Raw genomic sequence first — 53,435 nt, forward strand, 5'->3', positions numbered from 1 at the left:
GACGAGTCAAAAGCAGTGAGGCTTGAACAAAGTGAAAGCCAGCATCTTTAGGTGCTGGCTGGTGATGTGGGCTTATAGCCCTTGTTCAAACCACCCGTTTGACGGGTGGTCATGATTATGAAATATAAAGGGATTGGAGAACAACTTGAAATATGGTCATAAATCAATTTCTGTGCATTTCTATTCCTGGTAATGTTTGCAAGCTTTGTTGCAGATTTTTTCGTAACAAGTCTGTTGGCAAGAAATTCTGTTGATTATCCAAGAATATTACCTTCTCTACTTGGTAAAGAAAATACTCTACAGGAAAATTGGTTGTAAAAACCGAATATTCTGAAATTTTATAAAAATATACTTGACATATTTTGAAAATAGTATAAAATGAATACTAATCAGAAGAAGTAATCTTCAAGTTTGTTTTCAGAAAACTGACGGTTGTTGCGAGTCAGTAGCAAACGAAGATGAAATGGGCTGATATTTGATATGAGAAGGTAAACAATATCCTTCCGGTTGGCACCCCTTACCGTGCGACTCCTTGTTGGAGGAGTTTGAGATGACAAGGTTTTTTGTATACCCTTGTTAATGGAGGTGGCACCGCGCTAGCTTTGATTAGACGCCCTCGCACAGATTTTTTTCTGTGTGAGGGCTTTTTGTATTCACAAAAGGAGTTCCCATGCACAACGTACTACCAGCAGATATATTAACCCCCATTCTAGCCTTTATGCGACTAAAAGGTAAGCATAAGATTATCCTAGAATCCATTCCGAGAGAAAAGGGAAACGCTCGTTTTTCCATTATTGCCTATAATCCTGTTTACGAAATCAAATATGACCATGGTGTGTTGACCAACAATGGAGAAGTGGTGGAAGGTGATCCATTGGAATACCTACAATCTGTGGTGGAAGGTTCGAATTTGACTGGAGAGACACCCTTTCAAGGAGGGGCGATTGGATTTGTTGGATATGACTTGATTAGTCTCTATGAACCCATTGGTCATATCCCAAAGGACACCATTGGAACACCGGATATGCATTTCTTTATTTATGAATCATATTTAGTATTTGATCATAAGAAGGAGATTCTCTCCATTCATGAAGATAATACCTATAGTGGCCGTAGTTCGAGTGAGATGGAGAAAGCTCTGGCAGATGTATTAGCCGAATTAAAAAATCCAGCACCCGATGAATTTGCACCCCATGATCTTCAATCATTATCCTTCAAGAGTCATCTGGAAAAAGAAGAATTCGAAAATATGGTTAGGTCAGCAAAACAATTGATTCGGCAAGGCGATATGTTTCAATGTGTCCTTAGTCAACGTTTTTCATCAGATATTTCTGGCAACCCTTTTGATTATTACCGTAATTTACGGGTTACCAATCCATCGAACTATTTATATTTTTATGATTTTGAAGATTACCAAATAATCGGCGCTAGTCCAGAAAGTCTTGTATCTGTAAAAGATGGAATCGTGACAACGAATCCAATTGCTGGAACTCGGCCTCGTGGAAATGATGATGAGGAGGACCAACGATTGGCGGCTGATTTATCAACAGATACGAAAGAAGTTGCTGAACATAGAATGTTGGTTGATCTGGGACGAAATGATATTGGTCGAATTGCACAAATTGGAACTGTCGAAGTTACTAAGTATATGGAAGTTGAATATTTCCGTTATGTGATGCACTTAACAAGTATTGTCAAAGGACAATTATTGGAGAATTTGACTGCATTAGATGCATTAAAAGCTACCCTACCTGCTGGAACTGTCTCAGGAGCGCCGAAAATTAGAGCCATGCAGCGCATCTATGAATTAGAAAAGGAAAAGCGCGGCATATATGCAGGAGCAATTGGCTATCTATCTGCTACAGGAGATATGGATTTTGCGATTGCTATTCGCACCATGGTAGTGAAAAATGGCAAAGCCTATGTGCAAGCAGGTGCAGGAATTGTATATGATAGTGTTCCAGAAAATGAATACCAAGAAACGCTGAACAAGGCAAAGGCGATGACGAAAATAGGAGAGTGCCATGATTCTTTTAATTGATAACTATGATTCATTTACCTATAACTTAGCCCAATATCTAGGACAGTTTTCACCTGTGCAGGTATTGAGAAATGATGCGGAGAATCTATTCGATGAAGCAAATAAAGCAAAAGGTTTGGTATTTTCTCCAGGACCAGGTTGGCCAGCAGATGCTGGAAAAATGGAAGAAATGATACAGACTTTTGCAGATAAAAAACCAATATTGGGCATTTGTTTGGGACATCAAGCAATCGCTGAAGTTTTTGGAGGGCAGTTGAGATTAGCCAAAACGGTTATGCATGGGAAGCAGAGTCAGATGCGAGTGGAAGGTAACTCTCCAATTTTCAATGGTTTTCAAGGAGATGTAGAAATCATGCGTTATCACTCGATTGTCATTGATGAAATGCCAAAAGATTTTATAGTGACTGCTCGTACAACAGATGACGACGAAATTATGGCTATCCAACATAAGCAATTACCGATTTTTGGTTTGCAATTTCATCCAGAAAGTATAGGGAGTCCAGAAGGCTTACAAATGATTGAACAGTTTGTTAGAGAGGTAGTAAGATGAAAGAAATTTTTGAAAAATTAGCTATAAAACAAGACTTATCTGAGAGAGAAATCGAAGGAGTTTTTAATCGTATTCTGAATGGAGAATTGACAGAAAGTCAGATTGCAGCTCTGTTACTAGGCTTGAAAATGAAAGGTGAAACAGTTGATGAAATTGCAGGTGTCGTAAAGTCTTTGAAAAAACATGCTGTACAATTGCCTCAAACATATTCGGACGCAATGTGCAACTGCGGTACGGGTGGGGATCAATCGTATAGTTTTAACATTTCGACGACGGCTTGCTTTATCTTGGCAGCTGGGGGTATTCGTTTAGCGAAGGGGGGAAATCGATCGATTTCATCGAAGTCAGGTTCTGCAGATGTACTTGAAGAATTAGGGATAAATATTGCAGCGAATCCAGAAGTATTATCAAAAGCATTGTCTGAGGTTGGATTGGCTTTTGTCTTTGCTCAAACCATGCATCCAGCCATGCGCTTTATTGGTCCAGCCAGACGGGCATTGGGAGTTCCAACAATTATGAATATTGTTGGTCCTTTAGCCAATCCCTTATCATTAGATAGTCAATTGATGGGTGTCTATCGGGAAGACTTACAGTTTGATCTGGCTCAAGTTATGAAAAAATTGGGAAGACGACGGGCACTACTTATCACAGGACCAAATCATATGGATGAAGCGGCCTTATTTGGAGAGAATCACTACACTTTGCTTACAGATGGGAATATCCATCAGGGCAGATTTACCTTTGCTGATGTGGGTCTGAATCCATTAGAACTCGCGGATATTCAGGGTGGAGATGCTGTGGAGAATGCAGAAATTTTGTTGTCAGTTTTACATAATCAAGCAAGTCCTTACTTAGAAACGACGGTTTTAAATGCAGGTCTAGGCTTTTATGCAAATGGTAAGGTTTCAAGTATCCGTGAAGGAGTTGAATTGGCTCGAAGTCTACTTGCGGACGGTTCTGCTCTGAGAAAATTGGAAGAACTAAGGGAGGTTCAGATATGAGTCAGGATTTTTTACAGACAATTTTACAGCAAAAGGAGGCAGAGGTTGCTCAGCTGGTAAATGAGCCAGTAGAATCTGTTCGTTCAACCTATTCGTTATTTGATTTTCTTACCAAGCAGCAGGGGCAATTACAACTGATTACTGAGGTAAAAAAAGCTAGCCCTAGTATGGGAGATATCAATCTGACGGTGGATATTACTGAGCAAGCACGCCAATACGAAGCAGCAGGGGCTGCTATGATTTCAGTATTGACTGACCAAATTTTCTTTAAGGGGGATGTACAGTTTCTTCGTCAAATCTCAGATTTGGTTTCAATTCCGACATTAGCGAAAGATTTTATCATTGATGAAAAACAAATTATTCGCAGTCTTAATGCAGGTGCTACAGTGATACTATTGATTGTGGCGGCTTTGTCCGAAGACAGGCTCAAGGAACTGTTTGAATTTGCAACCCGTCTGGGTCTGGAAGTATTGGTTGAGACTCATAATCTTTCAGAATTAGACATTGCTCATCGCATTGGCGCAAAGATAATTGGTGTCAACAATCGGAACCTAACAACATTTGAAGTTTCCCTTCAAACTAGTCTTGACTTAGCACCCCATTTTCTACCGGACAGAGTGTATGTATCAGAATCAGGCATTTTTACAAATGAACAAGCTGAACTTCTTGCTCCCTACTTTCATGCACTCTTAGTCGGAACAGCACTGATGCAGTCGGAAGATGTTGCGCAAAAAGTAAAGGAGCTATCGATTGACAAAGGTTAAAATTTGTGGGTTATCTACTAAGGATGCGGTGTATGCAGCAGTTGAAACAGGAGCGGATTATATTGGATTTGTATTTGCACTAAGTAAGCGACGAGTGAGCTTGGAAAAAGCACATGAGTTGGCCCAGTTGGTTCCTCCTACAGTAAAAATAGTAGGGGTATTTGTCCAACCAAGTTTGAAAGAATTAGAAGCGGCTATTTCGGTGGTTCCATTGGACTTGATTCAGATCCATGGTGACTGGGACGAACGTCTATCGCATCACATTTCAGTTCCAATCATTCAAGCCATTCAACTGGACAATACCCTAGGGGAGTTGAATACAAATGCAGACTACCTTCTCTTTGATGCTCCAAAGGCAGGATCGGGTCAACTTTTTGATTGGAAACTATTAGCCCATCATAACTTTGAAAAACCATTTTTCATTGCAGGGGGCTTGACAGTGGATAATGTAGCAGAAGCGCAATCCTTATTTTCTCCTTATGCCGTAGATGTCTCCTCGGGTGTTGAGACAAATGGACAAAAGGATGTTGAAAAAATAAAAGCATTTATAGAAAGAGTGAAACTATGACTTACCAGCAACCAAATAAAGACGGATTCTATGGAGAATACGGCGGTCGATTCGTGCCGGAGACATTGATGACTGCTGTATTAGAACTAGAGCAGACCTACCGAACTGCAAAGGAAGATCCAGCGTTTCAGGCGGAATTTGAAGAATTGCTTGTCCAGTATGTTGGGCGAGAAAATCCCCTCTACTTTGCCAAACGCCTTACAGATTACTGCGGAGGTGCTAAAATCTATCTAAAACGCGAAGATCTGAATCATACGGGTGCCCATAAAATTAACAATTCGTTGGGGCAGGTATTGCTTGCGAAACGGATGGGAAAGAAAAAAATTATTGCTGAAACTGGCGCGGGGCAACATGGTGTTGCAACAGCTACCGCAGCAGCCCTCTTTGATATGGAATGTACCATTTATATGGGAGAAGAGGATGTTAAACGTCAGGCTCTCAACGTTTTTCGTATGGAATTATTAGGTGCAAAGGTTCATGCCGTAACGGATGGGTCGCGCGTGCTAAAAGATGCGGTAAATGCAGCTCTTCGAGCTTGGGTTGCTCAAGTTGAGGATACCCATTATGTTATGGGATCTGTCCTTGGACCAGCACCATTTCCAGAAATTGTCCGTGACTTTCAGAGCGTAATTGGAAAAGAGGCAAAACGTCAATTTGCAGAGATTTCTGGTGGTCAGTTACCAGATGCTCTCTTGGCATGTATTGGTGGAGGATCTAATGCAATGGGCCTTTTCTATCCTTTTGTGGATGATACCTCTGTTGCAATGTATGGTGTTGAGGCTGCAGGACTTGGATTGGAGACAGACTTCCATGCAGCAACTTTTGCTAAGGGACGACCAGGAGTTCTTCATGGGGCTTTGATGGATGTTCTACAGGATGAAAATGGTCAAATTTTAGAAGCATTCTCTATTTCGGCAGGTCTTGATTATCCTGGGATTGGTCCAGAACATAGTTACTTTAATACAATTGATCGCGCTACCTACGTTTCAGTAACAGATGAAGAGGCTTTAGAAGGCTTTAAATTCTTATCCCGTTTAGAAGGTATTATTCCTGCCCTAGAGTCCAGTCACGCTATTGCATATTTGCCAACCCTGGCAAAAGAATTAGGGCCAGATAAATCCATCATTGTTTGTCTTTCAGGTCGAGGGGATAAAGATGTTGCACAAGTTCGAGAAAGGCTACAAGCAGAAAAAAAGGAGAACTAATATGACCAAAACCTTACAAGTTCGTTTACAGGAAATAAAGAATGCTCAAAAAGGAATTTTTATTCCTTACATTATGGCTGGTGATCATAATCAGGGGTTGGATGGGTTATTCGAAACCATTCAATTCCTTGAACAATCGGGTGTTTCAGCAATCGAAATAGGTGTACCCTTTTCAGACCCTGTAGCTGATGGGCCTGTTATCGAAGCAGCTGGGCAACGAAGCCTAGCTAAGGGAGTGACATTAGCTTCCATAGTCAAAAAATTGAAAGAGAAGGCTAGTCAAGTTCCTCTGATTATCATGACGTATTTTAATCCAGTATTCCAATATGGTTTAGAACGATTTATTGATGATTTAGAACAAACGAGTGTCAAAGGCTTGATCATTCCAGATTTGCCTTATGAACAGGAATCAATAGTGACTGACTTTTTAAATGACAGGGATATTTGCCTTATTCGATTGGTAAGTTTGACAACAGGTTTGGAAAGACAAAGACAGCTGGTCCAAGATGCTCAGGGCTTTGTTTATGCTGTGGCTATTAATGGGGTTACAGGTAAGTCTAACCAATACACTGATCATTTAGATCATCATTTGCACCGATTAACGGAACTGTCACCTGTACCAGTTCTAACAGGTTTTGGTGTCTCTAGTCAAGAAGATATTCTCCGCTTCAATCGTGTTTCTGACGGTGTTATTGTTGGATCAAAAATAGTGGCGGGCTTGTGTAACGGACAGCAAAATGATGTTCAAAAGTTAGTAACATTTGGATGTGGAGTTGATAAAACTCATAGCAATTCCATATTTTAATTAGTGATATATTTTTTGAATCTGTATTCAATGCACATTGCTTATAAAGGTGCTGTGTAGTGCATGCGAGTTTTAATACTTTTTGAACATCAAAAATTTCCGTAGTCAAGAGCCTGGATGAGTGGTCCTGGTATTGAGCCCCGCCTCAGCCTGTTACACTGAAATGAGAATGTTCAGAGCTCTATCGTCGGCTTAATGACGCGGCTGGGCAAAAAGCCCAGGACCACTACTCAGAGTTCGTGTCAACATCTCAGCGCAGTGGTTGATTGGCAGATTTGTTCGTGTTTTACACTCCAAATCTGAGCTAATCAACTGTGCGGGGGTGGGAAGACGAACTCTTCTATGAATGGTCGAGTTCTTTCCCACTCCCAATATTTCCAGCCTCTAACTATCTCCCAGATAGTTGAAGTTAGGCGAAAGTTGATTTTCATTGAGTCTAAGTTAGTTAATCTCCCATATCAGCAACCTTTTTCATACAATAGTATCAATTTTTCGCATTTTTTTGTCTGCTTTTGAGCTTAGAACGAATTATAATAATAGTAATAAGAAACAAGGCTTGGTCAAATATTGGCTGACCTTCAATGAGATCAACATGATTCTCCATGCACCATTTATGGGGGCAAGTCTCTATTTTGAAGAGGGCGAAAATGTGGAACAGGTCAAATACCAAGCTGCCCACCACTAGCTTGTAGCATCTGCCATTGCTACTAAATTAGCCCATGAAATTGACCCAGAAAACAAGGTTGGCTGTATGTTGGCCGCAGGTCAATATTACCCACATACTTGTCATCCTCGTGATGTCTGGGAAGGTCTGCAAGAAGACCGTGAAAATTATTTCTTCATCGATGTTCAGGCACGTGGCTATTATCCAAACTATGCCAAGAAGAAGTGGGAGCGTGCAGGCATTGAGCTTGAAATGACTGACCAAGCCCTGACACTCTTGAAAGAGCATACGGTGGACTTTATTTCCTTCTCTTACTACTCTAGCCGTGTCGCTTCTGGAGATCCTGCAGTCAAGGAAAAGACAGCAGGTAATATCTTTGCTTCCATTAAAAATCCTTACTTAGACGCATCGGAATGGGGCTGGCAGATTGATCCGCTTGGTTTCCGCATTACCCTCAACTCTATCTGGGATCGCTACCAAAAGCCACTCTTTGTGGTGGAAAACGGTCTGGGAGCAGTGGACACACCAGATGAAAATGGCTATGTAGAAGATGATTACCGTATCGATTACCTCCGTCAACACGTTCTGGCAATGAGAGATGCTATTGTAGAAGACGGAGTTGAGCTCTTGGGGTACACTACTTGGGGCTGTATTGACCTAGTTTCTGCTGGAACTGGCGAAATGAAAAAACGCTACGGTTTCATTTATGTTGACCGTGACAATGAGGGAAATGGCACTCTCAAACGCTCTAAGAAAAAATCATTTGATTGGTATAAAAAAGTCATCGCTACAAATGGAGCTGACGTGGAATAAAATGTATTGAAAAGAAGCTGGACAATTTCCAGCTTCTCATTTTTTTATAGGTAAATACTGACGTGCTATCCGATTTTCTGGCTTACGATCGTGCAGATAAATGACAATCAAGAAAAACCATTCTGCCGGCTTCATTAGCAGATAAACGAGATCTGCCTGCCAGGCTGTGCGAATATGTTTGGAAATGGGATAGCCATATCGGTCGTAGTTAGAACGGATACATCGATGTAGGCGTGGACATCTTTCTTCTAAAATTTGTTCAAAGGCATTGGCAATTTGTAGCTGACGGTTGACCACCACACGATGACCATGGCGTTCTCCCATGCGAATGGGTTTGACCAATTTGCGGTGTCCAGCGGCTCCCACTGTACAAAGGTAGTGTTCGTCATAGAAGGTGTTTGGTGGGGAGACTTTTTCCGATAAGGCCCAATCGCTGGTTTCTGACCACATTTGAAGCAGCTGGTCAGGTTTTTGACCAAAGAGAATGAGATAAGAGCCAAGAACTGCAAGATAGGGCAGGCTGAAGAAGAGCAACCAGATTGGCAGAGAAAGGCTTCTTTGCAGGAGAACAGAAAGTCTAGGAAAGCGTGGATTGCACTGCTTGGCTAAATCTTCTTGCCATAATTGAATGGTTTGTAAAATGGTCCGACTGTAAATAAGACAGATATTGAAGGGGACCAAACACAGATAGGAGTAGGTGAGTAAATCTATTTCAATCAAACTAGAAAGTTGAATGGTCCACAAAACCGCAAAGACAAAACTTGGATACAGGCAGCTGATGAGGAGGACCGTTAGGAGAGGGGAGAGGAGCTTAGTTTGGTTGATGTTCAGCACTAAATAAGCTAAAAGACCCATAAGAAGCAGGAAGAACTGCCCTGACCAGGCTTCTGTTTGAATGGGGCTGTGGATCTGGTTATTAACCAAGGTTTCTGGCCAATTGACGTATACAACTTGGGCTCCCTCAAGAGCTAGCCAACTTAACCCCGTTCCTAGAAAGAAAATCAAACCATCGTTAATCCAAAAAACATACTCTTTTAACTGTTTTTCTAAGAGTGCCATAAAGTGGCGGATGTTTTTCCAGGTCAGATAAAGAGGAAGGATCAAGCAGATTATGGGGATATTGATTACCCACATAAAAGGAACAAAGATGCTTGAGATAATATAAATTTGCCAGAATAGTTTTAAGCGTTTATTCATGATAACCTCCTTCCCTAGCCTACCATCATTTTTTAGAAAATTCAAGAATGGACAAGAAGAGTTTCAATACTTGCCTTTTGTTATCGTTTCCACTATAATAAAAATTAGTTAACAATAAAGGAGTATTGCATGAAATATATCGTAAATAACAGCAATGACCCAGCCTACAACATTGCCCTAGAAGCCTATGCATTCAAAGAATTAACTGATATTGATGAAATTTTCATTCTTTGGATTAATGAACCAGCTATCATCATTGGAAAGCATCAAAATGCTATCCAAGAAATTAACAAGGAATATACAGATGCTCACGGTATCCATGTCGTTCGCCGTTTGTCCGGTGGTGGAGCGGTTTACCATGATTTAAACAATCTCAACTACACCATTATTTCAAATAAATCTGAAGAAGGTGCATTTGACTTTAAAACTTTCTCTAAGCCCGTTATTGATACTCTTGCAACACTCGGCGTAGAGGCTAACTTCACTGGTCGTAATGACCTTGAAATTGACGGCAAGAAAATTTGTGGTAATGCCCAAGCATATGCAAAAGGTCGTATGATGCACCACGGTTGCTTGCTCTTTGATGTTGACATGTCTGTCCTAGCAAGTGCTCTTAAAGTCAGCAAAGACAAAATCGAGTCCAAAGGTGTTAAATCCGTTCGTGCCCGCGTGACCAACATTAACAGTGAGTTACCAGAAAAAATGACTGTTCTGGAATTTAAAGATGCCATTCTCAACCAAATGAAGCAAGAATATCCAGAAATGGATGAATATGTGTTGACTGAGGATGATTTGGCTCGAATCCAAGAAATCCGTGATACGCAGTTTGCAACATGGGATTGGACCTACGGTCAAACACCAGAATACACAGTTGAGCGCAGCGTCCGTTACCCAGCTGGTAAAATTACAACCTACATTAAGACTGAAAAATCAATTATTGAATCGATCAAAATTTATGGAGACTTCTTCGGTATTGGTGATGTATCTGATGTTGAAGACTTACTAATTGGTACACGTTATGAATATGCGGATGTACTTGCCAAACTTCAAGAGATTGATACAACTCATTATTTCTCGCGTATGACAACAGAAGAAGTCGCAAAAGCGATTGTTGCATAGATTATTGAGTATGAAATTGTTTTCAGTAAAGTATTTTTACTTGCACATTTTCTATATTATGGTATAATTATTTTCTGTGAGTATCCCTCACTTACTCGTGGCTAGACCATGAGTCATTAGACCAAAAGGAGGAACATATCAATGGCTAAATACGAAATTCTTTATATTATTCGTCCAAACATTGAAGAAGAAGCTAAAAACGCTTTGGTAGCACGCTTTGACTCTATCTTGACTGACAACGGTGCAACTATCGTTGAATCAAAAGCATGGGAAAAACGTCGCCTTGCATACGAAATCAAAGATTTCCGCGAAGGTTTGTACCATGTCGTTAACGTTGAAGCTAGCAACGATGAAGCTCTTAAAGAGTTTGACCGTTTGTCAAAAATCAACGGCGACATTCTTCGTCACATGATTGTCAAACTTGACGCGTAAGAAGGTACTTTATGATTAATAATGTAGTATTGGTTGGTCGCATGACCCGTGATGCAGAACTTCGTTATACTCCGTCTAACCAGGCTGTTGCGACTTTTACCTTGGCGGTTAACCGCAATTTTAAAAATCAAAATGGTGAACGTGAAGCGGACTTTATTAACGTAGTCATTTGGCGCCAACAAGCTGAAAATTTGGCGAATTGGGCTAAAAAAGGTGCGCTGATTGGTGTTACAGGTCGTATTCAGACTCGTAGCTATGATAACCAACAGGGGCAACGTGTCTACGTTACAGAGGTAGTTGCAGAAAGTTTCCAACTATTGGAAAGCCGTACTGCCCGTGAAGGCCAAGGTGGCGGTTATTCAGCTGGCAATTCCTTTGCTGGTGGCAACGATTATAACTCGCCTTATCAAGCGCCTGCGCAATCTACACCGAACTTCGCTCGAGAAGAAAGTCCATTTGGAGCAAGCAATCCAATGGATATATCAGACGATGACCTACCATTCTAGGTCAGAAACTAATAATATAAAGGAGAACACACATGGCTCAACAACGTCGTGGCGGTTTCAAACGCCGTAAAAAAGTTGACTATATCGCAGCTAACAAAATTGAATATGTTGATTACAAAGATACTGAGCTTCTTAGCCGTTTCATTTCTGAACGTGGAAAAATCCTTCCACGCCGTGTAACTGGAACTTCAGCTAAAAACCAACGTAAAGTAACAACAGCTATCAAACGTGCTCGCGTTATGGCTCTTTTACCATTCGTAAACGAAGATTAAAAAAATCGCCCTGTGTGGCGATTTTTTCTTGCGCTCTAGAAATGCGAAAAGCGCAATAACAGTATGGACTGTTTTTTCATGAGCTCGGAAATTAGAAGGCGAATTGAGACCCTGACGGGTCTTTTTAGCTTGTGCCCTAGAAACTGGAAAGGCGCAACGGCGAGAGTGGACCATTTTTTCATGAGCTTGAAATTAAGAAAGCGAATTAAGTCCTTGAATGGACTGTTTTTTCATGAGCTCGGAAATTAGAAGGCGAATTAAGACCCTTGACGGGTCTTTTTAGCTTGCGTCCTAGAAACTGGAAAGGCGCAACGGCGAGAATGGACTGTTTTTTCATGAGCATGAAAATGAGAAAGCGAATTGAGACTGGGCTCAAGCACAGCACCGATTCTCAAAGTTTGTGTCAACATATCAGCACAGTGGTTGATTATCATTGAGTATCAGATTATTTGATAGCTGGACTGTATAAAAAACAAAAGCGACTGGTAAATCCAATCGCTTTGTTTTTTATTGAACAGGTGTCATAGCACTGCGGATATTGTATTTCTTTTTCAAAAGGTAACGAATACCGAATGCTGCTACTCCGATAAGGATAGTAACAATAGGGTGTAAAACAGGATTGAGTGATGATGGAATCATTGCAGCTAGAATGAAGACGACTGACCAAGCCAAGGTAGCGAGTCCAAGGAAAACGATGGCCTTCAATAATTTAGGGCGTTGACCAGTTTTGATTTGCTCTCTATAAACGAAGTGGTACATAAAGTACATACCAGCACCGACTCCAAAACCAATGACTAATAAAGTAACTAGACCGTATTGAGCACCTTGACCGAAGAGGTTCATCAATCCATTGACACCAGCGATAATAGCTAACATAAGCAAACTAGAATCGACCCACATGAGCCATGGATTTTCATTGAATTCTACTTGGTCGTTCTTCTCTTTAGCAGAAGTAGATTTACTCGCTGCCCATTCACTAGGTGCCCCATACAAGTTACGTGCAGTAATACCGTTTTTTTGATTCTCGATGATAGTCGGTAGAATCTCTTCTAATAACTCTTTAATCTCGCTATCCGATTTTCCATCTTTAATCAGTTGGTTAGTAGCAATATGGATAAATTCTTGATTTTTCTTCGTCAATCCGTTGATTTCTGTAAATGACATATTCATCTCCTTAAGTTAAAACCATCTCTTACGAATGAAGTAGAAGGTAAGTGATAAGCTAATAGCAAAGGCAAATAGGATAATCCACCAAAATGCATATGGAATATCATTAAATGGGATAATATTATCCTTGAAGTTCATACCGTAGGCAGAAAATACCATGGTTGGAATAGACATAACAATGGTCATGAGAGCCAATGTCTTCATGATTGTATTCTGGTTATTGGAAATAACGGAGGCAAAGGCATGTGTCATCGAATTCAAGATGGATCCATAGATATCTGCCATCTCAATAGCCTGTTGCGTTTCGACTAGTGTATCTTCCAACAAATCTTCATCTTCTTCATATTTCCGGAGTAAGCGTGTAGAACTTGCCAGTTTTTTAACCAATCGTTCATTGGTTTTTAGGGAAGCTTTGAAGTAGACGATTGTTTTTTCCAATTCCATCAGTACAATTAGTTCTTCATTTCGCGTAGCTTCATGCAGTTGTTTTTCAATTTCTTCGCTCTTTCTGTCAATTGTACGTAGGGCAGAAAGATATAGCTGGGCATTGCGATAAAGAATTTGGAAAACAAAACGAGATTTCATAAAGGTAAAGAAATTTCGTATGCGACGATGAATAAATTGTTCAAATAATGGTAACTCTTCTAAACAAGTAGTGATGATGGCTTCATCGGTCAAAATGATTCCGAGAGGAATAGTGATGTAATACGTTTTATTATTCCGTTCTTCCAAAATAGGGACGTCTACGATAATGAGTGTATAATCATCTTCGACAGTAATACGAGAAGATTCCTCAGCATCAAGTGGAGCCCGTAAATCGGCGATGTCAATCTTGTAGTGCTCAGCTACTTCCATAGATTCGCTCTGGGAGGGGTTAACCAAATTAATCCAAGCCCCTGGTTCAAAGGTTTGGATTTCTTCTAAATCAGTCATGGTTGATAGAAAAATCTGTTTCATATCTTTGCCCTCCTTTTGATTTGATTCGTTAACGCAACCTCTATTATACCAAAAAAGTACCATAACGGAAAGGTTTTCTGAATAAATGTGATATAATATGAAGACGTTTAATAAGTAAGTTGTACGGATTTTTAAGGGGTTGAATGATAGAAAAATCTAGTCCAAACCTTTTTCTCTTTCAACTAATGAAAGTCCTTGAAGAAAGGAAATGAACACGGGCTAAATGCAGTGTCAAAAATTGCTGGTTTCTTCATGTTTAAGCATGCGGAACTGGCTTCTGCGTCGTAGACATCTGTGCTTTCTTCGGTTTTCGACCTGTGAAAGCACTAGTTGTCTTGACGGGGGTGCGTCTTCGAAATCACAGATTTCGGACTTACCGCCTATTTTGACTGTGCATTTGACGCCCTTTGTATCTTAAATTATGCAAGAAAATATTGTGATTCATGGGGCGCGTGCCCATAATTTAAAAAACATTGATGTGACCATTCCGCGTGAGAAATTGGTGGTGGTGACTGGTTTGTCAGGGTCTGGTAAGTCGAGTTTGGCTTTTGATACTTTGTATGCCGAAGGTCAACGTCGTTATGTTGAATCCTTGTCTGCCTATGCTCGTCAGTTCTTGGGCAATATGGATAAGCCAGATGTCGATTCTATTGAAGGTCTTAGCCCTGCTATTTCCATAGACCAAAAAACAACCTCGCGTAACCCACGCTCGACAGTGGGGACGGCTACGGAAATCAATGATTATCTCCGTTTGCTCTATGCGCGTGTTGGGGTGCCTTACTGTATCAATGGTCATGGTGCAATTGCGGCATCTTCAGTGGAACAAATTGTTGATGAGGTTTTGGAATTGCCTGAACGCCAGCGGTTACAAATCTTGGCGCCGATTGTACGTAAGAAAAAAGGGCAACATAAGACAATTTTTGAAAAAATTCAGAAGGATGGCTATGTTCGGGTCCGTGTTAATGGAGATGTCTATGATGTGTCGGAAGTTCCTGAGTTGTCAAAGAGTAAGGCACATAATATTGAGGTTGTAGTCGATCGGATTGTCATCAAAGAGGGCATTCGTTCTCGCTTGTTTGATTCGGTTGAGGCAGCGCTTCGAATTGCGGACGGCTATGTTATCATCGATACCATGGACGACAAGGAAATGCTATTCTCCGAATACTATGCCTGTCCAGTTTGTGGTTTTACGGTGCCAGAGTTAGAACCACGTCTTTTCTCCTTCAATGCGCCTTTTGGGTCTTGTAGTGATTGTGATGGACTTGGCATGAAGCTCGAAGTGGATACAGATTTGATAGTCCCAGATACCAGCAAGACCTTGCGTGAAGGTGCCTTAGCCCCTTGGAATCCAATTTCATCAAATTATTATCCTCAAATGTTGGAGCAGGCCATGAATCACTTTGGGATAGATATGGATACGCCATTCGAGCAGCTAACTGAGGTTGAAAAAAATCTGATTTTCAACGGCTCTGATGGGAAGGAATTCCATTTCCACTATGAAAATGAATTTGGTGGGGTGCGGGATATTGATATTCCATTTGAAGGCTTGATTACGAATATAAACCGCCGCTACCGTGAAACCAATAGTGATTATACACGGACTGTTATGAAGACTTACATGAATGAGCTGACCTGTGGAACCTGCCACGGCTATCGCCTCAATGACCAAGCCCTGTCTGTCAAAGTTGGTGGCGAGCAGGGACTTCATATCGGGCAGTTGTCTGACTTGTCCGTAGCTGATCATTTGCAAGTCATTGAAAATCTGACCTTGTCTGAAAATGAAGCGACGATTGCTACGCCTATTGTCAAGGAAATCAAGGATCGCCTGACCTTCCTCAACAATGTTGGTCTTAACTACCTGACGCTGTCGCGAGCAGCTGGAACCCTATCAGGTGGTGAGAGTCAGCGGATTCGTTTGGCGACTCAGATTGGCTCAAACCTGTCTGGTGTCCTTTACATCTTGGATGAGCCGTCAATTGGTCTGCACCAGCGGGACAATGACCGTCTGATTGCTAGTCTTAAGAAAATGCGTGATTTGGGCAATACATTGATTGTGGTGGAGCATGATGAGGACACTATGCGTGAGGCAGATTGGTTAATCGATATTGGACCTGGTGCTGGTGTGTTTGGTGGAGAAGTTGTTGCTTCCGGGACTCCGGATCAAGTTGCTAAAAATAAAAAGTCTATTACAGGCCAGTACCTTTCTGGGAAGCGCCAAATTCCAGTTCCATTAGAGCGTCGTGTTGGAAATGGTCGTTTCTTAGAGGTGATAGGTGCCAAGGAAAACAACTTGCAAGATGTAACGGTCCGTTTCCCACTTGGAAAATTTGTGGCGGTGACAGGAGTGTCTGGCTCTGGTAAGTCAACTCTGGTCAATTCCATTTTGAAAAAAGCTATTGCACAGAGACTCAATCGCAATTCGGACAAGCCAGGTAAGTTCAAGTCCATTTCAGGAATTGAACACTTGGACCGCCTGATTGATATTGACCAAAGCCCGATTGGGCGAACACCGCGTTCCAACCCTGCTACCTACACAGGTGTTTTTGACGATATTCGTGACCTCTTTGCTCAGACCAATGAAGCCAAAATCCGTGGCTACAAGAAGGGACGTTTCTCCTTTAACGTCAAAGGTGGTCGTTGTGAAGCTTGTTCTGGTGACGGAATCATCAAGATCGAAATGCACTTCCTTCCAGACGTATTTGTCCCATGTGAAGTCTGCCATGGTCAACGCTATAATTCTGAAACCTTGGAAGTACACTACAAGGAGAAAAATATTGCTCAGGTTCTTGATATGACGGTCAATGATGCGGTGGAATTCTTTAAACATATTCCAAAAATTGAACGGAAGCTCCGCACCATTCAAGATGTGGGCTTGGGTTATGTTACTCTTGGACAGCCTGCGACAACCCTATCAGGTGGTGAAGCCCAGCGGATGAAGTTGGCTTCGGAACTCCACAAGCGGTCAACTGGTAAATCCTTGTATATCTTGGATGAGCCGACGACAGGCTTGCATACGGAGGACATTGCCCAGTTGCTCAAGGTTTTGGCCCGCTTTGTTGATGACGGTAATACTGTTCTGGTCATTGAGCACAATTTGGATGTGATTAAGACAGCTGACCACATTATCGACATGGGACCAGAGGGTGGTGTTGGTGGTGGTACAGTTGTCGCAACAGGTACACCAGAAGAAGTCGCAGCCAACCCAGCCAGCTTTACTGGCCAATATTTGAAAACTAAGTTGAAATAAGCATTTAAAAAAGAGCCATCGGCTCTTTTTTTGGAGCTTGCACCAATTTTTTCTACGCTTGATAAGCTAGTACAAATCAGATATAATATAAAAAATAAGACTCTTAACAAGGAGACCTCCATGCAATCGGAATACGTTTTATTGTGCAGTCCATACAGATACAGTTCAGTTTTTGCCAATTCAGTCAATAGACAATTTATTGAAAAAGAACTAATGAGTGTCGTCATGCCAGGTGTCAATATAATGACCAGAGGCCTGTTGCGAACCATGTTAGAAACAAACTATGGCATTACAGATTATTCAAGTTTAAAAGAAGAAATTGATAAGCTTGAAGATGGTCGTTATCATGCTTTAGAAGATGTTTCTTCATTTATTGATGGAATAGGCACTCCTGATGTAAAAGACTTTTACCTTTCTTTAAATTCATTAACAGGTTCTCAACTAATCAAAGGCTTTGACGACTGCCGTATAATTGATGTCTTGACGAAATCATATGCTACTCGCTTGATTACTAAAGAAGAATTTGAGGAACTGTTTACCAAGCAAACAGATCGTATCAAAAATAGTTATCAGACTTGGGAACAATACCTAGCATCTTGTGTAATGGGAAAATTACTTCAGTATGTTCCTAGCTCAGAAACGATTACAAGCGTTGAGGAATATGTGGTAGATGTTTATTCTTTTTGTATTGCACCGACGAATGTCTTTTCTTATGGTACTTTTTGGGCAAATCATGAGTTAGCCAACTTGACAGCCTTGTTAGAAAACTTCTTACCTGAAGAAATTGTTAAAGAGTTAAAATCAAGGCAAAATCGTGTGGATTATAAGGGTGAGATTCCAGGACTTACGGTGCCTTCAAATGATTTGCTTGCTTCCCTAGAAGGAACCTCTATAGACCCAACATTTATCGATTATGAACGCTATCAGTACCTGAGCGAACTTGCAGATTACGTTTTTTGGACTCCCCTTATTGAGAATAATCTTGAATGGATGATTGCAGAAAAAAACTTACAAGAACAAGATACAATTCTTTTACCAAAGGAGTATGCAAGTCTTTATTCGGCTAGAGTATTTTGGTATCATTATCCAAGCTACAAGGAGTTGCATGAAGAACATATTTTTGCCATGTTTGAAGGAACTCTAAGTTTAAATCTTATCTTTACAGAGGAAGCTGTCTACACCTTTAAGAAGAAATTATTCGGCAAACCATCACTTGTCAGAATCCTTTGGGAACAAGTTGAGTTAAGCTCCTCACTTAATTTATGGATGGAAGAAAGTAAAATTCATTTTGGCAAAAAGACAATTTCTAATGTCAGTCCAGTTTTAAGCGAAATCGGCCTAAATAGCAAGGCTATTGACGACCTAGATTCTCAAGAAAGGAAAGCTCTTGAAAATGAATGGCAACAAAAAATGAATCAATTTTTAGAGGGTATTCCTCAACGGATTCGTGAATTTAAAGGGAAATGAGAAGAAACTCTTAATGCTGTTTTGAAAAGTCGCTCTAGCGGCTTTTTTGCTTGTCCTGCTAAGAATTTATTGGTATTTAACTTCATTTCTGCTATAATAGTTAAAAAATCATTGGAGGAATAGGATGCAAAAAAGACTTGAAAAATTTGAAGAAAAATTAGCTCAATCAACTGTTGATGGAATCTTAGTGACAGGGCAAAATAATATTTATTATTTAACTGGTTTTTGGGGAACGGAGGCGACTGTCTTCATCAGTGGCAAGCGTCGCTTGTTTGTGACTGATTCGCGTTACACCTTGATAGCCAAGGCATCAGTAAAAGGTTTTGATATTATCGAGAGCCGTTTTGCACTTGATGAGATTGCAAAGGTGATTAAGGAAGATGGGCTTGAAACCATTGGTTTTGATAGCGAGGTGACCTATGGTTTCTATCAAAGTCTGACCAGCATTTTTGAGGGTTATCAACTGGTTGCCATGTCCAATTTTATCGAAGACTTGCGCATGATTAAGGATGAGAAAGAAATTGCGACCATTCGCCGGGCATGTCAAATTTCGGATCAGGCTTTTATTGATGTTCTTGACTTTATCAAACCAGGTCAGACGACTGAGATGGACGTCAATCATTTTCTTGACCACCGCATGCGTCAACTCGGTGCAGAAGGGGCATCATTTGAGTTCATCGTGGCATCTGGCTACCGCTCTGCTATGCCCCATGGAAGAGCGTCTGAAAAGGTAATTCAATCTGGTGAGACCTTGACGCTGGATTTTGGTTGCTATTACCAGCATTATGTCAGCGACATGACACGGACCATCCATATTGGTCATGTGACAGATCAAGAACGTGAGATTTACGATGTGGTCTTGCGGGCCAATAAGGCTTTAATTGAGCAGGCCAAAGAAGGCGTTACCTACCGCGAGTTTGACGCTATTCCTCGTGAGATTATCAATGCGGCGGGTTACGGAGCCAACTTTACACACGGCATCGGTCACGGTATCGGTTTGGATATTCATGAATATCCGTATTTTGGAAAATCTGACGAGACTATCAAGGCAGGTATGGTCTTGACGGATGAGCCTGGAATCTATTTGGATGACAAATATGGTGTTCGGATCGAAGATGACCTATTAATCACTGAAACAGGGTGTGAAGTTTTGACGCTAGCTCCAAAAGAATTGATTGTCATTTGAGAAATTTGCTGACTTGTGGTAAAATAAAACGAATAAATTATTTTTAAGAGGTAAACATTCAAATGATTGAAGCAAGTAAACTTAGAGCAGGTATGACCTTTGAAGCGGAAGGCAAATTGATTAAGGTCTTGGAAGCGAGTCATCACAAGCCTGGTAAGGGAAATACAATCATGCGTATGAAGTTGCGTGATGTGCGTACAGGATCTACTTTCGATACAACTTACCGTCCAGATGAAAAATTTGAACAAGCTATTATCGAGACTGTTCCAGCTCAATATCTTTACCAAATGGATGACACAGCTTATTTCATGAACACTGAAACGTATGATCAATATGAAATTCCAGTAGCTACAATCCAAGAAGAATTACTATACATTTTAGAAAACTCAGATGTAAAAATTCAATTCTATGGAACAGAAGTGATTGGTGTCACTGTCCCAACAACTGTTGAATTGGTCGTTGCTGAAACACAACCATCTATCAAAGGTGCAACAGTGACAGGTTCTGGTAAGCCAGCGACTATGGAGACTGGTCTAGTTGTTAACGTACCAGATTTTATTGAAGCAGGTCAAAAACTTGTTATTAATACAGCAGAGGGAACTTACGTTTCACGCGCTTAAGCGTTTCCTCTTAGGAAAGGAGAGCCTATGACAGTAGAATATCAGGGCGAAATTGTTATTGCGCCACGCGTTCTTGAAGTAATTACAGGCATTGCTGCCGCTAAAGTGGATGGGGTACATTCCCTCCAGAATAAAAGAGTAGCGGATAGCTGGTCAAAAACATCTCTAAATAAAGGAATTTACCTTGAGACGGATGAAGAAGGTCGAGTAACTGCAGATATTTATGTTTATTTAGAGTATGGTGTCAATGTACCTGCCGTATCTATGGAGATTCAACGTGCTGTTAAAACAGCAGTACTTAACTATGCAGATGTACAAGTTGATGCTGTCAATATCCATGTCAATGGCATTGTTCCTGATAAGACACCAAAACCAGCATTGAAAGATTTATTCGGAGAGGATTTCCTTGATGAAGAATAATAGACATGCCTTGCGGAAATGTGCGTTGCAGGCAATCGTATCGCTTGAATTTGGACAAGAACCCGTTCAAGCTGCTCAGTTTTCTTACCTTTATGATAAAGAAGATGAGCAAGAAGGAATTGAAATTCCACTTTTCCTTCTTAATCTTGTCAATGGTGTAGCGGATTATCGTGAGGAGTTGGATAAAGAATTATCCACTCGACTAAAATCAGGCTGGACCTTGGATCGTTTGACCTTAATTGATAAGAATATCATGCGATTAGGATTATTTGAAATTTTATATTTTGAAGAAACGCCAGATCGTGTTGCAGTCAATGAAGCAGTTGAACTAGCCAAAGAATTTTCAGATGATGCATCTGCTAAATTTGTCAACGGTGTACTAAGCCAGTTTATTAAAGAAGAAGCCAAATAAGGTTTCTTCTTTTATTGTAGAATGAAAAGTGAAAAAGACTGTACTTGATCTCAACTCAAGTACAGTCTCTTTTATACACTCGCCCCAGCTAAAAGGGTGATTGGTAAAATATAGTCTGTTTTTGGGAGTTTCTTTCCCTCAATCTTATCAATCAGTAAATCAACTAACAACCGTGCAATCTCGACCAATGGCTGTTTGATGGTTGTTAATTGAGGATAATAACTCTCAATAAAGCTCGTACCGTCATAACCAATTAATCTGATATCCTCTGGAATGGATAATTTTAATGAACGAGCCACATTCCAAACCAGCATAGCTGTCGCATCTCCAGAAACAAAAATGCCATCTGGTTTGTATTTTTCAAGTATTGAGCGAATCTCCATTTCTTTTCTTACTGGGGATAAGTCGCTTGCGATTTTAAAAACTTTAGCTTCATCTAAAATAGAAGTGAAGCCTACTTGTCGTAGTCCAGTTGGAGAATTAGAGTCGTCATTTCCCGTAATCATTAATGGATTGTGACATCCCGCTTTTTGTAAGGTTTGGGCAGCCAATACCCCGCCAGCAAAATTATCGGAAGAGACAATGGGAATGGAAGGAGAGAGGTTGCGGTCAAAAGCAATAATTGGTGCGACGACACGATCGTAGTCTTGAATTCCCAAATTGTGACTGCCTGAAATAATACCATCAACTTGGTTTGCTGCCAGCATTTCTAGATATTCACGTTCCTTATCGGATTCATGTTGGCTATTACAAATAATGGTTTTATAACCTCGATCGAAAAGTTCTTTTTCCAGATGTCCTATTAGCTCAGAATAGAAAATATTGTTGATGGTTGGAAAGATGAGACCAACTAATTTTGCAGATTTACCTTGTAAGCTACGTGCCAGGTTGTTCGGTTTATAACCTAGTTCACGCATGGCTTCCTCGACATTGCGAATGGTTTTTTCAGAAAGGTATCCTTTTTTATTGATAACGCGTGAGACAGTGGTGGGGCTAACCCCAGCTAACTGTGCTACATCAGTTAGTTTTGCGACCATATTATTTTTCTAATGTAAAGTAAGTTCCAGTTGGGTGTCCGGCAAGTATCTTGATTCCGGTTTGACCTTCTTCTGGGAAGACACGACTGGTAAATACTTTTTCTCCTTTATTAATGAAGATTTCGATAATTGATTTGTCTACAAAAATCCGTACCTGAGTTTCGTCAGTTGTAATCTTACACTGGCGTGTTGTTCCAAAATCAGTTGCATATTGGATGCCTGCCCGACTCCTATCTAGGACCACTTTGCCATTGATGGTATCTACTGTTAGTTGTAGCCCGTTTCCTTGTTCATCTGCGAATAGTAGCAGTTTTCCAATTTCATCAGCAGGCAAAGTCAAGTCTAATTCATAACTATTGTTCGTAGATGCTTTTTCAGCAAAGACTTCTTCAGAACTACGCAATGTCTTGATGGCATCCACAGGGTACTGGTACAATTTCCCGTCTTTGATAGAGAGTTCTTTCACCAAACTCATAGCACCTTGATAATCATACTGATCTGTTGGGTAATCAACATCTGGCCCTCCAATCCAACTAACGATCAAGGCCCGACCATCTGGGGCATTGAAACCTTGAGTGGCGTATGCTTCAAATCCATAGTCTAGGTTTTGGATTTCTGAAGCACCTTTCAGAATGGCATTTTGAGTGTCAAACGATTGACAGATCTTATAGGTGTTAGGATAGATGTTGTCATAGTTGAGTTCAGACTTGTCCAGGCCTTGCGGACTATAAAGGAGTACGGGATGGTTGTCTACGAAAACCAGATTTGGACATTCAATCATGTACTCGGAGCCTTTGCCACCGAACTCCAGGTTTCCGATGAATTCCCATTGTTTAATGTTGTTATTGGTAGCTTTATAGAGTTTAATGAAACCAGATTTTTCTAAACTTTGTGCCCCCACGATGGCGTAGAATTGCCCTTGATAGTCGAAGATTTGTGGATCACGGAAATGTTCAGTTACATCATCTGGTTGTTGGATAAGGACCTCTTCAAATTTTTCGATATGGCCTTCCTTATCCATCCAAGCACCGATTTGAAGAGGAACACGGACCCAATTTTCATCACGGACATTTCCTGTATAAAAGAGAAACAGATTGTTATCTATTTCATAAGCAGAGCCAGAATAAGCACCATGGCTATCATGAGGATGATCGGGTAACAGTACCACTCCAGTTTCTGTAAAGTGAACGAGGTCTTCAGACTCCGTATGAACCCATTGCTTTAAACCGTGGGCGGCACCAAACGGCCAGTTTTGATAGAAAAGACTAAATTTTCCATTGAAGTAGGAGAAGCCATTCGGATCATTTAATAGACCGGTTTTGGGTTCAATATGGTAGGTGACATGCCAAGGGGATTTAGCCACATTCTCTTTGATTTTGGTTATTTCATCAGCAGTCCAGTCGGCATAGGCTTTGTAACGAATTTCTTGAGGTAGATTCATAATGTTCTCCAGTCAATCTAAAGTTCTTTACTATATAGTAAACGTTTTCTCTTAAAAAATCAACGATTTTACGTAAAAAATAAAAATTTCTGCAAAGCGTTTGACATATTTTTAAAAAATGTTATAATAAAATCGTAGAAAGTTTTGAAAATGCTTTCAAACGATAAAAATAAGGAGATTTTTGCAAAATGAACAATACTGAAATTGCAAAAAAAGTCATCGATGCTATCGGTGGAGTTGAGAATGTCAATAGTGTAGCTCACTGTGCGACTCGCCTCCGTGTGATGGTGAAAGATGAGTCGAAAATCGACAAGGATACAGTCGAAAATATTGAAAAAGTACAGGGTGCTTTCTTTAACTCTGGTCAATACCAAATCATCTTTGGTACTGGTACAGTTAACAAAATCTATGATGAAGTCGTAGCACTTGGCTTGCCAACTTCAACTAAGGCTGAAATGAAAGCAGAAGCTGCCAAACAAGGGAATTGGTTCCAACGTGCTATTCGTACGTTCGGTGATGTCTTCGTTCCAATTATTCCAGTTATCGTGGCGACAGGTCTCTTCATGGGTCTTCGTGGTTTACTGAAAGCAGTTGGTATTGTTTTACCTGAAGATTTGGCAGTTTATTCTGAGATTTTGACAGATACAGCTTTTGTTATTTTGCCTGGACTTGTAGTTTGGTCAACATTCCGTGTATTTGGTGGTAACCCAGCTGTGGGTATCGTACTTGGTATGATGTTGGTATCAGGTTCACTACCAAATGCTTGGGCAGTAGCGTCAGGTGGTGATGTAACTGCTAAGGTATTCTTTGGGTTCATTCCGGTTGTTGGTTTACAAGGATCAGTCCTTCCAGCCTTCATTATCGGTTTAATTGGTGCTAAATTTGAAAAACTTGTACGCAAGGTTGTTCCAGATGTGTTGGATCTTTTGGTAACTCCGTTTGTGACATTATTGGTGATGTCTATTCTTGGATTGTTTATCATTGGACCTGCGTTCCATGTTGTTGAGAATTATATCCTTATTGGTACTCAAGCAATTCTTAGCTTACCATTTGGTTTAGCTGGTTTGATTATTGGGGGACTTAACCAAGTTATTGTCGTAACTGGGGTTCACCATATCTTTAACTTATTGGAATCACAACTTGTCAGTCAGACAGGTAGTGACCCATTGAATGCAATTTTTACTGCGGCGATGACTGCACAAGGTGCGGCGACAGTTGCGGTTGGTGTGAAAACGAAGAATGCTAAATTGAAAGCTCTTGCTTTCCCAGCAGCTCTTTCTGCCTTCCTCGGTATTACTGAGCCAGCTATCTTCGGTGTCAACTTGCGTTTCCGTAAACCATTCTTCCTTTCACTTGGTGCTGGTGCCCTCGGTGGTATGTTGGCTTCTCTTCTAGGTCTTGCAGGTACCGGTTTTGGTATCACAATTATCCCAGGTACACTTCTCTACCTTAACGGTCAACTTTTCCAATACCTCTTGGTAGTTGCAGTATCATTTGCTCTTGGTTTTGCTTTGACTTACCTCTTCGGATTTGAAGATGAAGAGCCAGTTGCTGGTAAATCTTCTGCAGTTGCAAAGGAAACAGCGGCTCTAGCAAATGAAGCTGCAACAGCTTTGCTTTCTGAAGAAACTCTTGTTTCTCCACTTTCAGGTAATGCAGTTGCTCTTGAAAATGTTAATGACCCAGTCTTCTCATCAGGTGCTATGGGTAAAGGTTTGGCTGTTAAACCTTCTGAGGGTGTTGTTTATGCACCAGCAGATGCAGAAGTAACAATTGCTTTTGAAACAGGTCATGCTTACGGTTTGAAGACAGCAACTGGTGCTGAAATCTTGATTCACATCGGTATCGATACAGTTTCTATGAACGGCAATGGTTTTGAGAAATTAGTAGTAGCTGGTGATAAAGTAAAAGCTGGTACTCCGATTGCTAAATTTGATGCAGCTAAGATTGCTGAAGCCGGTCTAGATGATACTACGATGGTAATCATAACAAATACAGCAGACTTTGCTGAAGTTTCACCACTTGCTGAAGGAACAATTGCTCATGGGGCAGACTTCTTGAAAGTAGTAAAATAGTATAGAAAATTGAAAGGAAAAGGCATTAGGCCTTTTTCTTCTATTTCTTTCTATGGTATAATGAAACAGATAAAACAATGGGAGATAATAAGATGACAAAATTATATGGTAGCTTGGAAGCGGGTGGTACAAAGTTTGTTTGTGCCGTAGGAGATGAGAACTTTCAAGTTGTTGAAAAAACGCAATTTCCAACGACAACTCCTTATGAAACGATTGAGAGAACGGTTGAATTCTTCAAACGCTACGAAGAACGCTTGGCTGGAATTGCTATTGGTTCATTTGGTCCAATCGATATTGATCAAAACTCACAGACTTATGGTTATATCACTTCAACTCCAAAACCTCATTGGTCAAATATTGATTTACTTGGTCTGATTGCTAAAGAATTTAATATTCCATTCTACTTCACGACAGATGTGAATTCATCAGCTTTTGGTGAAACATTGGTTCGTAAAGGGGTAAAGAGCTTAGTTTACTATACAATCGGTACAGGTATTGGGGCAGGTGCTATTCAGAATGGTGAATTTATCGGTGGCTTGGGTCATACTGAAGCTGGTCATACTTACGTTGCCCTACACCCATACGATGTAAAACATGAATTTAAAGGGATGTGTCCATTCCACAATGGGTGTTTGGAAGGCTTAGCTGCAGGTCCTTCTCTTGAAGGTCGTACAGGTATTCGTGGTGAATTGATTGAGTTAGATTCAGACGTTTGGGATGTGCAGGCTTACTACATTGCTCAAGCAGCAGTACAGGCAACCTTGCTTTATCGTCCGCAAGTAATTGTATTTGGTGGAGGAGTTATGGCTCAGGAGCACATGCTTAATCGTGTACGTGAGAAGTTTGTCGGTTTGATGAACGATTATCTCCCAACACCAGATGTCAAAGAATATATCGTAACGCCTGCTGTTGCTGAAAATGGTTCTGCAACTCTTGGTAATTTTGCCTTAGCAAAAAAAGTATCTGAAAAATAACAGTCTAGTTAATTAAGAAAAAATAGCAACCAGATTTGTGAATGGGTTGCTATTCACTTTTTCTTCTAATACTGAAAATATTTATATTTTAGTAAGTTCTATTTTCCAGCAGGAATGCTAAGAGTTGTCATCAAATCTTGAAATCTCTTCTGAAATATGCTACAATATATTATTGAATTAAAACGAGAAAATAGGATGAATAGTATGGTAACTAATATGCTTCGTTCCCTCATTGAAAATGACAAGGGTGAGCAAAGAAAACTTGAAAGAATGGCAGACAAAGTATTTTCTTATGCGGATGAAATGGCTGCTCTTAGTGATGAACAATTGCAAGCGAAAACTATAGAATTTAAGGAACGTTACAATAAGGGAGAATCTTTAGATGATCTCTTATATGAAGCTTATGCAGTTGTCCGTGAAGGGGCTAAGCGGGTACTTGGTCTATATCCTTATAAAGTTCAGGTAATGGGGGGAATAGTTCTTCACAATGGCGACGTTCCGGAAATGCGTACTGGTGAAGGGAAGACCTTGACAGCTACAATGCCAGTCTACTTGAATGCCTTGTCAGGCAAAGGGGTTCACGTTGTCACAGTCAATGAATATCTTTCTACACGTGATGCGACCGAAATGGGTGAGTTATATTCTTGGCTTGGACTATCAGTCGGAATTAACCTGGCTGCTAAATCACCGCTAGAAAAACGTGAAGCCTATAACTGTGATATTACCTACTCTACCAACTCAGAAATCGGTTTTGATTACCTGAGAGATAATATGGTCGTTCGTGCTGAAGATATGGTACAACGCCCGCTGAATTATGCCTTGGTCGATGAAGTGGACTCTATCCTGATTGACGAAGCTCGTACTCCTCTGATTGTTTCTGGTCCTCAAGGTTCTGAAACAAATCAATTATATTTCTTGGCGGATAACTTGGTTAAATCATTGGATAAGGAAGACTATATTATTGACATTCCTTCAAAAACAATTGGTTTATCTGATACAGGTATTGATAAGGCTGAAAAATTCTTCAAATTAAATAATCTGTATGATATTGAAAATGTAGCCATCACTCACTTCTTAGACAATGCCCTTCGTGCTAATTATATCATGACCTATGATGTTGATTACTTGGTAAATGAAGATCAGGAAGTCATGATTATTGATCCATTTACAGGTCGAACAATGGAGGGTCGTCGCTACTCTGATGGACTCCATCAAGCTATTGAAGCTAAAGAAGGTGTGCCTGTTCAAAATGAATCGAAGACAAGTGCTTCAATCACCTACCAAAACCTCTTCCGTATGTATACCAAACTTTCAGGTATGACGGGTACAGGTAAGACGGAAGAAGAAGAGTTCCGTGAAATTTACAACATTCGAGTTGTACCAATTCCGACAAACCGTCCGATTGCTCGTATTGACCATGAAGATTTGCTCTATCCAAGTTTAGAATACAAATTCAATGCCGTTATCGCTGATGTGAAGCGCCGTTATGAAAAAGGTCAACCAGTACTAGTTGGTACAGTCGCTGTCGAAACATCTGATTTGATTTCACAAAAATTAGTTGCAGCAGGCGTTCCGCATGAGGTATTGAATGCTAAAAACCATTATCGCGAGGCCCAAATCATCATGAATGCTGGTCAGCGTGGAGCTGTTACGATTGCAACAAACATGGCTGGACGTGGTACAGATATTAAGTTAGGCCCTGGTGTGCGAGAATTAGGTGGACTATGTGTGATTGGTACAGAACGTCATGAGAGTCGCCGTATTGATAATCAGCTTCGTGGACGTTCAGGTCGTCAGGGTGATCCAGGGGAATCTCAGTTCTACTTATCACTCGAAGATGATTTGATGAAACGTTTTGGTTCAGAACGGATCAAGGTATTTATGGAACGTATGAACCTGTCAGAAGAAGAGTCTGTAATCAAATCGAAAATGCTCACACGTCAAGTTGAATCAGCACAGAAACGTGTAGAAGGTAATAACTACGATTCACGTAAACAAGTTCTACAATACGACGACGTTATGCGTGAACAACGTGAAATCATCTACAAACAACGTCAAGATGTGATTACAGCAGATCGTGATTTGGCACCTGAAATCAAGGCAATGATGAAGCGGACCATTGAGCGTCAAGTGGAAGGTCATTTCTTGGGGTCAAAAGATGAAGCCATTGATGGGATTATTAAGTTTGCTCATACAACATTGGTTGAAGATGGTACATTGCATGCGGAATCCTTTAAATCAATGAATAAAAAAGAAATCATTGATGAATTGTATGAACTAGCTTTGAGAGTCTATGATTCACAAGTGAAGAAGCTTCGTGATGAAGAACGAATTCGCGAATTCCAGAAGGTACTCATTCTACGTGTCGTAGATAACAAATGGACTGATCATATCGATGCAATGGATCAATTACGTAATGCGGTAAGCTTACGTGGCTACGCGCAAAATAATCCAATTGTAGAATATCAATCAGAAGCTTTTACAATGTTTAATGATATGATTGGTGCTATAGAATTTGAAGTGACTCGCCTTATGATGAAAGCGCAGATTCATGACAATATCGAGCGTGAACGATCAGCTCAAGATGCCCGTACAACAGCAGTTAAAAATATCATGCCAAACCAATCAGCACAGGTCAAAGAGAATGTGTCTTTCGAAGGTGTTGACCGGAATGATCCATGTCCATGTCAGTCTGGTAAGAAATTTAAAAATTGTCACGGCCGTAAATAAGAACTTGTATTCACAAGTAATCTGCTTTTATTTAAGAAATAATTTTCGCTCATCAAGGCAGTTTTTTGACTGGAATACTCCTGTATTTTGAAAAAACGAACGATGACTGACTTAGAAACTAAGTCTAAGATGGAAGTATGACCGGTGAATTCAAGGTCTAGGGATGAATGAAGGACTGGACGGCTGTCCAGTCTTTTGAAGTATTTAAAATATTGTATAAAGAAGGAGCACGATTCATGATTGTTGGACATGGGATTGACCTTCAAGATATAAAGGCTATCGAGCGTGCTCGCGAAAAACATCAGGGGTTCCCCAAAAAAGTACTGACTGTAAAAGAATTTGAACGCTATCAGGATTTGCAAGGACGACGACAGTTGGAATATTTGGCTGGTCGTTGGGCTGTCAAAGAAGCATTTTCTAAGGCATTAGGAGTCGGTATTGGAATAGTGGGTTTTCAAGATATTGAAGTATTAAATAATCGCCAAGGGGCTCCCTACATTGCGAAGAGTCCGTTTAGTGGAAAAATTTGGCTGAGCATTAGTCATTCTGGAGAATTTGTGCAAGCAAGCGTGATTTTGGAGGAAAATAATGATTGAAAGTGACCATCGACCCAGTTATATTGAGGTTCAATTAGATGCTATAGCAGCTAATCTTGAACAAGTGATTGAACCTTTGCCTAGAAAGACTCAGGCATTTGCAGTTATTAAAGCAAATGCTTATGGACATGGTGCTGTTGCAGTAGCTCGACGGTTAGCGAGCCAAGTAGCAGGTTTTTGTGTTTCAAACTTGGATGAAGCGTTCGAATTACGTCAGGCTGGAATAGAGCACCCAATCTTGATTTTGGGAGTTATACCTGTTGACGATTTGCATTTAGCTTTGAAGTTAAATATCAGTGTCACTCTTGCAAGTTTAGAGTGGTTAGAGCTGGTTAAAGCATCTGGTCAGGATCTAGCTGGTTTAGCTGTTCATGTTAAACTAGATACTGGAATGGGGAGAATTGGATTCAGAGACTGGTCTGAGTTGGAGAAAGTGCTTGATCTTATGAGTGAGATGGATCTTGAATTTGAGGGTATTTTTACCCATTTTGCAACAGCAGATGAAGAAGATGCACATTATTTCTACGAGCAATTGACACATTTTAAGGAATGGTTAGATAGGTTACCGGAATTGCCTCGTTGGATACATGCAAGTAATTCAGCTACAAGTATCTGGCATGCAGATACGGTGTTTAACATGGTTCGATTAGGGGATGTTCTGTATGGTCTAAATCCTAGTGGACGTACCTTAGCTCTACCATTTAAGCTCCAACCTGCATTGGGATTGTACTCTGAACTCGTACATGTTAAGCAAGTCGAGGCTGGTACCTTTCTTGGATATGGGTCAACGTATCAGAGCTCAGAGACTGAGTGGATAGGTACTATTCCTGTTGGATATGCTGATGGTGTAGTGCGTAGACTCCAAGGTTTCCATGTTCTGGTTGATGGTCAATATTGTGAAATTATTGGACGTATTTCCATGGATCAAATGACAATCCGTTTGCCGAAATCATATCAAGTTGGAACAAAAGTAACCTTGATAGGCCGTGAAGAAGACAAGGAAATAACGGTTCAAGAATGGGCTGATTATGTTGGCACGATAAATTATGAGATTGTATGTTTATTGACAGATCGTTTGCCTCGTAAATATCAATAGGATAAATAAATCAACTTTTTATCAAAAATCTATCATTTTCTGGTGGTAAGCGAATCAACCAGAAAATGATAGATTTTTTTGTTCTCTATCTCGTGACTGAGGGAAATGTCACACTCATGGATCTAAAATGTGTAATAATCTGGTGTTACATGAATTAATGAGTGGAATGGTAATAGACAAATGGATTTCTATACCAAAGAAAGTACCTATAGTACTTTATGTTGATGATTGAGGTCTAATGAATGCTGGTAATTACTTGACATTTAAAGAGAATCGGTATACAATATAATCATATATGGTTATAACCAGTTTGAGAAAATATATATGAAATATAAGGGGGCCAATATGGTTAGCTACATCAAAGCAAAATCAATTATTCTTGCAGATAGTGAGAAAGTTGATGCATATTTGGAAATTACTGATGATGGGCGGTTCGGTCACATTTTTACCGAAAAACCAGATGGAAATATAATAGATTACTCAGACTATCATATCGCACCGGGCTTGGTGGATACCCATATCCACGGCTATGCGTCACATGATGTGATGGATAATGATTTTGAAGGAATTAAAGTTATTTCAGATGGCTTGCTAGCCTGTGGTGTTACATCTTGGTTGCCGACAACACTGACAGATTCGACTGAAAATTTAGATGCAGTCTGTGAAACGATTGGTCAACATGCAGGTGAAGAAACAGGGGCTAAAATTCAAGGTATCTTTTTGGAAGGGCCATTCTTTACAGAAAAATACAAAGGTGCTCAAAATCCTAAGTATATGAGTGATCCTTCTATCGAGAAGTTAGACCACTGGCATAGTCTATCGAATGGTTTGGTGAATAAGATTGCTATTGCTCCGGAACGAGAAGGAGTTAAAGAATTCATTGAATTTGCAAATAGCAAAGCTATTCATACCGCTTTAGCACACAGTGATGCAACCTTTGCTCAAGCGCAGGCAGCGGTTGAAGCAGGTGCCAATATTTTTGTTCATGTCTATAATGGTATGAGTGGACTACATCATCGTGAACCTGGCATGGTCGGTGCAGCTTTAAGTTTACATGATGTTTATGCAGAAATGATTTGTGATGGACATCATGTTCATCCAGCGGCAGCGGAAATTGTGGTTAAGGCCCGTGGAGCAGAAGAGACAGTTCTAATCACTGACTGTATGAGAGCCGGAGGTATGGGCGAGGGCGAATCAAGACTTGGGGAATTTGAAGTCGTTGTAAAAGATGGTACTGCTCGCCTCAAAGAAAGTGGAAGTTTAGCAGGTTCTATTTTGGAATTGATTGAAGCTGTACAAAATGTGGTGAGCTGGGGATTGGTCAGCCTTCCCGATGCATTACGTATGGCTTCATTAGCACCAGCACGTTCTGTCAATATTGATCATATTTGTGGCCAAATTGCTGAGGGTCGTGCAGCTGATTTTATTGTAGTAGATGATGCAGGTCATCTGAAAGCTACTTATTTAGATGGTGTGAAACGATTCGGCTAATCAACCGAAAAAATCATCTAAAAAAACTTGGTTAATAATTGTCTAATATATATTCTTAAGGAGGATTCTAATGACTAAATTGCAACTATCACAAGCTAAGTTTGAACATATGACTCGCTTGTCAAATGGAAATCAGGTTATCGCAGCGCTTGCGATTGACCAACGAGGTGCCTTGAAACGGTTGTTGGCAGCAGCCGCTGGTGGTGGAGATTTTACTAATGATATTTTGGTGGACTTCAAAAAAGTCATTTCTAGCGAACTAACCCCATATGCCAGTTCCATTCTTCTTGATGCAGAGTATGGAGTGCCTGCGTCTGAACTGCGTCATGCAGACTGTGGATTTATCGCTGCCTATGAAAAAACCGGATATGATGCTTCGACACCAGGACGTTTACCAGATCTACTTCCAAATTGGTCAGCAAAACGTATCAAAGAATTAGGTGCAGATGCGGTTAAAATTTTGTTGTACTATGACGTAGACGACAAACCTGAAATTAATGATATTAAACATGCTTGGGTTGAACGGATTGGTAGTGAATGTATTGCGGAAGATATTCCTTATTTTGTAGAAATTCTAACCTATGATGCAAGTGACATGGATGTAACTTCACGGGAGTATGCAAGCTTAAAACCTCACAAGGTAAATGGTGCAATGCGTGAATTCAGCAAACCACGGTATAATGCAGATGTTCTTAAGGTAGAAGTTCCTGTAAATATGAATTTTGTCGAAGGCTATACAAGCGAAGAACCTGTTTATACAGTAGATGAAGCGAGAGCCTACTTCAAAGAGCAATCGGAAGCTACTCATTTACCATTTATATATTTGAGTGCAGGTGTCTCAGCTAAACTTTTCCAAGAAACTCTTGTCTTTGCAAAAGAATCAGGGTCAACCTTTAATGGTGTGCTCTGTGGTCGTGCGACATGGAAAGATGCAGTGGCTATTTTTGCCAAAGAAGGTGAAGAAGCTGCTAAGGCTTGGTTAGCAGATCAAGGTCGCCGAAATATTGAAGAATTAAATGACGTCCTTGTAACAACAGCAAGTCCATGGACTGAAAAGGTTGAAGTGAACTAATTCATATAGCTTAATAAGAAAAATCCAGAGCTTTTAATAACTCTGGATTTTTTAGGATTCATGACCTGGCACTAAAAAACTTCTAAAGGTATGAAGACGTTTTTAGTTAAAAAAGGCTGCATATAATGCCTGTAAAGCTTTTTCTTTTTCTTCCGTTTTGACTACGAATATGACAGAAACTTCACTAGCACCTTGTGAAATCATAGCCAAATTAACATTTTGGTTGGATAAGGCACTAGTTGCGGTCGCAGTTACACCGACATGGCTCTTCATATTTTCACCGACAATCATGATAATAGACAAGCCGTGTTCGATTTCAGCCTTATCAACTTCCATTTTTGTTTTCAATTGACGTAGAATTTCAGCTTCTTTGATTGGTGTCAATTCTCTATTTCTAAGTACGATGGACAAATCATCAATACCAGTTGGCATATGTTCAAAACGAATGTTTAAATCCTCTAAAATTTGAAGGACTTTGCGCCCGAATCCGACTTCACGGTTCATGAGGTATTTAGAAATATTGATGCTGACAAAACCATCATCTGCAGCAATCCCTACGACAGGGAGAGTTTGATCTGTATGATCAAGAACAATTCTAGTACCTGGGTGGCTAGGGTTATTGGTATTTTTAATAACCAAAGGAATACGACCGCGATAAGCAGGAAGAAGGGCCTCATCATGAAGAACGGAGAAACCTGCATATGCTAATTCACGCATCTCACGATAGGTTAGTTCTTTGATAGAGTGTGGGTGTTTAATAATTCCAGGGTGAGCAGCAAAGATCCCATCTACATCTGTAAAGTTTTCATACAGATCTGCCTTAACCCCTGCAGCAACGATGGATCCTGTGATATCAGATCCACCCCGTGAGAAGGTACAAATTTGATTGTCAACAGTCACTCCAAAGAATCCAGGGATGATCAAGACTTCCTCTGCATTTCGCAATTCTTCAATTTTATCATAGCTAGAAGGAAGGATTCGTGCATTTCCTGGTTCAGAACTTACAATAATGCCAGCCTTTTTCGGATGAACATAGCGTGCTGGCAACCCTCTAAAAGTAAAGTATTCAGCGATTAATTTTGCATTGTTATCTTCCCCAGCGGCTAAAAAAGTATCGTAAAGGAATTCGTTATCATCAATTGGTAAGGTTGCAAGAGAAATGATGTTTTCAGCAATTTTCTTCATGCTTTTAGCTGAAAATCCAAGTTCATCGACCATTGCCTGGTAACGGTTGATAATCCACTCTTGGCTTGCTGTTACATCTTTCCCATCAACATATTCTCTGTAATACTTAATTAATGCATCAGTAACCTTTGTATCTTCGGCATTACGTTTTCCAGGTGCTGAAACAACAACAAAACGGCGTTCAGAATCCGATTGAACAATGTTGAATACTTTTTCCAATTGACTGGCAGAAGCAAGGGAACTTCCACCAAATTTTACCACTTTCATTCCGATCTCCTTGAATATTTTTTTCTATTATAGCAGAATAAGGCGGAATTGTCAGTATGTTCAGAAAAATCTTGGTGAGAAACCTAATAAAATACGAACAAGGTTTGTTATTGAAAAATTTCAGAAAATCGAAAATCTCTATTGACTATGATACAATAGAGGAATTAGGAGGCCAGAATGGTAAAAGCAATTATTTTTGACATGGATGGAGTTATTTTCGATACAGAATCATTTTATTTTCAGCGGCGTATAGATTTCTTGCTGACGAAAGGGTTATCAGTGAGTCATCTGAAACCATCCTTTTTTATTGGAGGGCGTGCTGGTCAAGTATGGCAACGTATTTTAGGAGACGATTACGATAAATGGGATGTTCCTGCGCTGGAGGAAGAGTACCGAATGTATAAGGAGAATCGTCCCACACCTTACGCTGAACGCGTATTTCCAGATGTCAAGTCTGTCTTAGAGCGGCTCAGTTTACATCCTATTCCGCTTGTTCTGGCATCAAATACTGATCGAAGTGATATTGAGAGAGCCTTGGAAGAAACGGGAATTCGCTCGTATTTCAGTCAAATCTATTCAGCAATGGATTGTGTGGCCCCAAAACCAGATCCAGCTGTTTATGAACAAGCTGCAAAAGCAACAGGGGTTCCAAAATCGGACATTTTGGTTTTTGAAGATAGCGCCAAGGGGATTGAGGCCGCAAAAGCAGCTGGTTTAACTGTATGGGCTATTCGTGATCAACAGTTTGGAATGGATCAATCCAAAGCGGATAAGTTGGTCGATAACCTTGAACAAGCCTTGGAATGGCTACAACTCTGACACCAATTCCTACTTACTCACATAACCAAATATCTTTTAAAAGTTGGCTTTGCCAGCTTTTTTTCGGCTGTCACACTTTCGTGGAAAGAAAATAGTCAGTCTGTCAAAAACTATGTTACAATGGAAAACAAGAATTTGAACTTTGATATTCAAACCTTTTAACTATCAAATTATTTTAGAAGGAGGATGGTATGGCCTACCAAACTATTCGCTATGAAGTAATTGATTCAATTGCTATTTTGACTCTCGATAGACCTGATGTGGCAAATGGGTTTAATATTCCCATGTGTGAGGAAATATTAAATGCCATTCAACTTGCAGAAAATGATGAATCTGTAAAAATCTTACAAATTCAAGCAGAGGGCTCCGTTTTCTCAGTAGGGGGAGATCTGGTGGAGATGAAGCGTGCCGTAGATGAAGATGATATTGGTTCGCTCGTCAAAATTGCAGAGCTCGTCAATGATATTTCGTTTGCGCTGAAGAAAATGCCTAAGATTGTTTTAATGGTAACAGATGGTGCGGTTGCTGGAGCAGCTGCCAATATGGCAGTAGCGGCAGACTTTGTTATTGCATCAAGTAAAACAAAGTTCATTCAAGCCTTTGTAGGTGTTGGGCTAGCCCCAGATGCGGGAGGCATCTTCTTGCTTAGTCGGGCGATTGGTAGCAATCGTGCTGGTCACTTGGCGATGACTGGAGAGGGCTTATCCGCTGATAAGGCCCTGGAGTATGGCATTGTTTATAAACTGGCTGAGCCAGAAAAATTAGAGAAGACAGTTGCCCAAGTATTAAAAAAACTCTTGCGTGGCTCTGTTAACTCCTATGCTGCCATTAAACAATTGGTTTGGGAAAGTCAGTTTAAGGACTGGGAGTCATATCGTCAATTGGAGTTAGCCATGCAAGAATCTCTAGCCTATAAAGAGGATTTTAAAGAAGGTGTTCGGGCACATGCAGAACGTCGGAGACCGATGTTTATCGGGAAATAATGATAGATTGTTCAAAAAATGTTTGACAGTCAAAGTTTTATGGTTTATACTTTGACTATCAAAGTAAAGGAGGCCTGTTTTGAAAGATCCAAAAGTGAATGACTATTTAACGGCCATTTTTAATAATGTGTTAGTGATTGAAGAAACAAGTCTGCGTGGTAGCCGATTTAATGACATTTCCATAAAAGAAATGCACACGATTGATGTGATTGGAAATATTGATGGGGCTACACCGAGTGATGTAGCTCGGACTTTGATGGTTACTTTGGGAACCGTGACAACTAGTCTGAATAATTTGGAACGAAAAGGATACGTGGAACGGATTCGTTCGACCAAAGACAGGCGTGTGGTGCATATCTATTTAACAAAGAAGGGCCGACTAGTCTATCGATTGCATCAACGATTTCATAATGAAATGGTGAAGCAAATCACGGATGGGATGGATGATATGGAATACCAAGTAATGAAGAAAGGACTCATGAAACTCTATCACTTCTTGGAGGATTTGAAATGAGAACCTATGCTAAAATCAGTCAGGTGGCCCATTATCTTCCGAAAAAGATTGTGACCAATGATGATTTGGCCCAGCAAATGGATACCAGTGATGAATGGATTCGTAGTCGTACAGGTATCAGACAACGACATGTTGCTACGGACGAGACAACTAGTGAATTAGCTAGTCAGGTAGCAAAGAAATTATTAGAAAAGTCTCAGCTAGATGCTTCTGAAATTGATTTCATCATCGTCGCAACGATTACTCCAGATGCATCCATGCCATCAACAGCAGCTATGGTTCAAGCAGCAATTGGTGCGCAAAACGCTTTCGCCTATGATCTCGTTGCAGCTTGTTCAGGATTTGTTTTTGCGCTATCAACAGCGGAAAAATTCCTTGCTTCAGGAGTCTATAAGAGAGGACTTGTCATTGGTGCAGAGACCCTATCTAGGTCTGTCGACTGGTCGGATCGATCAACGGCTGTTTTATTTGGAGATGGTGCTGGAGGAGTTTTACTGGAGGCGTGTGAACAACCGACCTTTTTAGCAGAAATCTTACGAACAGATGGTGGTCGAGGTACTAGTCTGACAGCAGGGATAGACCAGAAAGAGACGCCATTCTCGACACAAAGCCGTCAGCAACCCTTTATCCAAATGGAGGGCAGAGCTATATTTGAATTTGCAACGAGGGATGTTACGGCAACCATGGCAGAGCTGCTAGAACAAGCTGATATGACTGTGGATTGCGTTGATTATTTCTTGCTCCACCAAGCCAATATACGTATCCTAGATAAGATGGCTCGTAAATTGGAAGTGGCGCGTGAAAAATTTCCAGCAAATATGGATAAATATGGCAATACCAGCGCAGCAAGTCTTCCTATTCTCTTATCAGAATGTGTAGAGAGCGGAATGTTGCGATTGGATGGAAGCCAGACTGTTCTCATGGCTGGTTTCGGTGGAGGCCTCACATGGGGAACTCTACTATTACAACTTTAGTTAATTCCTTGCCCTAGGCAAGATTAAAATATTTTATTTTCCAAAAGGAGACACATATCATGGCAGTATTTGAAAAAGTACAGGAAATCATCGTTGAAGAATTGGGTAAGGATGCTGAAGAAGTAACCCTTACAACAACCTTTGAAGATTTGGATGCAGATTCATTGGATCTTTTCCAAGTTATCTCTGAAATCGAAGATGCCTTCGATATTCAAATCGATACTGAAGAAGGTTTGACAACTGTAGGCGATTTGGTTGCTTATGTTGAAGAAAAAACAAAATAATGACTGTTAAGAAAAGTGCTATTTAGCATTTTTCTTTGAATAGATAGTTTGATATTCAAAACATTGAAGCATCAAACTGATTTTTAGTGAGGGCTTGGCCCTCACTTGTTTAGCTAATGATTTGATATTCAAATGATTAGGTAAGCAAGAAAAAAGAAGAGGGAATTATGAAGACGAAAATAACAGAATTGCTCGATATTCAGTATCCAATTTTTCAAGGTGGTATGGCTTGGGTAGCTGATGGAGATTTGGCTGGTGCCGTATCTAATGCCGGTGGTCTAGGAATCATCGGTGGAGGAAATGCTCCCAAAGAGGTGGTCAAGGCAAATATTGACAAGGTTAAATCTATCACGGACAAGCCTTTCGGTGTCAATATCATGCTTTTGTCTCCTTTTGCTGATGACATTGTTGACTTGGTCATCGAAGAAGGTGTGAAAGTTGTCACCACAGGAGCAGGAAATCCAGGTAAGTATATGGAGCGTCTCCATGCTGCAGGGATTACAGTTATTCCTGTTGTACCGAGTGTAGCCCTTGCGAAACGCATGGAAAAATTGGGTGTGGATGCTGTTATTGCTGAAGGTATGGAAGCCGGAGGTCATATTGGTAAATTGACCACCATGACCTTGGTTCGTCAGGTTGTTGAAGCTGTATCTATTCCTGTTATTGCTGCTGGAGGTATTGCAGATGGTGCAGGTGCTGCGGCAGCATTCATGTTAGGTGCAGAAGCGGTGCAAGTTGGAACTCGTTTTGTAGTAGCTACAGAGTCCAATGCCCATCAGGCTTATAAGGAAAAAGTTTTAAAAGCTAAGGATATTGATACAACTGTATCTGCTTCTATTGTTGGGCATCCTGTGAGAGCCATCAAGAATAAGTTGTCATCTGCTTATGCAGCTGCAGAGAAAGATTTCTTGGCAGGTAAAATTTCGGCAGATGCTATTGAAGAACTTGGTGCGGGAGCGCTCCGCAATGCAGTTGTTGATGGTGATGTAACAAATGGCTCCGTAATGGCTGGTCAAATTGCTGGTCTAGTTTCTAAAGAAGAATCTTGTGAAGATATTTTGAAAGATATCTATTATGGAGCAGCCAAAGTGATTAGAGAAGAGGCGAGCCGTTGGGCTTCAGTTGGAGAATAGGATGACAAAGACAGCTTTTCTTTTTGCAGGTCAAGGGTCTCAGACAGTTGGGATGGCTCGCGACCTTTACGAAAATTACCCGATAGTTAGAGAAACGTTTGATCAGGCTAGTCAGATTTTGGGGTATGACATTCGCGACCTAATTGACAATCAAGAGGATAAATTACATCAGACTCGCTATACCCAACCTGCTATTTTGACCACTTCTGTGGCTATTTTTCGACTGCTGGAAGAAGAGGGAGTACAACCTGATATGGTAGCTGGTCTATCCTTGGGAGAATATTCAGCTCTGGTGGCATCGGGAGCTTTGGCTTTTGAAGATGCGATTGCCTTGATTGCTAAGCGTGGTGAATATATGGAAACGGCTGCGCCAGCAGGGACTGGTAAAATGGTTGCTGTTCTCAACACAGATGTCAAATTGATTGAAGAAATTTGCTCAACAGCTACCTCTGGTATTGTTTCCCCAGCCAACTACAACACACCAGCCCAAATCGTCATCGGAGGCGAGGTGGCTGCAGTGGATGAGGCGGTTGAATTGCTGAAGGAAGCTGGTGTCAAACGCATGATTCCCCTCAATGTGTCGGGGCCTTTCCATACGGCTCTCTTACGTCCAGCGTCGGAGCAATTGGCTCAGGCCTTGGAGCAGGTGGAATTTTCGGACTTCCAAGTAGAGTTGGTCAGTAATACGGAAGCTAAGGTTATGAAAAAAGAGGACATCAAGTCCCTCTTGACCCGTCAAGTGATGGAACCAGTTCGTTTCTATGAGTCAATCGCAACCATGCAGGAAGCTGGCGTGACTAACTTTATTGAAATCGGTCCAGGTAAAGTCTTATCAGGATTTGTCAAGAAAATTGATAAGATAGCTGAGGTTGTGACAGCGGAAGATATGGCAAGTCTAACAGACTTGTTGACTAGCCAATAAGGAGAAATCATGGAACTTACCAATAAAAATGTGTTTGTGACGGGTTCAAGTCGTGGAATCGGCTTGGCCATTGCCCATAAGTTTGCTAGCCTTGGTGCCAATGTGGTGCTAAATGGTCGTGGTCGGCTGGGGCAGGACTTGCTAGACAGCTTTTCAGACTACGGTGTTAAAGTGGTGGCGATTTCAGGAGATATTTCAAGCGCGGAAGATGCCAAACGAATGGTGGCAGAAGCAATCGAAACACTCGGAAGCGTGGATATTTTGGTTAATAATGCAGGTATTACCAAAGATGGAATGGCTCTTCGTATGACAGAAGAGGATTTTGATACGGTTCTAAAGGTAAATCTTACTGGAACTTTTAATATGACGCAGGCTGTTTTGAAACCAATGACAAAGGCTCGAGAGGGAGCTATCATCAATCTGTCAAGTGTATCTGGCTTGATTGGAAATGCTGGACAGGCCAACTATGCTGCTTCAAAGGCAGGTGTGATTGGATTTACCAAAGCCATTGCCCGTGAGGTTGCTGGGCGAAATGTTCGTGTCAATGCGATTGCGCCGGGCTTTATCCAGTCTGATATGACAGATGTACTATCTGACAAGATTAAAGAAGCTATGATTGCACAAATTCCTATGAAACGCTTTGGTGCGACGGAAGAAGTAGCAGATGTAGCTGTATTCCTTGCCAAGCAAGAATATCTGACAGGTCAAGTGATTGCTGTTGACGGTGGCTTGACCATGCAGTAAGTTTCCTAATGAGAAAGGGTTGAAAATGACAAAATTAAATCGTGTAGTAGTAACAGGCTACGGTCTGACATCTCCAATCGGAAATACGCCAGAGGAATTCTGGGATAGCTTGGTCAATGGTAAGATTGGTATCGGAAAGATTACCAAGTTTGATACTAGTGAATACACTGTCCATAATGCGGCCGAAATTAAGGATTTTCCTTTTGATAAATACTTTGTAAAAAAAGATACAAATCGCTACGATAACTACTCACTCTATGCTCTTTATGCGGCTCGAGAGGCCGTAGCCAATGCCAATCTCAATACAGAAGCGGTTGACAGTGACCGTTTTGGCGTTATCTTATCAACGGGTATCGGTGGAATTTTGGAAATTGAAGAGCAAGTGGCTCGTATGAACGAAAAGGGACCAAAACGTATTCGTCCCATGGCTCTTCCAAAGGCCTTACCAAACATGGCGGCTGGTAATATTGCTATGCAGGTCGGTGCAAATGGTGTCTGCAAGTGTGTCATCACAGCCTGTGCTTCGTCAAACGATGCCTTGGGTGAAGCCTTCCGTGAAATCAAGTTTGGTTTCCAAGATGTGATGCTGGCTGGTGGAGCAGAAGCAGCCATTACTCCGTTTGCAATTGGTGGTTTCCAAGCTTTGACAGCTATGTCGACTACTGAGGATCCAGAACGTGCGTCTATTCCATTTGACAAGGACCGCAATGGTTTTGTCATGGGAGAGGGTTCCGCGGTCTTAGTATTGGAAAGTTTGGAACATGCAGAGGCGCGTGGGGCGACGATTTTGGCTGAAATCGTTGGTTATGGAAATACCTGCGATGCTTACCACATGACTTCGCCACATCCAGAAGGTCTGGGTGCTATTAAGGCCATGAAGTTGGCCATTTCAGAAGCAGGTTTAGAGCCAGCTGATATTGACTACATCAATGCCCATGGTACTTCGACACCGGCTAATGAAAAAGGGGAAAGCCAAGCTATCGTATCCGTCTTCGGCAAGAATACACCAGTTTCTTCTACCAAGTCCTTCACTGGTCACTTGTTGGGGGCAGCGGGTGCAGTTGAGGCGGCAGCTGTCATTGAGGCTATGCGTCATTCTTACGCACCAAAGACAGCTGGTACGACAGAATTATCTGACTACATTGAGGCGGATGTCATCTTTGGTCAAGGTCGTGACATGGAAATCCGTCATGCCATTTCAAATACATTTGGCTTTGGAGGTCACAACTCGGTGATTGCTTTCAAACGTTGGGAGGCTTAAGTGAATATTACAGAAATAAAGGACTTGATGAGTCAGTTTGACCAGTCAAGTCTGCGAGAATTTTCATATAGCAATGCTGGGGAAACCTTGCATTTCAGTAAAAATCAGCAGGCGATAGCGGCTCCGAGTCCAAAGGTAGAAGCTCCGCTTGCTCCAGTAGTTGCAGCAAGTTCAGCCCCTGTACAGACAATTGAGATTAGTGAGGCAACTCCAGTAGAAGTTAGCTCAAGCCCTGTGGCAGAGGGCGCAGTGGTGGAAAGTCCTCTGGTCGGCGTGGCTTATTTGTCACCAGCCCCTGACAAGCCAGCATTTGTAGCAGTCGGTGATACGGTCAAAAAAGGTCAGACCCTCATGATTATCGAAGCCATGAAGGTCATGAACGAAGTGCCAGCAGACCGTGACGGTGTGGTCACAGAGATTTTGGTGGCCAACCAAGACGTTGTAGAATTTGGACAAGGACTGGTACGCATCAAATGATTGATATAGTAAAAATTAAAGAGGCTCTTCCTCATCGCTACCCTATGCTACTGGTCGATCGTGTCCTTGAAGTATCAGAAGATGAGATTGTCGCCCTTAAAAATGTGACCATTAACGAGCCCTTCTTCAACGGGCATTTCCCAGACTATCCTGTTATGCCTGGAGTTCTCATCATGGAGGCTTTGGCTCAAACCGCAGGTGTCTTGGAGTTATCCAAGGAAGAAAACAAGGGGAAGCTGGTTTTTTATGCCGGCATGGACAAGGTTAAATTTAAGAAGCAAGTTGTACCTGGTGACCAGTTGATCATGACAGCTAAATTTGTCAAACGCCGTGGAACCATCGCAGTCGTTGAAGCAAAGGCAGAGGTGGACGGAAAACTGGCTGCGTCGGGGGTACTAACCTTTGCCATTGGAAATTAGTATCTAAAGGAGATAGGATTCATCATGTTTGAGAAGATTTTAATTGCCAATCGTGGTGAGATTGCGGTGCGTATCATTCGTGCGGCCAGAGAGCTGGGGATTGCGACGGTAGCTGTCTATTCAGAGGCTGACAAGGAAGCTCTCCACACCATGTTGGCAGATGAGGCTGTCTGTATCGGCCCAGCCCGTTCGACAGACTCCTATCTCAATATGCAGGCAGTCATCTCGGCGGCTGTTGTGACAGGTGCCCAGGCCATTCATCCTGGCTTTGGATTTTTGAGTGAAAACTCCAAATTCGCCACCCTCTGTGAAGAGGTTGGTATCAAGTTCATCGGACCTTCTGGGACGGTCATGGATACCATGGGCGATAAAATCAATGCCCGAGCAGAGATGATTAAGGCTCAGGTGCCTGTTATTCCAGGATCAGACGGTGAAGTTTTGACTAGCCAAGAAGCCCTTGAAATCGCTGAAAAGATTGGCTACCCTGTCATGCTCAAAGCATCGGCAGGTGGAGGCGGCAAGGGGATTCGTAAGGTGGAAAAAGCTGAAGACCTAGTGCCTGCCTTTGAATCAGCTTCCAACGAAGCCAAGGCAGCCTTTGGCAACGGAGCCATGTATATGGAGCGTGTCGTCTATCCAGCCCGCCATATCGAAGTACAGATTTTGGCAGACCAACACGGTCATGTCATTCATCTAGGAGAACGGGATTGTTCCCTTCAACGCAATAACCAAAAAGTTTTAGAGGAAGCTCCGTCTATTGCTATCGGTCAGACCATGCGGGACCGTATCGGTCAAGCAGCTGTGCGGGCTGCCCAGTCAGTCGGCTATGAAAATGCAGGAACCATTGAGTTCCTTTTGGACGAAGCCAAGGGCGAATTTTACTTCATGGAAATGAACACACGGGTGCAGGTAGAACATCCTGTTACCGAATTTGTGACTGGTGTGGATATTGTCAAGGAGCAGATTAAAATAGCAGCTGGTCAGGAACTCAGTGTCCGCCAAAAAGATTTGCAGATTACAGGCCATGCCATTGAATGCCGGATCAATGCTGAAAATCCAGCCTTTAACTTTGCTCCAAGTCCAGGTAAGATTTCCAACCTCTACCTGCCAAGTGGTGGGGTCGGTCTGCGTGTTGACTCGGCAGTTTATCCTGGCTACACCATTCCGCCTTACTATGACTCTATGATTGCTAAGGTTATTGTGCATGGAGAAAACCGTTTTGAAGCCCTAATGAAAATGCAACGTGCACTTTATGAACTAGAGATTGAAGGAGTGGTAACCAATACGGACTTCCAGTTGGACTTGATTTCTGACAAACGTGTTGTGGCTGGTGATTATGATACAGCCTATCTTATGGAAGAGTTTTTACCGCGCTATCAGGAAGAATTAAAAAAGTAAATTAGGAGAGAAGTATGGCTTTGTTTCGTAAAAAGGATAAGTATATTCGCATCAGTCCCAATCGTTCACGGATAGAAAAGGCAATTCAAACAAAGCCGGAAGTGCCAGATGAACTCTTTTCGAAATGTCCTGCTTGTAAAGAGATTTTGTACAAACGAGATCTTGGACCAGAAAAAGTCTGTCACCATTGTTCATATAACTTTCGGATTACAGCCCATGAACGTCTGAATTTGATGATAGATGAGGGAACATTTGAGGAATTATTTACAGGAATTGACACGAAAAATCCGCTTGATTTTCCAAATTATCTTGAAAAGCTATCTGAAACTCGTCAGAAAACGGGACTGGATGAGGCAGTATTGACTGGTAGGGCGAAAATTGGTGGTCATTCAGTAGCTTTGGGAATTATGGACTCAAACTTTATCATGGCCTCTATGGGAACGGTGGTCGGTGAGAAAATCACTCGTCTTTTCGAGCTCGCTATGGAAGAGCGACTCCCAGTTGTCCTCTTTACCGCATCTGGCGGTGCTCGGATGCAGGAGGGCATTATGAGTCTAATGCAAATGGCCAAAATTTCAGCTGTAGTAAAACGTCATTCTAATGCGGGTCTCTTTTACTTGACGGTCTTGACTGACCCTACAACAGGAGGTGTGACGGCTAGTTTTGCTATGGAAGGTGATATTATCTTGGCTGAGCCACAGACCTTGGTTGGATTCGCAGGGCGGCGCGTGATTGAGTCAACAGTACGGGAAAATTTGCCAGATGATTTCCAGAAGGCTGAATTTTTACAAGAACATGGCTTTGTTGATGCCATTGTCAAACGCCAGGATTTACCAGCGACCATTAGTTGCTTGCTGAGAATGCATGGAGGTGTGAGATGACCAGTGATATTGCACGTATGATCCGTTTGGCCCGTGATCAGGCACGCTTGACAACCTTAGACTATGCCACACAACTCTTTGATGATTTTATTGAGTTACATGGTGATCGGAATTTCCGCGATGATGGAGCGGTTGTCGGTGGTATCGGCTTTTTAGCAGGTCAGCCGGTGACAGTCATCGGTATCCAAAAAGGGAAGAATCTCCAAGACAACCTCAAACGCAACTTCGGACAGCCCCACCCTGAAGGCTACCGCAAGGCCCTTCGCCTTATGAAGCAGGCTGAGAAGTTTGGGCGTCCCGTTGTCACCTTCATCAATACCGCAGGTGCCTATCCCGGTGTCGGTGCCGAGGAGCGTGGGCAGGGCGAGGCCATTGCCCGTAACCTCATGGAGATGAGCGACCTCAAGGTGCCCATTATCGCCATCATCATCGGTGAGGGAGGATCAGGTGGGGCTCTTGCTCTGGCAGTCGCAGACCAGGTCTGGATGCTGGAAAACTCTATGTACGCCGTCCTCAGCCCTGAAGGTTTTGCCTCTATCCTCTGGAAAGACGGCAGTCGGGCCATGGAGGCGGCAGAACTCATGAAGATTACTTCTTATGAGTTGGAGAAACTCCAAGTGGTCGATCGGGTGGTTTTGGAAAATGGCAGAGCGACCAAGGAAGTCTTGGTTGACCTCAAGGAAAACCTCATTAGTCAGTTGGATCAGTTACAAGACTTGCCACTTGATGAGCTACTCGAAAACCGCTATCAACGCTTTAGAAAATACTAGGAAGACCTAGTGTTTTTTTGTTGGTATTCTTCTAGGAGAGTCTCCGTTAGTGGCCATTAATACAGAACCTGAACAAGAAGGTATGGACATGGTCTACATGGAGAAATGAATTTTGGAGAAATATATAGCGAAATGAAACAAAAACAGTACATTTGTGGTATAATGTATTTATGGCATATTCATTAGATTTTCGTAAAAAAGTTCTCGCATACTGTGAGAAAACCGGCAGTATTACTGAAGCATCTGTTGTTTTCGATATTTCACGCAACACCATCTATCAATGGCTAAAATTAATGGAGAGTACAGGTGAGCTTCATCACCAAGTTAAGGGAACCAAACCAAGAAAAGTTGATAGAGCAAAATTAAAGAACTATCTTGAAGCTCATCCGGATGCTTTTTTGACTGAAATAGCTTCTGAATTTGGCTGTCATCCAACAGCTATTCATTACGCTCTCAAAGCTATGGGATATACTCGAAAAAAAAGAGCTGTACCTACTATGAACAAGACCCTGAGAAAGTAAATCAGTTCCTAAAAGAATTTAATAACTTAAGTCACCTGACACCTGTTTATATTGATGAGACAGGGTTTGAGACATATTTTCATCGAGAATATGGTCGATCTTTGAAAGGTCAGTTGATCACAGGTCAGGTCTCTGGAAGAAGATTCCAGCGGCTATCTTTAGTCGCAGGTCTTATAAACGGTGAGATTATAGCCCCAATGACCTACAGAGAAACCATGACTAGTGACTTTTTCGAAGCTTGGTTTAAAACATTCTTACTACCCACTTTAGATAGACCATCTGTTATCATTATGGACAATGCAAGGTTTCATCGGATGAGTCAGCTAAAAGAGTTATGCAAGGAGCAGGGTCATAGACTTTTACCACTTCCTCCTTACTCACCTGAGTATAATCCCATTGAGAAAACATGGGCTCAAATGAAAAAACACCTCAGAAAAGTATTGCCAAATTGCGATACTTTTCTTGAGGCACTTTTGTCCTGCTCTTGTTTCAATTAACTATAAAAACGTTTCTGTTAGTCAGTTGGATTAACGGAAACGTTTTTTATTTTAATTTAATTCTGATTTATCAGGTAAAAGTATTGCTAGAAAAGTGGTGGGGAATCAACATAGACCGGACTAGTGAGCGCATAATAAAATCAACATCCTGATTTTCTAATTCTCGGATGATTTGAAGAGAAGTTTTTTGGGTGGTTGTGATACTGGTGTGACCGAACCGTGTAGCGACATTAGTGATGGATACTCTCATCTATTATATTTTGAAATGACAAAAACTTCTCTAAGCCGAGCATACCAATGGTTTAGAGAAGTTTTTTATCTAAAATACCTACTTTTCTCGATTTTAACGATTGTAAAAAATTTTTCATTAATAATCTGATATTTATTTCAGACTCTCAATGTCTAATCTAATTCATCGGTAATAGCGGTCTGAGTATAATTTGGTAGGTAAGCAAAACTGAAAAGTATTAAGGCATATGACAGTATTGTTTTAATGAGTTCAGTACAAATAGCAAAATTGTTTTTTGTTTATTAATACTTAATTTTGAACTCTCAAGGAATTGCATCACATTTACACTTCCACAATAAGACAATGTGTAATATCTTTTTTACCGAAATTTTACAAGAGTATAAATATATTAATATTGAAAAACCAATTCAGAAAAAATCAAAATATTTTCAAAAAATGGACAAAAACCATCACAAAGTCCATATTTATTTTTCACTAAAGTTATACAATAAAACTTAACGTTAAAAAGGGAGATATTTTATGCGTCGAAAGCAATTTAACAAAGATTTTGATGAAGTTTCGCGCAAGACGCGCGTTAAAATGCATAAATCTGGAAAAAACTGGGTTAAGACAATAGTGTCTCAACTCGGTCTTTTTCGCGTATCTAGAGCAGGGCAATCAGCTCCTGTTCGTGTTAAACTTGAAAAACAAGATACTTTAAACACTAACAGTCTTGGTTATCTTAAGAGTGTCATGACAGCTGGTGTCCTTGTTGGTGGATCAGCGGTTTTACATACCACAACTTATGCTGATGAAATAACTGCCGAAGTGGCTAGTGAAACACAAACAGGTGAGACTTTAATAAGTCAAGAAATTGTTGAAATAGTTACTTCTGAAGTTACTGTAGATAATGATCTTGACTCGGTTAGTCAAAATTCTTCAGCATTTGAGTTAAGGGATGAGAGTTTGAATAACTCAAACAGCTTGTTAAACGAGTCGTCAGGAGATGCACTCGTATCTGAGTCTGTGTCGGTATCAGAATCTACAAGCGCATCCGAGTCTGTGTCGGTATCAGAATCTACAAGCGTATCTGAGTCAGTGTCGGTATCAGAATCTACAAGCGCATCTGAGTCTGCTTCGGCTTCAGAATCTACAAGTTTTTCGGAGTCAGTTCATTTTTCAGAATCTGAATCAGCATCATCTTTAGAAGTAGTAAATGAGAAAAGTACCAGTTCGGAGACAGGTAGCTCAGTATCAAGCTCAACAAATGTTGATACATTTGATACTATTGTAAAAACGGAGGAGACTCCTTCACTTGAATCAGTCAGTGTAACTGATACAACTATTGAAAACCAAACTCTGGCCTCAACTAGTGAAAATATTTCTTTAACAATAGAAGAAGCTAATATTGTTGCTGAAAATACAGCAACAGCTGCTGTAGCCACAACAATAGCTCTTGCCCCATCTACTGGTAGTTCTGAAAATTCAGAGACTGAAAGTGCAATTGATGCTGCACTAGACTACAGTAAGCTAGATCAAGCCATCCTAGCTCTGGAAGATGCTTTATCAAAACTGGTACCTATTTCTGTAGACACAAGTAGTAGTCAATATGCTAAATACCAGACCGCACTAGCTAATGCTCGGCTTGCTTTAGATGCCGCTCAAACTCTTCGTAGCACCAGTGATACGACTCAAAGCCAATTAGATAGTCAAGCTTTAAAAGCTGCTCAAGCGGCTGTGACACTAGCTGGCCGTTATAGTCAGTTGGTACCATCAGCTAGCACTGTAGAAGGTAGTGGTTCCCGAGCTATCGTTAACAATGGTCAAACAGCCAATGTCATCTATGGCGATTACTATACTTGGCCAAACTACTACAATGGTGTATCGGGACTGGCCTTAGGTCCAGATCGTGATATAAACGACACCAACCGTACTAAAACTTATACCAGTGCTCTAGATACTCCAGGAGTCTTCACCTTTGATTCGGACTTCACCTATAGCATCGATATTGCCAATATGAACGTTGGAGCTAGTTCAACTTCCTTCGGGTGGGGTTTTGTCTTTACAGATGCTAATGTCGATCCTAATAGTGTCTTAGCTTCTGGTGGCATTTTACGTGACTCGGGTCTAGCCGATATCTTTGGTTTTAAAATCGATACCAATAGTTTGATGCAGGATCAGACCGATAAGACAGTTTCTCTAAGTCCAGGGACAGGTCGTATAGCTTATGGTGGCTTTATGTATAATACTAGTACCGGGTCAACACAGTATATTACAAGCGGTGTTACAATTACTAACACCAATAAGACAACTGGTAGGACGACAACTGACCTGCGGCCGACTGAGAATCCAACTAAAAGATTAGCGATAACTCAATCTAAGTTTTACTACACGGGTTCAAATGTTAATAATGGTTATTATGGTGAGCAGTTTAACCCTATCACCTTTAGTTTCTCTAGGGCGACTAATACCTTGTCGGTCAATTACATGGGGCGGACTTGGTCGACTAATATCAGCCAGTTTAACATTGACCCTTCAAAAGAGTATAATTTCTTAATTACTCAAGAAAAATTTGCGGATACTGAGTCCCACCTGATTAAGATGCCTGCAAACACAATCACAGAATCTCAGAGCGAGTCGGCTTCTGTGGTTCAATCAGAATCCGCGAGCAATTCAGTGTCGACTTCAACCAGTTCATCAGTCAGAGCATCAACTTCAGCCAGTGCTTCAGTATCAGCTAGGGCTTCAGCATCGGCAAGTACTTCAGCCTCGACAAGTGCCTCAGCGTCAGCTTCGACAAGTGTCTCTGTCTCAACTAGAGCCTCAGCAAGTGCCTCAGCGTCAACGTCAGCGTCAGCAAGTATATCAGCATCAGCATCTGAGTCAGTAAGTGCATCAGCATCAGCGTCTGAATCAACATCAGCTTCTGCGTCAGCGTCAGCATCTGAGTCAGCGTCAGTTTCTGAGTCAGCATCAGCGTCTGAATCAGTATCGGTATCTGCCTCAGCGTCAGCATCAGTTTCTGCATCAGCATCTGAGTCAGTAAGTGTATCTGAGTCAGCGTCAGCATCAGTATCTGAGTCAGTAAGTGCATCAGCGTCAACGTCTGAATCAGTAAGTGCCTCAGCGTCAGCGTCTGAATCAGTATCAGCATCTGAGTCAGCGTCAGTTTCTGCATCAGCATCTGAATCAGTATCAGCGTCTGAATCAGTATCAGCATCTGAGTCAGTAAGTGCATCTGAGTCAGCGTCAGTCTCTGCCTCAGCATCAGCATCTGAGTCAGCGTCAGTTTCTGAGTCAGCATCAGCGTCTGAATCAGTATCGGCATCTGCCTCAGCGTCAGCATCTGCATCAGCATCTGAGTCAGCGTCAGTCTCTGAGTCAGTAAGTGCCTCAGCGTCAGCGTCTGAATCAGTAAGTGCCTCAGCATCAGCATCTGAGTCAGTATCAGTATCTGCATCAGCATCTGAGTCAGCATCAGTTTCTGCGTCAGCATCGGTATCTGAGTCAGTAAGTGCGTCAGCGTCAGCGTCTGAATCAGTATCAGCATCAGCATCAGTATCAGCATCGGTATCTGAGTCAGTAAGTGCCTCAGCATCAGCATCTGAATCAACATCAGTCTCTGCCTCAGCATCTGAGTCAGCATCAGTTTCTGCGTCAGTCTCTGCCTCAGCATCTGAGTCAGCGTCTGAATCAACATCAGCATCAGTTTCTGCTTCAGCGTCTGAATCAACGTCAGTCTCTGCATCAGCCTCTGAATCAGCATCAGTCTCTGCATCAGCCTCTGAATCAGCATCAGTCTCTGCCTCAGCATCTGAATCAGCATCAGTTTCTGCCTCAGCATCTGAATCAACATCAGTCTCTGCATCAGCATCTGAATCAGTATCAGCGTCTGAATCAGCATCAGCGTCTGAATCAGTATCAGCATCTGAGTCAGCATCAGTTTCTGCGTCAGCATCGGTATCTGAGTCAGTAAGTGCGTCAGCGTCAGCGTCTGAATCAGTATCAGCATCAGCATCTGAGTCAGCATCAGCATCTGAGTCAGCGTCAGTTTCTGAGTCAGCATCAGCGTCTGAATCAGTATCGGTATCTGCCTCAGCGTCAGCATCTGAGTCAGCGTCAGTATCTGAGTCAGCATCAGCATCTGCATCAACATCAGTATCTGCATCAGCATCAGTTTCTGCGTCAGCATCAGCATCTGAGTCAGTAAGTGCCTCAGCGTCAGCGTCAGCATCTGAGTCAGCGTCAGTATCTGAGTCAGCATCAGCATCTGCATCAACATCAGTATCTGCATCAGCATCAGTTTCTGCATCAGCATCTGAGTCAGTAAGTGCATCAGCGTCAGCATCAGCATCTGAGTCAGTAAGTGCATCAGCATCAGCGTCTGAATCAGCATCAGTTTCTGCGTCAGCATCGGTATCTGAGTCAGTAAGTGCGTCAGCGTCAGCGTCTGAATCAGTATCAGCATCAGCATCTGAGTCAGCGTCAGTTTCTGAGTCAGCATCAGTATCTGAATCAACATCAGTTTCTGCGTCAGTATCAGCATCTGAGTCAGTAAGTGCATCAGCGTCAGCGTCTGAGTCAGTAAGTGCCTCAGCATCTGCATCAACATCAGTATCTGCATCAGCATCAGTTTCTGCGTCAGTATCTGAATCAGTGTCAGCATCTGCGTCAGCATCAGTTTCAGCGTCAGCATCGGTATCTGAGTCAGTAAGTGCATCAGCGTCTGAATCAGTAAGTGCCTCAGCATCTGCATCAACATCAGTATCTGCGTCAGTATCTGAATCAGTGTCAGCATCTGAGTCAGCATCAGCATCTGAGTCAGTAAGTGCCTCAGCGTCAGCGTCAGCATCTGAGTCAGCATCAGTATCTGAATCAGTATCAGCATCTGCATCAGCATCTGAGTCAGCATCAGTATCTGCGTCAGCGTCTGAATCAGTATCAGCGTCTGAATCAGTATCAGCATCTGAGTCAGTATCAACATCAGTCTCTGCATCAGCGTCTGAATCAACATCAGTTTCTGCATCAGCATCTGAATCAGCGTCAGTATCTGCGTCAGCGTCTGCATCAGTATCAGCGTCTGAATCAGCGTCTGAATCAACATCAGTTTCAGTATCAGCGTCTGAATCAGCGTCAGCATCTGAGTCAGCATCAGTCTCTGCATCAGCGTCTGAGTCAGCATCAGTATCTGCGTCAGCGTCTGAATCAGTATCAGCATCTGAGTCAGTATCA

The 53,435-nt window shown here is 41.5% G+C and carries 46 protein-coding genes and 3 pseudogenes; 42 read left to right on the forward strand and 7 right to left on the reverse strand.

Annotated elements, in window-relative coordinates; translation table 11 throughout:
- Window positions 1–670: 670 nt before the first annotated feature.
- From trpE to K6V48_RS06440, 8 genes and pseudogenes are all read left to right on the forward strand, one after another.
- Window positions 671–2,041, forward strand: a complete 1,371-nt coding sequence (trpE, locus tag K6V48_RS06405; protein WP_222368598.1) for an anthranilate synthase component I — start codon at window positions 671–673, stop codon at window positions 2,039–2,041.
- Window positions 2,025–2,591 carry an aminodeoxychorismate/anthranilate synthase component II gene (locus K6V48_RS06410; protein ID WP_172071130.1) on the forward strand — a complete coding sequence of 189 codons (567 nt, stop codon included), beginning with the start codon at window positions 2,025–2,027 and terminating at the stop codon, window positions 2,589–2,591. The genes trpE and K6V48_RS06410 overlap by 17 nt, the downstream gene beginning before the upstream one ends.
- On the forward strand, window positions 2,588–3,592 hold the full coding sequence (trpD, locus tag K6V48_RS06415) for an anthranilate phosphoribosyltransferase (protein ID WP_222368599.1): 1,005 nt from the start codon (window positions 2,588–2,590) through the stop codon (window positions 3,590–3,592). Before K6V48_RS06410 ends, trpD begins: the two co-directional genes overlap by 4 nt.
- The gene (gene trpC / locus K6V48_RS06420) at window positions 3,589–4,356 is read left to right on the forward strand and encodes an indole-3-glycerol phosphate synthase TrpC (RefSeq protein WP_172038840.1); all 768 of its coding nucleotides are present in this window, start codon (window positions 3,589–3,591) and stop codon (window positions 4,354–4,356) included. The genes trpD and trpC overlap by 4 nt, the downstream gene beginning before the upstream one ends.
- Window positions 4,343–4,924, forward strand: coding sequence for a phosphoribosylanthranilate isomerase (locus K6V48_RS06425; RefSeq protein ID WP_222368600.1), 582 nt, complete (start codon window positions 4,343–4,345; stop codon window positions 4,922–4,924). Before trpC ends, K6V48_RS06425 begins: the two co-directional genes overlap by 14 nt.
- The gene (gene trpB / locus K6V48_RS06430; RefSeq protein WP_222368601.1) at window positions 4,921–6,129 is read left to right on the forward strand and encodes a tryptophan synthase subunit beta; all 1,209 of its coding nucleotides are present in this window, start codon (window positions 4,921–4,923) and stop codon (window positions 6,127–6,129) included. The genes K6V48_RS06425 and trpB overlap by 4 nt, the downstream gene beginning before the upstream one ends.
- Before the next feature lies 1 nt (window position 6,130).
- Window positions 6,131–6,934 carry a tryptophan synthase subunit alpha gene (trpA, locus tag K6V48_RS06435; RefSeq protein WP_222368602.1) on the forward strand — a complete coding sequence of 268 codons (804 nt, stop codon included), beginning with the start codon at window positions 6,131–6,133 and terminating at the stop codon, window positions 6,932–6,934.
- Window positions 6,935–7,484: 550 nt separating this feature from the next.
- A pseudogene (locus K6V48_RS06440) lies at window positions 7,485–8,411 on the forward strand (family 1 glycosylhydrolase); the annotation flags it as partial.
- A gap of 36 nt (window positions 8,412–8,447) precedes the next feature.
- On the opposite strand, the gene K6V48_RS06445 reads toward K6V48_RS06440, so the two are convergent.
- Entirely contained in the window at window positions 8,448–9,608 is a 1,161-nt protein-coding gene (locus tag K6V48_RS06445; RefSeq protein WP_222368603.1) for a DUF6688 domain-containing protein, read from the reverse strand.
- 129 nt (window positions 9,609–9,737) lie between these two features.
- Between K6V48_RS06445 and K6V48_RS06450 the strand changes: the two genes are divergently transcribed.
- The 4 genes from K6V48_RS06450 to rpsR all read left to right on the forward strand — a co-directional run bounded on the left by K6V48_RS06450 (window position 9,738) and on the right by rpsR (window position 11,937).
- The gene (locus tag K6V48_RS06450; RefSeq protein WP_222368604.1) at window positions 9,738–10,727 is read left to right on the forward strand and encodes a lipoate--protein ligase; all 990 of its coding nucleotides are present in this window, start codon (window positions 9,738–9,740) and stop codon (window positions 10,725–10,727) included.
- Between the two features lie 141 nt (window positions 10,728–10,868).
- Window positions 10,869–11,159, forward strand: a complete 291-nt coding sequence (gene rpsF, locus K6V48_RS06455) for a 30S ribosomal protein S6 (protein WP_024391536.1) — start codon at window positions 10,869–10,871, stop codon at window positions 11,157–11,159.
- Window positions 11,160–11,170: 11 nt separating this feature from the next.
- Entirely contained in the window at window positions 11,171–11,665 is a 495-nt protein-coding gene (locus K6V48_RS06460) for a single-stranded DNA-binding protein (protein WP_002942409.1), read from the forward strand.
- A 32-nt stretch (window positions 11,666–11,697) separates the two neighbouring features.
- Window positions 11,698–11,937 (forward strand): 30S ribosomal protein S18, encoded by a 240-nt coding sequence (rpsR, locus tag K6V48_RS06465; RefSeq protein ID WP_002939250.1) that lies wholly within the window; start codon window positions 11,698–11,700, stop codon window positions 11,935–11,937.
- Between the two features lie 507 nt (window positions 11,938–12,444).
- On the opposite strand, the gene K6V48_RS06470 is transcribed toward rpsR, so the two are convergent.
- Window positions 12,445–13,101 carry a DUF1129 domain-containing protein gene (locus K6V48_RS06470; protein ID WP_222368605.1) on the reverse strand — a complete coding sequence of 219 codons (657 nt, stop codon included), beginning with the start codon at window positions 13,099–13,101 and terminating at the stop codon, window positions 12,445–12,447.
- Window positions 13,102–13,116: 15 nt separating this feature from the next.
- Window positions 13,117–14,061, reverse strand: a complete 945-nt coding sequence (locus K6V48_RS06475) for a magnesium transporter CorA family protein (protein ID WP_024391538.1) — start codon at window positions 14,059–14,061, stop codon at window positions 13,117–13,119.
- Window positions 14,062–14,482: 421 nt separating this feature from the next.
- Here K6V48_RS06475 and uvrA point away from each other — a divergent pair, with 421 nt between their 5' ends.
- From uvrA to nusB, 6 genes are all read left to right on the forward strand, one after another.
- Window positions 14,483–17,308: an excinuclease ABC subunit UvrA gene (gene uvrA, locus K6V48_RS06480; RefSeq protein WP_222368606.1), complete on the forward strand. Its 2,826-nt coding sequence runs from the start codon at window positions 14,483–14,485 to the stop codon at window positions 17,306–17,308.
- Window positions 17,309–17,575: 267 nt separating this feature from the next.
- A complete protein-coding gene (locus tag K6V48_RS06485) occupies window positions 17,576–18,775 on the forward strand; it encodes a DUF1266 domain-containing protein (protein ID WP_222368607.1) in 1,200 nt (399 codons plus the stop codon).
- Window positions 18,776–18,899: 124 nt separating this feature from the next.
- Window positions 18,900–19,961, forward strand: a complete 1,062-nt coding sequence (locus K6V48_RS06490) for a M24 family metallopeptidase (RefSeq protein WP_172017616.1) — start codon at window positions 18,900–18,902, stop codon at window positions 19,959–19,961.
- Window positions 19,962–20,023: 62 nt separating this feature from the next.
- Window positions 20,024–20,581, forward strand: coding sequence for an elongation factor P (gene efp, locus K6V48_RS06495; RefSeq protein ID WP_024391541.1), 558 nt, complete (start codon window positions 20,024–20,026; stop codon window positions 20,579–20,581).
- A gap of 27 nt (window positions 20,582–20,608) precedes the next feature.
- Entirely contained in the window at window positions 20,609–21,001 is a 393-nt protein-coding gene (locus tag K6V48_RS06500; RefSeq protein WP_172038848.1) for an Asp23/Gls24 family envelope stress response protein, read from the forward strand.
- A complete protein-coding gene (gene nusB, locus K6V48_RS06505) occupies window positions 20,991–21,413 on the forward strand; it encodes a transcription antitermination factor NusB (RefSeq protein ID WP_024391543.1) in 423 nt (140 codons plus the stop codon). The genes K6V48_RS06500 and nusB overlap by 11 nt, the downstream gene beginning before the upstream one ends.
- Before the next feature lie 71 nt (window positions 21,414–21,484).
- On the opposite strand, the gene K6V48_RS06510 is transcribed toward nusB, so the two are convergent.
- Together K6V48_RS06510 and K6V48_RS06515 are read right to left on the reverse strand one after the other, a co-directional pair.
- Window positions 21,485–22,450, reverse strand: coding sequence for a LacI family DNA-binding transcriptional regulator (locus K6V48_RS06510; protein WP_024396588.1), 966 nt, complete (start codon window positions 22,448–22,450; stop codon window positions 21,485–21,487).
- 1 nt (window position 22,451) lies between these two features.
- On the reverse strand, window positions 22,452–23,891 hold the full coding sequence (locus K6V48_RS06515) for a sucrose-6-phosphate hydrolase (RefSeq protein ID WP_222368608.1): 1,440 nt from the start codon (window positions 23,889–23,891) through the stop codon (window positions 22,452–22,454).
- Window positions 23,892–24,079: 188 nt separating this feature from the next.
- Between K6V48_RS06515 and K6V48_RS06520 the strand changes: the two genes are divergently transcribed.
- From K6V48_RS06520 to lacD, 7 genes are all read left to right on the forward strand, one after another.
- Window positions 24,080–25,966 carry a sucrose-specific PTS transporter subunit IIBC gene (locus tag K6V48_RS06520; RefSeq protein ID WP_222368609.1) on the forward strand — a complete coding sequence of 629 codons (1,887 nt, stop codon included), beginning with the start codon at window positions 24,080–24,082 and terminating at the stop codon, window positions 25,964–25,966.
- 92 nt (window positions 25,967–26,058) lie between these two features.
- Window positions 26,059–26,940, forward strand: coding sequence for a fructokinase ScrK (gene scrK / locus K6V48_RS06525; protein WP_222368611.1), 882 nt, complete (start codon window positions 26,059–26,061; stop codon window positions 26,938–26,940).
- A 204-nt stretch (window positions 26,941–27,144) separates the two neighbouring features.
- Window positions 27,145–29,670 (forward strand): preprotein translocase subunit SecA, encoded by a 2,526-nt coding sequence (gene secA / locus K6V48_RS06530; protein ID WP_105127039.1) that lies wholly within the window; start codon window positions 27,145–27,147, stop codon window positions 29,668–29,670.
- 236 nt (window positions 29,671–29,906) lie between these two features.
- Window positions 29,907–30,266: a holo-ACP synthase gene (gene acpS, locus K6V48_RS06535; RefSeq protein ID WP_222368613.1), complete on the forward strand. Its 360-nt coding sequence runs from the start codon at window positions 29,907–29,909 to the stop codon at window positions 30,264–30,266.
- On the forward strand, window positions 30,259–31,362 hold the full coding sequence (gene alr, locus K6V48_RS06540; protein ID WP_172038854.1) for an alanine racemase: 1,104 nt from the start codon (window positions 30,259–30,261) through the stop codon (window positions 31,360–31,362). The genes acpS and alr overlap by 8 nt, the downstream gene beginning before the upstream one ends.
- A 345-nt stretch (window positions 31,363–31,707) precedes the next feature.
- Complete coding sequence (nagA, locus tag K6V48_RS06545) at window positions 31,708–32,853, forward strand: N-acetylglucosamine-6-phosphate deacetylase (RefSeq protein ID WP_222368643.1); 1,146 nt, start codon at window positions 31,708–31,710, stop codon at window positions 32,851–32,853.
- 70 nt (window positions 32,854–32,923) lie between these two features.
- On the forward strand, window positions 32,924–33,925 hold the full coding sequence (gene lacD / locus K6V48_RS06550) for a tagatose-bisphosphate aldolase (protein WP_105127042.1): 1,002 nt from the start codon (window positions 32,924–32,926) through the stop codon (window positions 33,923–33,925).
- A 102-nt stretch (window positions 33,926–34,027) separates the two neighbouring features.
- On the opposite strand, the gene K6V48_RS06555 is transcribed toward lacD, so the two are convergent.
- Window positions 34,028–35,377: an aspartate kinase gene (locus tag K6V48_RS06555; RefSeq protein ID WP_222368615.1), complete on the reverse strand. Its 1,350-nt coding sequence runs from the start codon at window positions 35,375–35,377 to the stop codon at window positions 34,028–34,030.
- 177 nt (window positions 35,378–35,554) lie between these two features.
- Here K6V48_RS06555 and K6V48_RS06560 point away from each other — a divergent pair, with 177 nt between their 5' ends.
- From K6V48_RS06560 to K6V48_RS12095, 16 genes and pseudogenes are all read left to right on the forward strand, one after another.
- Window positions 35,555–36,196, forward strand: coding sequence for an HAD family hydrolase (locus tag K6V48_RS06560; RefSeq protein ID WP_222368617.1), 642 nt, complete (start codon window positions 35,555–35,557; stop codon window positions 36,194–36,196).
- Between the two features lie 191 nt (window positions 36,197–36,387).
- Window positions 36,388–37,179, forward strand: coding sequence for an enoyl-CoA hydratase (locus K6V48_RS06565; RefSeq protein WP_222368618.1), 792 nt, complete (start codon window positions 36,388–36,390; stop codon window positions 37,177–37,179).
- 79 nt (window positions 37,180–37,258) lie between these two features.
- Window positions 37,259–37,693 (forward strand): fatty acid biosynthesis transcriptional regulator FabT, encoded by a 435-nt coding sequence (gene fabT, locus K6V48_RS06570; RefSeq protein WP_222368620.1) that lies wholly within the window; start codon window positions 37,259–37,261, stop codon window positions 37,691–37,693.
- A complete protein-coding gene (locus K6V48_RS06575; protein ID WP_222368622.1) occupies window positions 37,690–38,667 on the forward strand; it encodes a beta-ketoacyl-ACP synthase III in 978 nt (325 codons plus the stop codon). Before fabT ends, K6V48_RS06575 begins: the two co-directional genes overlap by 4 nt.
- 59 nt (window positions 38,668–38,726) lie before the next feature.
- On the forward strand, window positions 38,727–38,951 hold the full coding sequence (locus tag K6V48_RS06580) for an acyl carrier protein (RefSeq protein WP_002938891.1): 225 nt from the start codon (window positions 38,727–38,729) through the stop codon (window positions 38,949–38,951).
- Window positions 38,952–39,118: 167 nt separating this feature from the next.
- Entirely contained in the window at window positions 39,119–40,084 is a 966-nt protein-coding gene (gene fabK, locus K6V48_RS06585) for an enoyl-[acyl-carrier-protein] reductase FabK (protein WP_172001454.1), read from the forward strand.
- 1 nt (window position 40,085) lies between these two features.
- Window positions 40,086–41,006, forward strand: a complete 921-nt coding sequence (fabD, locus tag K6V48_RS06590) for an ACP S-malonyltransferase (RefSeq protein WP_222368624.1) — start codon at window positions 40,086–40,088, stop codon at window positions 41,004–41,006.
- Between the two features lie 9 nt (window positions 41,007–41,015).
- The gene (gene fabG / locus K6V48_RS06595; protein ID WP_222368626.1) at window positions 41,016–41,750 is read left to right on the forward strand and encodes a 3-oxoacyl-[acyl-carrier-protein] reductase; all 735 of its coding nucleotides are present in this window, start codon (window positions 41,016–41,018) and stop codon (window positions 41,748–41,750) included.
- A gap of 25 nt (window positions 41,751–41,775) precedes the next feature.
- The gene (gene fabF / locus K6V48_RS06600) at window positions 41,776–43,011 is read left to right on the forward strand and encodes a beta-ketoacyl-ACP synthase II (protein WP_105127051.1); all 1,236 of its coding nucleotides are present in this window, start codon (window positions 41,776–41,778) and stop codon (window positions 43,009–43,011) included.
- Window positions 43,012–43,488, forward strand: a complete 477-nt coding sequence (accB, locus tag K6V48_RS06605; RefSeq protein ID WP_105127052.1) for an acetyl-CoA carboxylase biotin carboxyl carrier protein — start codon at window positions 43,012–43,014, stop codon at window positions 43,486–43,488.
- Window positions 43,485–43,907, forward strand: coding sequence for a 3-hydroxyacyl-ACP dehydratase FabZ (fabZ, locus tag K6V48_RS06610; protein ID WP_044773819.1), 423 nt, complete (start codon window positions 43,485–43,487; stop codon window positions 43,905–43,907). Before accB ends, fabZ begins: the two co-directional genes overlap by 4 nt.
- A 24-nt stretch (window positions 43,908–43,931) precedes the next feature.
- Window positions 43,932–45,305 (forward strand): acetyl-CoA carboxylase biotin carboxylase subunit, encoded by a 1,374-nt coding sequence (locus tag K6V48_RS06615; RefSeq protein WP_222368628.1) that lies wholly within the window; start codon window positions 43,932–43,934, stop codon window positions 45,303–45,305.
- A 14-nt stretch (window positions 45,306–45,319) separates the two neighbouring features.
- A complete protein-coding gene (accD, locus tag K6V48_RS06620; RefSeq protein WP_222368631.1) occupies window positions 45,320–46,186 on the forward strand; it encodes an acetyl-CoA carboxylase, carboxyltransferase subunit beta in 867 nt (288 codons plus the stop codon).
- The gene (locus K6V48_RS06625) at window positions 46,183–46,956 is read left to right on the forward strand and encodes an acetyl-CoA carboxylase carboxyl transferase subunit alpha (RefSeq protein ID WP_172071796.1); all 774 of its coding nucleotides are present in this window, start codon (window positions 46,183–46,185) and stop codon (window positions 46,954–46,956) included. Before accD ends, K6V48_RS06625 begins: the two co-directional genes overlap by 4 nt.
- A gap of 170 nt (window positions 46,957–47,126) precedes the next feature.
- Window positions 47,127–47,974, forward strand: a protein-coding gene (locus K6V48_RS06630) for an IS630 family transposase (RefSeq protein WP_222368634.1) whose coding sequence is annotated in 2 segments (ribosomal slippage) — window positions 47,127–47,430 and window positions 47,430–47,974 — 849 coding nt in all. Because the reading frame shifts where the segments join, the coding sequence is not laid out codon by codon here.
- A 769-nt stretch (window positions 47,975–48,743) separates the two neighbouring features.
- Window positions 48,744–48,878, forward strand: a pseudogene (locus tag K6V48_RS12095) (KxYKxGKxW signal peptide domain-containing protein); the annotation flags it as partial.
- 497 nt (window positions 48,879–49,375) lie between these two features.
- On the opposite strand, the gene K6V48_RS06640 reads toward K6V48_RS12095, so the two are convergent.
- On the reverse strand, window positions 49,376–49,648 hold the full coding sequence (locus K6V48_RS06640; protein WP_222368636.1) for a hypothetical protein: 273 nt from the start codon (window positions 49,646–49,648) through the stop codon (window positions 49,376–49,378).
- Window positions 49,649–50,828: 1,180 nt separating this feature from the next.
- Here K6V48_RS06640 and K6V48_RS12100 point away from each other — a divergent pair.
- Window positions 50,829–53,057: pseudogene (locus K6V48_RS12100) on the forward strand (hypothetical protein); the annotation flags it as partial.
- Window positions 53,058–53,435: the final 378 nt, after the last annotated feature.

The organism is Streptococcus suis, assembly GCF_019794555.1.
GTDB classification, from domain to species: Bacteria; Bacillota; Bacilli; order Lactobacillales; family Streptococcaceae; genus Streptococcus; species Streptococcus suis_AB.

Bases quoted from the DNA above. Each gene is read 5' to 3' on its own strand.
- fabD (WP_222368624.1), top strand. From the start codon at position 40,086: ATGACAAAGACAGCTTTTCTTTTTGCAGGTCAAGGGTCTCAGACAGTT.
- alr (WP_172038854.1), top strand. From the start codon at position 30,259: ATGATTGAAAGTGACCATCGACCCAGTTATATTGAGGTTCAATTAGAT.
- K6V48_RS06515 (WP_222368608.1), bottom strand. From the start codon at position 23,891: ATGAATCTACCTCAAGAAATTCGTTACAAAGCCTATGCCGACTGGACT.
- trpA (WP_222368602.1), top strand. From the start codon at position 6,131: ATGACCAAAACCTTACAAGTTCGTTTACAGGAAATAAAGAATGCTCAA.
- K6V48_RS06625 (WP_172071796.1), top strand. From the start codon at position 46,183: ATGACCAGTGATATTGCACGTATGATCCGTTTGGCCCGTGATCAGGCA.
- efp (WP_024391541.1), top strand. From the start codon at position 20,024: ATGATTGAAGCAAGTAAACTTAGAGCAGGTATGACCTTTGAAGCGGAA.
- K6V48_RS06445 (WP_222368603.1), bottom strand. From the start codon at position 9,608: ATGAATAAACGCTTAAAACTATTCTGGCAAATTTATATTATCTCAAGC.
- K6V48_RS06450 (WP_222368604.1), top strand. From the start codon at position 9,738: ATGAAATATATCGTAAATAACAGCAATGACCCAGCCTACAACATTGCC.
- K6V48_RS06565 (WP_222368618.1), top strand. From the start codon at position 36,388: ATGGCCTACCAAACTATTCGCTATGAAGTAATTGATTCAATTGCTATT.
- K6V48_RS06575 (WP_222368622.1), top strand. From the start codon at position 37,690: ATGAGAACCTATGCTAAAATCAGTCAGGTGGCCCATTATCTTCCGAAA.
- nusB (WP_024391543.1), top strand. From the start codon at position 20,991: ATGAAGAATAATAGACATGCCTTGCGGAAATGTGCGTTGCAGGCAATC.
- rpsF (WP_024391536.1), top strand. From the start codon at position 10,869: ATGGCTAAATACGAAATTCTTTATATTATTCGTCCAAACATTGAAGAA.
- fabZ (WP_044773819.1), top strand. From the start codon at position 43,485: ATGATTGATATAGTAAAAATTAAAGAGGCTCTTCCTCATCGCTACCCT.
- fabG (WP_222368626.1), top strand. From the start codon at position 41,016: ATGGAACTTACCAATAAAAATGTGTTTGTGACGGGTTCAAGTCGTGGA.
- K6V48_RS06615 (WP_222368628.1), top strand. From the start codon at position 43,932: ATGTTTGAGAAGATTTTAATTGCCAATCGTGGTGAGATTGCGGTGCGT.
- trpD (WP_222368599.1), top strand. From the start codon at position 2,588: ATGAAAGAAATTTTTGAAAAATTAGCTATAAAACAAGACTTATCTGAG.
- acpS (WP_222368613.1), top strand. From the start codon at position 29,907: ATGATTGTTGGACATGGGATTGACCTTCAAGATATAAAGGCTATCGAG.
- fabK (WP_172001454.1), top strand. From the start codon at position 39,119: ATGAAGACGAAAATAACAGAATTGCTCGATATTCAGTATCCAATTTTT.
- trpE (WP_222368598.1), top strand. From the start codon at position 671: ATGCACAACGTACTACCAGCAGATATATTAACCCCCATTCTAGCCTTT.
- K6V48_RS06510 (WP_024396588.1), bottom strand. From the start codon at position 22,450: ATGGTCGCAAAACTAACTGATGTAGCACAGTTAGCTGGGGTTAGCCCC.
- secA (WP_105127039.1), top strand. From the start codon at position 27,145: ATGGTAACTAATATGCTTCGTTCCCTCATTGAAAATGACAAGGGTGAG.
- K6V48_RS06460 (WP_002942409.1), top strand. From the start codon at position 11,171: ATGATTAATAATGTAGTATTGGTTGGTCGCATGACCCGTGATGCAGAA.
- K6V48_RS06475 (WP_024391538.1), bottom strand. From the start codon at position 14,061: ATGAAACAGATTTTTCTATCAACCATGACTGATTTAGAAGAAATCCAA.
- uvrA (WP_222368606.1), top strand. From the start codon at position 14,483: ATGCAAGAAAATATTGTGATTCATGGGGCGCGTGCCCATAATTTAAAA.
- K6V48_RS06580 (WP_002938891.1), top strand. From the start codon at position 38,727: ATGGCAGTATTTGAAAAAGTACAGGAAATCATCGTTGAAGAATTGGGT.
- rpsR (WP_002939250.1), top strand. From the start codon at position 11,698: ATGGCTCAACAACGTCGTGGCGGTTTCAAACGCCGTAAAAAAGTTGAC.
- K6V48_RS06485 (WP_222368607.1), top strand. From the start codon at position 17,576: ATGTTAGAAACAAACTATGGCATTACAGATTATTCAAGTTTAAAAGAA.
- accD (WP_222368631.1), top strand. From the start codon at position 45,320: ATGGCTTTGTTTCGTAAAAAGGATAAGTATATTCGCATCAGTCCCAAT.
- lacD (WP_105127042.1), top strand. From the start codon at position 32,924: ATGACTAAATTGCAACTATCACAAGCTAAGTTTGAACATATGACTCGC.
- fabF (WP_105127051.1), top strand. From the start codon at position 41,776: ATGACAAAATTAAATCGTGTAGTAGTAACAGGCTACGGTCTGACATCT.
- trpB (WP_222368601.1), top strand. From the start codon at position 4,921: ATGACTTACCAGCAACCAAATAAAGACGGATTCTATGGAGAATACGGC.
- K6V48_RS06560 (WP_222368617.1), top strand. From the start codon at position 35,555: ATGGTAAAAGCAATTATTTTTGACATGGATGGAGTTATTTTCGATACA.
- K6V48_RS06520 (WP_222368609.1), top strand. From the start codon at position 24,080: ATGAACAATACTGAAATTGCAAAAAAAGTCATCGATGCTATCGGTGGA.
- K6V48_RS06500 (WP_172038848.1), top strand. From the start codon at position 20,609: ATGACAGTAGAATATCAGGGCGAAATTGTTATTGCGCCACGCGTTCTT.
- K6V48_RS06555 (WP_222368615.1), bottom strand. From the start codon at position 35,377: ATGAAAGTGGTAAAATTTGGTGGAAGTTCCCTTGCTTCTGCCAGTCAA.
- K6V48_RS06410 (WP_172071130.1), top strand. From the start codon at position 2,025: ATGATTCTTTTAATTGATAACTATGATTCATTTACCTATAACTTAGCC.
- trpC (WP_172038840.1), top strand. From the start codon at position 3,589: ATGAGTCAGGATTTTTTACAGACAATTTTACAGCAAAAGGAGGCAGAG.
- scrK (WP_222368611.1), top strand. From the start codon at position 26,059: ATGACAAAATTATATGGTAGCTTGGAAGCGGGTGGTACAAAGTTTGTT.
- nagA (WP_222368643.1), top strand. From the start codon at position 31,708: ATGGTTAGCTACATCAAAGCAAAATCAATTATTCTTGCAGATAGTGAG.
- K6V48_RS06490 (WP_172017616.1), top strand. From the start codon at position 18,900: ATGCAAAAAAGACTTGAAAAATTTGAAGAAAAATTAGCTCAATCAACT.
- K6V48_RS06470 (WP_222368605.1), bottom strand. From the start codon at position 13,101: ATGTCATTTACAGAAATCAACGGATTGACGAAGAAAAATCAAGAATTT.